The organism is Variovorax sp. GW460-12-1-14-LB1 (assembly GCF_059423605.1).
Genome location: NZ_JBWKYF010000051.1, coordinates 1 through 47121, shown reverse-complemented (window position 1 = coordinate 47121; position 47121 = coordinate 1). Strand labels below are relative to the sequence as shown.

Genomic DNA, 47121 nt, shown 5'->3' with positions numbered 1-47121 from the left:
GCCCCAGCCCGATCAGCACCCGCCCCACGCGCCCCGCCACGGTGGCCGAGCGCGTGATGAACAGCACCACCCCCACGAAGATGAACATCGGCGAGAGCCACGAGAGGTCGGCCGAGAACAGCACCGAGATCAGCGCCGTGCCCACGTCGGCGCCCCGCATCACCGCCAGCGCCGCCGGCAGCGTGACCAGGCCCTGCCCCACGAACGAGGAGGTCATGAGCGAGGTGGCCGTGCTCGACTGCACGAGCGCCGTGACGCCGATGCCCGAGAGCGCGGCCGTGAAGCGGTTGCGCATGCTCTGCACGAGGATCTTGCGCAGGTTGGCGCCGAAGACGCGCAGCACGCCGGTGCGCACGAGGTGCGTGCCCCACACCAGCAGGGCGACGGCCGCAAGCAGATTCAGAAGGTGCTTCATGGAGGGCGGGGTCTGACCTTTCTCTTGTTTTCGTTTTGATTCGTTTCAGCCCCATTTTCCACAAGTAGACGCTTCAGTCGATCAGGGCTCCGTTGTCGTGGAAAGGATAAGGCCCTTCGAAGCTGCCGGAGGCCGCCAGGTGGGTGACGAGCCGGCGCCCGGCCGCAGACCAGGCGTGCACCCGGAACGAGGGCGGCTCCAGCGTCCAGGCCGAGGCGGCGTCGGGCGCCAGGTCGAGGCAGACCTGGTGCGCCTGCGCCGGCGAGGTCGAGGCGATGGTGCCGCCGAAGCGCACGTCGATGGCGCGGTGCAGGTGGCCGCAGATCACGCGCTCGACGTTCGTGTAGCGGCGCAGCAGGGCCTCGAGCGCGTCGGCGCCCTCGAGCAGGCCGATCTCGTCCATGTGGCCGATCAGCGTCTCGAAGGGCGGGTGGTGCATGGCGACCACCACGGGCTCGTGGCGGCAGGCGTCGAGCTGGGCTTCGAGCCAGGCCAGGCGCCGCTCGCACAGCGTGCCGTGGCTGGCGCCGGGCACGCAGGTGTCGAGCGTGAGCAGCCGCAGGTCGCCCACGCGTACCGAGTACTGCACGAAGCCGTGCGTGTCGGCGCCCGTGCCCAGGTAGGCGTGGCCCGGGAAGCTGCGGCGCAGCTGGTCGCGGCCGTCGTGGTTGCCGGGCAGCAGGTAGACGGGCATCGTCAGCGGCGCGAGCAGGGCGGCCAGGTGGTCGTACTCGGCGGCGCGGCCGAAGTCGGTCAGGTCGCCGGTGATCACCACCGCGTCGGGCGGCTGGCGCAGCGCGAGCACCGACTGCACGGCGCGCGCGAGGTAGGGCGCCGTGTCGATGCGGCCGTAGGCCAGCCGGCCGGGTTCGCGGATGTGCAGGTCGGTCAGCTGGACCAGGAAGGTGTTGGGATTCGTCGTCGTGGTCATGGTCATGCGCGGGTTTCCTGCGAGGTCATCAGGCGGTCGGCCGGGATGCGCAGGCCTACCGCGTCGCCCGGTCCGAAGGGGTTGTCGCGCCCCACGTCGGCCACCAGCACGGGCTGGTCCTGCAGGCGCAGGTGCAACTGCACGCGGTCGCCGAGGAAGGTGCGGCGTTCGACCGTGGCGCGGCCCCAGCCGGGCGCCTCGCCGGGCGGGGGCGCGCCGACCTCGATGTCTTCGGGCCGCACCAGCAGCGTCGCATGCTGCTGCCAGGGCGCGGGGCAGGGCAGCGACGACCCTCCGAGTCGGACAACGCCCTGCGCGATGGCGTCGGGCGCGCGCTCCAGCCGGTTGACCCGGCCCAGGAACTCGGCCACGAAGGGGTGCGCGGGCGCGCGGTACAGGTCTTCGCCGCGCCCGACCTGCACGATGCGCCCGGCGCGCATCACCGCGAGGCGGTCGGCGATGGCCAGCGCTTCCTGCTGGTCGTGCGTGACGTGGATGGCGGTGATGTGCAGGCGGCGCAGCAGCTCGGCCAGTTCGTCGCGCAGCGATTCCTTGAGCTTGGCGTCGAGCGCGGCCAGCGGCTCGTCGAGCAGCAGCACGCGCGGGCGCACGGCCACGGCGCGCGCCAGGGCCACGCGCTGGCGCTGGCCGCCCGAGAGTTCGGCGGGGCGCTTGTTCTCCAGGCCGCCCAGGCGCACGAGGTCGACCAGCTCGCCCACGGCGCGTTTCTCTTCCTCGGGCGACACGCCGCGGATGCGCAGGCCGTAGCCGATGTTGGCGGCCACCGTCATCTGCGGAAAGAGGGCGTAGCTCTGGAACACCATGCCCACGCCGCGGTGCTCGACCGGGCGCTGCGTGACGTCCTGGTCGCCGAAGACGATGCGGCTGCCGTCGTCGGGCGCTTCGAGTCCGGCGATGAGGCGCAGCAGCGTGGTCTTGCCGCAGCCCGAGGGGCCGAGCAGCGCGAGCACCTCGCCCGCTTCCACCTTGAGGTTGGTGGGCTGCAGGCCGCGCGTGCCGTCGGCGTAGGTCTTCGCGCAGTTCGAGATGTCGACGGGGATGCGTTCAAGTTCCATGGCGTTTCTGCATCAGGTTGGCAAGGTACTGCAGGCCCCACAGCACGGGAAGGATCACTGCGAAAAAGACCAGCGTGTAGGCCGATCCGATCTCGATGCGCATCGAGGCGTAGCTGTCGGCCAGGCCCACGGGCAGCGTGCGCGTGAGCGGCGTGTGCAGCATCCAGGTGAGGTTGAATTCGCCCACCGACAGCGTGAACACCATCAGGCTGCCCGCCACGATGGCGGGGAACACGGCGGGCACGAGGATGCCCATGAAGCGCTGGCGGAAGTTCGCGCCCAGCGAGCGCGCGGCCTCTTCGAGCGCGAGCAGGTCGTCGCGCTGGAAGGCCGAGCTCACGGTGCGCACCATGAAGGGCAGCGTGAAGACGATGTGGCCCACGAGGATGAAGGCGAAGCTCTGGCGAAAGGCCGTGAGCTGGCCGTAGGCGAGGATGAGCGCGAGCGCCGTCGCCAGGCCCGGCACCGCGACCGGCAAGGTCAGCAGCTCTTCGAAGATGCGCGCCGCACGCGAGCGGCTGCGTGCCAGCGTGTAGGCGCAGGGCACGCCGATCAGCACGGTGCACACGACGCAGGCCACGGCCAGCGCGAGCGACCAGCCGACGGTGCCGCCGTAGTTCTCCCACACCTCGCCGAGCCAGCGCAGCGTGAGGCCGCTCTTCAGGCCCGCGCTGTAGTTGTTGACGAGGCCGGCCATCACCGACAGCAGCATCGGTGCGATCATGAAGAGGCTCACGATCACCGTGATGGCGAGCAGGAAAGGGGCGCGGGGTTGCGAAGGGGTCTTCATCATCGGGCGACCGGGTTGGCGCCGAAGCGGCGCGCCACGAAGAGCACCAGCCAGGTCACGACGCCCAGCGAGATCGACAGCGACGCGGCGAGCGCGAAGTTGGCGTAGTTGGTGAACTCGTTGTAGATGGTGATGGGGATCACCTCGAACTTGCTGGCCAGCGTGAAGGCCGTGCCGAAGGCGCCCATCGAGGTGGCGAACAAAATGGCGCCGCAGGCCAGCGTGGTGGGTGCCAGCTCGGGCATCCACACGTCGCGCGCCACGCGCAGCTTCGAGGCGCCGAGCGAACGCGCCGCCTCTTCGAGCTGCGTGTTCATCGACTCGGCCGCCGCGGCGTAGGTGGCAATGGCGCGCGGCAGCGAGAAATACAGGTACGCCAAAAAGAGCCCGAGCAGGCCGTAGGCGAAGGTGATGCGCTCGCCGACCAGCGCATCGCTCAGGTCGGCCACCACGCCCTGGCGCCCGCCGAGCAGGATCACGAAGAAGCCGATGATCACGCCCGGGAACGACAGCGGCAGCGTGAGCAGCGACAGCAGCATGCGCTTGCCCGGGAAGGCATGGCGCGCGAGGTAGATGCCCACCGCCGCGCCCAGCACCAGCGTGGCCAGCGTCACCGCCACCGACAGCGCGACGGTGTTGGCCATGCTTTGCAGGTAGCGCGCATCGGTCAGCACCGCGAAGTAGGTGGCGGCGCCCTTGTCGGCCGGCAGCGCGAGCAGGCGCACCACCGGCAGCAGCCAGAAGGCCGCGAAGAAGACGGCCGCCGGCGCGACGCAGGCCAGCAATCGCCAGCGCGGGTTCCAGGCGTTGGAGGAGGTGGTGCGTGTCATCGCGCGCGGCGCCGGGTCAGCGCACTTCCTTCAGGTACTGGTCGGAGAAGGCGCGCTGCGCGTCGGCCATGCGGGCGTAGTCGACGGTCTTGGCACGGGCGTAGTCGCTGGCGGGCAGGAACTGCGCCTCGATCTCCTTGGGCATGGCGCTGGCGCGCACCGGGCGCAGGTAGGCCTTGGCCCAGATCGCCTGGCCTTCGTCGGACAGCGTGAAGTCGAGCACCTTCTTCGCATCGGCCGCGTGCGGCGCCTTGGCGACCAGGCTCATCACGTAGGGCACGGCCAGCGTGCCTTCGCTCGGGATGACGAAGGCGACGTTGGCCTTGTCCTTGTACTTGGCGCGGTAGGCGTTGAAGTCGTAGTCGAGCAGGATCGCGATCTCGCCCGACAGCACGCGCGCGTACGAGGTCTGCTTGGGCACGATGGGCTCGTTCTTCTGCAGCGCCTTGAAGTAGTCGATGGCCGGCTTGAAGTTGTCGAGCGTGCCGCCGCGCGCCTGGTTCACGGCCACGGCGCCCACGTAGCCCACGAAGGCCGAGGCGGGGTCGAGGTAGCCGATGAGGCCCTTGTATTCGGGCTTGAGCAGGTCGGCCCACGACTTGGGTACCGGCTTGCCCTTGAGCGCGTCGACGTTGACCATGAAGCCGAGCGTGCCCGAGTGGATGGTGAACCAGTTGCCTGCGGGGTCCTTCAGGCCGTCGGGAATGTCTTTCCAGGCGGCCGGCTTGTAGGGCTCGACCACGCCGTCTTTCGCGGCCTGCACCGCGAAGGTCACGCCGAGGTAGGTGACGTCGGCCACGGGGCTGGCCTTTTCGGCGACCAGCTGCGCGAGCGACTGGCCCGAATTCTTGTTGTCGGCCGGCACGGTGATGCCGGTCTTGGCCTTGATGGCCTTGAGCTGGGTGCCCCAGTCGGCCCATTCGGTCGGGCAGTTGTAGCAAATGGCGGTCTGGGCCATGGCGCCGCCGGCGGCGACGAGGGCGGCGGCCAGCACGCCGAGGCGGGCGAGGCGGTGAAAGCGAAGGGACATGGAAGAACTCCTGGGAGGGGTGGTGGGGTCAGGACAGTGCGGCGTCGTTGTCTTCGCGCGCATTCGCGCACGACTCGCCGTCTCGGAAGGCATGGGGCAGCAGCAGGCTCGCGTCGGCCTGCAGCGCGCGGCCACCGGCGATCGCCTGCGCCAGCAGCTCGACGCTGTGGCGGCCGATGTCGCTGTTGGGCTGCGCGATGGTGGTGAGCGCGGGCGTGAGGTCTTCGCCGAGCGCGATGCCGTCGAAGCCGACCACGCTGAGGTCGTCGGGCACCGCCAGGCCGCTCAGGTGCGCGGCGCGGATGCTGCGGATGGCGAGCAGGTCGTTCGAACAGACCAGTGCGGTGGGGCGGCTGCGCGGGCGCAGCTCCGCGCACAGCGCATCGACGGCGGTCTCGACGAAGGGCACTTCGACCAGCGGCGGCGCGGCAAGGCCTGCTTCGGCCATGCCGCGCTGGTAGCCGCGGTAGCGCTGCTGCGCGCGGTCCGACGCGGCCAGCGTGCCGCTGACCATCGCGATGCGCCGGTGGCCAAGCAGCACGAGCCGCGTGACCGCATCGGCCACCGCGCCTTCGCTGTCGACCGACACGCAGGGATGGTCGGCGTGCCGGTTGTAGGCCAGCACGTAGGGCACGCCGGCGGCCTGCAGGCGCTGCAGCGCGGCCGAGGTGGACGGGTTCGACACCACGAGGATCAGCCCGTCGACATTGCCCGCCAGCAGCAGCTGGACGGCGCGCTCTTCCTCGTCGAGCCGGTAGCCCGTGGTGACCGGCAGGATCGCGTAGCCGCCCGCGACGGCCGCGCGCGCGATGCCCTGCAGGCATTCGGCGAAGGTCGGATTCAGCAGCGTGGGCAGCACCACGCCGAGCGTGCGGCTGCGCTGGGTGCGCAAGGTGCGGGCGCTGGCGTTGGGCAGGTAGTTGAGCTCGCGCGCCACGCGCTCGACCAGTTCGCGCGTGGCCGGCGTCACCTTGTCGGGGAAATTGAAGGCGCGCGAGACCGTGGCCACGGAGACCCCGGCCTGGGCGGCTACTGCTTGGATGCTCATCGTGCGGGGTCCGTGGTGGGGTTCATGTAATCGATTACATTGGACCGGCGCAGTATGACTTCGCGATGACAGGACAGGGAAGTGGGGAGAACCCCGGGGCCGCTGGCGCGGAGCGCGGCCAAAGAAAAAGGGGCCCGTGGGCCCCTTTGGTCTAGAACTGGCTTACTTGCCGCGCCGGACTCGCCGGATCTCGTCGACGATCAGGCAGATGGCCCCGAGCGTGATGGCGCTGTCCGCCGCGTTGAACGCCGGGAAGTACCAGTTGCCCCAGTGGAAGCTCAGGAAGTCGACCACGTAGCCGTGCATCATGCGGTCGACCACGTTGCCGATCGCACCGCCCAGGATGCAGGCCATCGCGAACGAGAAGAGCTTCTGGCCCGCGTGCGACCGCAGCATCCAGACGATGAAGATCGCCGCCGCCACGCCGATGGCCGTGAAGAACCAGCGCTGCCAGCCCGAGTGGTCGGCCAGGAACGAGAAGGCGGCGCCCGTGTTGTGCGCGCGCACGACGTTGAAGAAGCTCGTCACGTAGGTCGCGTCACCGAGCTTGTAGTAGCCCAGGATCAGCGTCTTGGTGAACTGGTCGATGATCACGATGATCGTCGCCAGCCCGAGCCACGGCCAGATGCTGGCGCCGCGCGAACGCGAGGCCGACGAGGCGGAGCGTGCGGTCGCCATCAGGCCACGCTGCGCGATTCGCCCGCGCCGAACAGGTTGCTCGTGCAGCGGCCGCAGATGGTCGGGTGCGCCGGGTCGTGGCCCACGTCCTCGCGGTAGTGCCAGCAGCGTTCGCACTTCTGCGCGGTGCTCGGCGTGACCACGGTCGACAGCGTGTCGCCCGCCGCCAGCGCCACGGCCGAGGCGATGAACACGAACTTCAGGTCGTCGCCCAGCGAGCCCAGCAGCGCGAGGTCGTCGGCCGGTGCGTTCAGCTGCAGGTTGGCCTGCAGCGACGAACCGACCTTGCCCCCGGCGCGCACCGCCTCGATGTCCTTGTTGACGCCGTCGCGGATCTCGCGGATGCGGCCCCACTTGGCGAGCAGCGCCTCGTCGGGTGCGGCGAACTGGCTGTAGGTCTGCGTGAAGATCGACTCGCCGGCCTTGCCGGTGCCCACGATCTTCCAGGCCTCTTCGGCCGTGAAGCTCAGGAACGGCGCCATCCAGCGCAGCATGGCTTGCGAGATGTGCCACAGGGCCGTCTGCGCACTGCGGCGCGCGAGCGAGCCCGGCGCCGTCGTGTAGAGGCGGTCCTTCAGGATGTCGAGGTAGAAGCCGCCCAGGTCTTCCGAGCAGTAGATCTGCAGCTTGGCCACCACCGGATGGAACTCGTACACCTGGTAGTGCGCAAGGATCTCGGCCTGGAACTGCGCCGCGCGCGACATGGCGTAGCGGTCGATCTCGAACAGCTGGTCGAGCGGCACGGCATCTTTCGCGATGTCGAAGTCGCTGGTGTTTGCGAGCAGGAAGCGCAGCGTGTTGCGGATGCGGCGGTAGGCGTCGACGACGCGCGCGAGGATCTTGTCGTCGCCCGCGATGTCGCCCGAGTAGTCGCTCGCGGCCACCCACAGGCGGATGATTTCCGAGCCTAGCTTGTTGCTGATTTCCTGCGGGTCGATGCCGTTCTTGAGCGACTTGCTCATCTTGATGCCCTTGGCATCGACCGTGAAGCCGTGCGTGAGCAGGCCCTTGTACGGTGCGCGGTCTTCCAGCATGCAGGCGATCAGCAGCGACGAGTGGAACCACCCGCGGTGCTGGTCGTGGCCTTCGAGGTACAGGTCGGCTTCGGGGCCGGTCTCGTGGTGCACGTTGGGGTGCGTGCCGCGCAGCACGTGCGAGAAGGTCGAGCCCGAGTCGAACCACACCTCGAGGATGTCGGTGCTCTTGGTGTAGCTCGGTGCGTCTTCGGCGCCCAGGATGTCTTCGACGGTGACGCGGCTCCAGGCCTCGATGCCGCCCTTCTCGACGATGTCGGCGGCCTGGTCGAGGATTTCCATGGTGCGCGGATGCAGCTCGCCCGAATCCTTGTGCAGGAAGAACGGGATCGGCACGCCCCAGCTGCGCTGGCGGCTGATGCACCAGTCGGGCCGGCCGGCGATCATGTCGTGCAGGCGGGCCTTGCCGTTCTCGGGATAGAAGCTGGTCTGTTCGATGGCGTCGAGTGCGGTCTGGCGCAGCGTCTTGGGCGCCTTGTCCTTGGTGAACACGCCTTCGCCCTCGTCCATGCGCACGAACCACTGCGCAGCCGCGCGGTAGATCACCGGCGTCTTGTGGCGCCAGCAGTGCGGGTAGCTGTGGGTGATGGTCTCGGTGGTCAGCAGGCGGTTGGCGTCGCGCAGCGCGGCGATGATCACCGGCACGGCCTTCCAGATGTTCTGGCCGCCGAACAGCGGGAAGTCGGGCGCATAGCTGCCGTTGCCCTGCACCGGGTTCAGGATGTCGTCGTACGCCACGCCGTGGGCGATGCAGGAGTTGAAGTCGTCCACGCCGTAGGCAGGCGAGGAGTGCACGAGGCCGGTGCCGTCGGTGGCGGTGGCGTAGTCGGCCAGGTAGATGGGCGACAGGCGCTGGTAGCCCGCATCGACGTCGTACAGCGGGTGCTCGAACTCGAGCCCGCCGAGCGCCTCGCCCTTGACCGTGGCCAGCACCTTGCCGTCGAGCGCGTAGCGCGTCATGCACATCTCGACCAGCGAGTTGGCCAGGATCAGGAGGCCCCGCTCGGTGTCGACCAGCGAGTACTCGAGCTCGGGGTTGAGGTTGATCGCCTGGTTGGCGGGGATCGTCCACGCGGTGGTGGTCCAGATCACGGCAAAGATGTCGCCCAGGATCGTGTGGTCGGTGCCGAAGGCCTTGAGCACCTTCTCGCGCTCGTGCGCCTTGAAGGCCACGTCGATGGTCTGGCTCTTCTTGTCGGCGTATTCGATCTCGAACTCGGCCAGCGACGAGCCGCAGTCGAAGCACCAGTACACGGGCTTCAGGCCCCGGTACACGAAGCCGCGCTCGATCACGCGCTTGAACGCGCGCAGCTCACCGGCTTCGTTGGCGAAGTCCATCGTCTTGTAGGGGTGGTCCCATTCGCCCAGCACGCCCAGGCGCTGGAAGTCGACCATCTGCTGGGCGATCTGCTCCGTGGCGTAGGCGCGGCTCTTGGCCTGCATCTCGTCGCGGCTGAGGTTGCGGCCGAACTGCTTTTCGATGGCGTTCTCGATCGGCAGGCCGTGGCAGTCCCAGCCGGGCACGTACAGCGCGTCGAAGCCTTCGAGCTGGCGCGCCTTGGTGATCATGTCCTTGAGGATCTTGTTCACCGCGTGGCCCATGTGGATCTGGCCGTTGGCGTACGGCGGGCCGTCGTGCAGGATGAACTTGGGCGCGCCGTGGCGGGCGTCGCGCAGGCGGTGGTAGCGGCCTTCGTCGTTCCATTCCTTCACCCAGCCCGGCTCGCGCTTGGGCAGGTCGCCGCGCATCGGGAAGGGGGTGTCGGGCAGGTTCAGCGTGGAACGGTAATCTTTGGGGGAAGCGGCGTCAGACATGTTGGGGTGCGGCGAAACAGAGGGGCTTCGACAGGCTCAGCCCGAACTGCATTGAGCGGTCGGTGCGGAAGATATAGCCGTTCGCCCTGAGCTTGTCGAAGGGCGGCAGCACGGGGCGTGCAGGGCTAAATTCGGTCGCGCGTGGTCTGGCGGTGGGTCTCGGCGTGGGTCGATGCGAAGAACGCGCGTGCGTCGCGGCCATCCTTCGCGATGCCCGCAGTGAGGGCTTCGAGGCTGGTGTAGCGCAATTCGTCGTGCAGTTTGTGCAGGAGTTCCACGCGCACGATTTTACCGTAGGCCCCTTCGGCCCCCAGATGCGAGGGCCACTCCAGGCAATGCGTCTCCAGCAGCACGCGCCCCGCGTTGACGTCGTTGGCGTCCAGCGAGGGGCGCACGCCGAGGTTGGCCACGCCCGGCAGCGGCTGGTCGGCCAGGCCGTGCACCAGCACCGCGAAGATGCCGCTGGCGGCCGGTTTCCAGTGCTTGAAGCGCAGGTTGAGGGTGCGAAAACCGTCGTCCTTGCCCGGCGACGACGCGCCCAGCGCCCGGCCCAGCTTGCGGCCGTGGACCACATGGCCCGAGATCGTGTACGGGCGCCCCAGCAGCGTGTGGGCGTCGGCCATGCGGCCTTCGGCCAGCGCCTCGCGCACGGCCGAGCTGGACACGCGCAGGCCGTGTACCTCGTAGCTGTTCATGCGCGCGACGTCGAAACCCTGCGCTTCACCGGCGGCATCGAGCATGGCGTAGTCGCCCGCGCGTTTGGCGCCGAAGCGGAAGTCGTCGCCCACCAGCACGTAGCGCGCGCCCAGGCCGTCGATCAGCACGTTCTGGATGAACGCCTCGGGCGACTGGGACGCCAGCCGGCCGTCGAAGGGCAGCACGATGGTCTGGTCGACGCCGCAGGCCGCCAGCTCGGTCAGCTTGTCGCGCAGCGTGCCGATGCGGGCCGGGGCCAGGTCGGGCTTCTTGGTGACGGCGGCGAAATAGTCGCGCGGGTGCGGCTCGAAGGTCAGCACGCAGCTGGGCAGCCCGCGATGGCGGGCCTCGGTCTGCAACAGCGCCAGCATGGCCTGGTGGCCGCGGTGGACGCCGTCGAAATTGCCGATCGTGAGGGCGCAGGCCGGAGCTACGCCCGGGTGTCGGAAGCCGCGGAAAACCTGCATGGGAGAGTATCTTTTTGATAGCGCCTGATGCCCGTCGTATGGGCAAATCAGGCCGATTTGTCACAAAGCCGGTATATTGTGACGCAGTGGGTGGGTTGGCGTGAGTCGCCAACGCATTCCGAGTCTCTGGTCTCTGCGTGTTTTTCTCGTTTCGAGGAGGCGTGTGTGAAGGTCTTGAAGCTGTCGGCCCAAGGGCTGCCCCAGTCATGGATATCGCTGGAACAGGCGGTGATCCACTACGCAGCGGACGAAGTCCGTTGGGAAGTGGGCGCGCAGGTGGCCGTGTTCCGTGGCGGCCACAACGCGATCACGGGCGAGCAGTCGCAGATCGCGATCAACAGCATCATCGGCACCAAGGGCGTGCCGCGCATCAACCCCTTCGCGCAGCGCCCGGGCCTCACCAACAGCAAGCTGTTCTCGCGCGACCGCAACATCTGCGCCTATTGCGGCGGCCATTTCCACGAAGACGAACTCACGCGCGAGCACATCATTCCGTTCGCGCAGCGCGGCATCGACACCTGGATGAACGTGGTCACGGCCTGCAAGCCCTGCAACCACCGCAAGAGCAGCCGCACGCCCGAGCAGGCGAACATGCCGCTGCTGTACGCGCCCTACGTGCCCAGCCTGTGGGAAGACTTCATCCTGCGCAACCGCCGCATCCTGGCGGACCAGATGGAATTTTTGATGGCGCACCTGCCGCAGTCGTCCCGGTTGCACGACATCTGACACCGGACACGCAAGAAAAAGGAGGCCTCGGCCTCCTTTTTTCTTTCAGCCCTTCCAGGCCGGCGGCCGTTTCTCGATGAAGGCCTGCACGCCTTCCAGCGCGCTCTCGTCCATCATGTTGCAGGCCATGGTCCGGCTGGCGTCGGCCAGCGCGGCCTCGATGCCGGTCTCGAGCTGGCGATAGAACAGCGCCTTGCCCAGCGCGAGCGCCGTGCGGGGCTTGGCGACGATGCTGGCGACCAGCGCCTCGACCGCGGCGTCGAGCGCTTCGGGCGGCGCGACCCGGTTGACCAGGCGCTTCTCGCGCGCTTCCTCGGCACCGATGAATTCGCCCGTCACCAGCATCTCGAAGGCTTCCTTGCGACCCAGGTTGCGCGACAGCGTGACGCCGGGCGTGGCGCAGAACAGCCCCACGTTGACGCCGCTGACCGCAAAGCGCGCGTCGCTGGCGGCCACCGCCAGATCGCACACCGCGACCAATTGACAGCCCGCCGCGGTTGCAATGCCGTGCACGCGCGCGATCACCGGCACGGGCAGCCGCTGGATCGACAGCATCATCGCGCCGCACCGGTCGAACAGCTGCTGGTAGTAGCCGAGTGACGGCTCGGCGCGCATTTCCTTCAGGTCGTGGCCCGCGCAGAAGGCCTTGCCCGCCGCGGCGATGACGACGGCGCGCACCGTGTCATCGGCGGCGATGGAACCGAGCGCCTGCTCGAGCGTGCCCAGCATGCCTTCGGACAACGCGTTGAAGGCGGCGGGGCGGTTCAGCGTGAGCGTGACCACGCCGCGCGCGTCACGCGCCGTCAGGACAAAGGGGGCCGTGTCGTTCATGGCCGTTCAGTACGTCAGCTCGAGCACCGTCGTGTGCCCTTGCGCGGCGGGCCAGCTCTGGCCGGTGAGGCGCTCGCCGTTGAATTCGGCGCTGACCGTGCGCTGCGGCGCGCCGGCCGCGATGCGCAGCCGCGAGCTCGACTGCCCCGCGCCCTGGGCCGGCACGCCGGGCGGCGGGTTCTGGCCGTCGAAGTTCATCGTGTCGCGCTGCGCATCGAAGTAGCCGCGCGGACGCGTGAAGACGACCACCGCCCCCGCGCCGCTCTCGGCCGGCGCCAGGCGCTCGGTCCGCAGGTTGACGACGCCGCTGCTGCGCACGAACGGGCTGCGGTAGATGTGCGTGGTGCCCTGGCCGGGCACGTCGAGCACGAACTCGTAGCGTGCGGTGGGCTGCGCGCTGAACGGGCCCCAGCGACCGTCGGCGCCGACCGTCTGCTGGTGCGCCGCCTCGCCGCGCCGCGCGCCCGAGGCCGGGTCGACGGCAAAGACGGTGACGCGCGCGCCGGCCAGCGCGAGGTTGTCCGCGCCGGTCGCGCGGCCGTCGAGCACGACCTTCGACTCCGGCGCCACCGCCGTGCTGCCCGGCGCCTGGCCGGTCAGGAAACGCCAGGTCGCCGGCGAGAACGAGGTCTCGCGGTGGTCCACGCGCGGCAGCACGAGGTTGGTGGCGCCTTTGAGTGCCGGCCCGTCGAAGCCGATGTTCGTCGGCTGGCCCGGCGCGCCGATCCACAGGCCGTCGGGCTGGGCGTACTTGTCGTTGGTGTCCGAGCGCAGCGTGAGCCACTGCACGCCGGGCGTGACCTCGTCGCCGTTCGGGCCCTTGGGCGCATTGAGCTGCTGCATGAAGGCCGAGAGCCCCGAGAACTCGTTGTTCTCGCGCAGGCCCTTCACCTTCCAGATGCCGTGCGCCGGGTTGCCGCCGAGCACCACGTGGCTCACCACGGCCGCGCCGCCGCCGTTCTGCACGTAGTTGCGGATGGTGTTGCCACCGCGCGAATTGCCGATGAGCACGACCTTGGGCGCGCCCGTGGCCTTCAGCACCTTCTCGACCTCGGCGCGCAGGAACGCGGCCGACTCGGCGGTGGAACTGCGCCCCGGCTGGGCCACGGCATCGTCGTCGCGGGCCAGGGGAGTCGGCTGGTCGATGGCGAAGAGCCGCTCGCGCGGCCAGCCGTTCGATTCGAAGCGCCAGATCGTGGTCTGCCACAGCGCCGCCGAGTCGCCGTTGCCGTGCATGAAGACGATGGGCGGGCGTTCGGTGGAAGAGGGCGCGGAGGTGGCGCAGCCGGTCAGCAAGGTGACGGCGGTGCTTCCGGCAAGGGCCAAGGCAAGCAGGGTGCGGCGGGAAGGCATGTCTGTCTCTCTCCTGGCAGGGGGCTGGGGCCCCGCAAGTGAAAACGCCCGCCGGCGCAAGGCGGGCGGGCGTTGGATGCTATCGACAAACAGCCGTCAGGCGAAGACGCCGGCCGTGTCCTGCATGCGTGCCGACACTTCACCCAGGTGGTGCAGGGTGTCGCCGAAGGTGAGCTCGAGCTGCGTGAGCTTGCGGAAGTAGTGGCTGCCGATGTATTCGTCGGTCACGCCGATGCCGCCGTGCAGCTGCACCGAGTTCGCGGCCACGTAGCGCATCGACGTGCCCAGCTGGTACTTGGCGCGGGCCAGCGCCTGGCGGCGTTCGTCGGCCGGGGCGTTGAGCTTGAGCGTCGCGTAGTAGCTCATCGAGCGTGCCAGTTCCAGCTGCATCTTCATGTCGGCGACGCGGTGGCGCAGCGCCTGGAAGCTGGAGATGACCACGCCGAACTGCTTGCGCTGGTTCATGTAGTCGATGGTGACGTCGAGCGTCTTGTCGAGCACGCCGACCGCTTCGGCGCAGGTGGCGGCAATGCCGACATCGACCGCGTACTCGAGCGCGGCCAGGCCGTCGGCCGTGACCAGCGTGGCGTCGGCCTTGTCGAACACGACTTCGGCCGCGCGGCCGCCGTCCTGCGTGCCGTAGCCGCGCGCTTCGACGCCGCTGGCGCTGCGCTCGACCAGGAAGAGGGCGATCTTGCCGTCGACCTTGGCGGGCACGATGAAGGCATCAGCTTCGTCGCCCACGGGCACCACGCTCTTGGCGCCGGTCAGCGAGTAGCCGTTGCCCGACTTGACGGCCGTGGCCTCGCACACGTCGAGGCGGTAGCGTGCCTTGCGCTCCTGGTAGGCCAGCACCACGAGGGCCTGGCCGCCGGCGATGCGCGGCAGCCAGTTTTCCTTGGTGGCCGCGTCGGCGTAGCCGCCGAGCACGGCGCCGGCGATCAGCGTCTGGGCGAAGGGCTCCAGCACGATGCCGCGGCCCAGTTCTTCCATCACGACCATGCCGGCCACCGGGCCCATGCCCAGGCCACCGTCGTCTTCGCTGATGTACAGGCCGCCCAGGCCGAGCTCGGCCAGTTCGTCCCAGGCCTCGCGCGAGAAGCCGCCCTTGGCCTCGATGCCGCGACGGCGCTCGAAGTCATAGCCCTTGTCGACCCACTTGCGAACGGCGTCGCGCAGCTGGTCCTGGTCTTCCGAAAAATTGAAATCCATGTTGGTGTCTCCTCAGCCCAGGACGGTTTGCGCCACGATGTTGCGCTGGACTTCGTTCGAGCCGCCGTAGATCGTGGTCTTGCGCATGTTGAAGAAGGTCGATGCCAGCGGTGCCAGCGCCGGGTTGCCGCCGGGGAAGTTGCCTTGCCAGCCGGCTTCCATGGCTTCGCGGATCAGCGGCAGCGAATAGGGGCCGCCGGCCAGCATCATCAGCTCGGCGTAGCGCTGCTGGATCTCGCTGCCGCGGATCTTGAGCAGGCCCGCCACGTCCAGCGAGTTCTTGCCCGAGGTGGCGGCCGAGAGCACGCGCAGCACCATCATCTCGAGGGCGACGATGTCGACTTCGAGCTTGGCGATCTCGTCGCGGAAGCGCAGGTCGTCGTACACGCCTTCGCTTTTCGCAATGCGCTTGAGGCGCTCGAGTTCGCGCTTGGCGCGGTTCACGTCGGCGATGTTGGTGCGCTCGTGCGAAAGCAGATGCTTGGCGTAGGTCCAGCCCTTGTTCTCCTCGCCGATCAGGTTCTCGGCGGGCACTTCGACGTTGTCGAAGAACACCTCGTTCACCTCGACGCCGCCGTCGATCAGCTTGATCGGGCGCACGGTGACGCCGGGCGACTTCATGTCCAGCAGCAGGAAGCTGATGCCGGTCTGGGGCTTGCCTTCGTTGCTGGTGCGCACGAGGTTGAACATCCAGTCGCCGTGCTGGCCGAGCGTGGTCCAGGTCTTCTGGCCGTTGACGATGTACTTGTCGCCCTTGCGCTCGGCCTTGGTCTTGACCGAGGCCAGGTCGGAACCCGAGCCGGGTTCGCTGTAGCCCTGGCTCCACCAGACTTCGCCGCTGGCGATGCCGGGCAGGAAGCGCTTTTGCTGCTCGGCGTTGCCGAAGGCCATGATCACCGGGGCCACCATGACGGGGCCGAAGGGGATGATGCGCGGCGCGCCGGCCAGTGCGGTTTCTTCCTCGAACAGGTGGCGCTGCACGGCGGTCCAGCCGGGGCCGCCGAATTCCTTGGGCCAGCCGTAGCCCAGCCAGCCCTTCTTGCCGAGGATCTTGGCCCAGCCTTGCAGATCGTCGCGCGTCAGTTCGAGCGCGTTGTGCACCTTGTGCGAAATCTCCTGGGGGAGGTTGTCCTTGACCCATGCGCGAACTTCTTCGCGGAACTTCTGTTCTTCGGGTGTGAAGCTCAAATCCATGCGTGCCTCGCTGTGTTGATCGGTCCACCGCAGACGCGGGGTGTCTCCGGAACTGCGAGTTTTAGCACGGTCGTGCTGCGATCCGGTGTCCGCGTCGCGACAAGCACGCCGGCGTGCGGGTCGACAGGAGGCTGATCGGGGTGTTGGCGGGGCACGGATAATCCCGGCCTCCCATGAAGAACATCGTGATCCTGATCTCCGGCGGCGGCTCGAACATGGCCGCCATCGTGCGCGCCGCCGAGCGCGACCGCTGGGCCGAGCGCTTCGGCGCGCGCATTGCCGCCGTCATCAGCAACAAGGCAGAGGCCGGCGGGCTGGCGCTGGCCGCATCGCACGGCATCGCGACCGCCGTGGTGTCGCACCAGGCCTTCGACAGCCGGGAGGCCTTCGACGCGGCGCTGGCCGAGGCGGTCGACGCCCACGCGCCGGCGCTGGTGGTGCTGGCGGGCTTCATGCGCATCCTGACGCCGGGCTTCGTGGCGCGCTACGCGGGGCGGCTGGTGAACATCCACCCCTCGCTGCTGCCGGCCTTTCCGGGGCTGCACACGCACCAGCGCGCCATCGAGGCGGGCTGCAAGGTGGCGGGGGTGACGGTGCACCAGGTCACGGCCGAACTCGACCACGGGCCGATCCTGGCGCAGGCCGTGGTGCCGGTGCTGCCGGACGACACGGCCGCCACGCTGGCCGCCCGGGTGTTGTCCCAGGAGCACCTGCTGTACCCGCGCGCCATCGCTGGATGGCTGTTGGATACATTGAGTCACAAAGCTTAAAGTTGTTTATATTGTTGGGTTTTCGGGAGCACAGAACTTTGAAAACCCAATCGCTACTGTTGACGTTGGCCACCGCGGCCCTGCTGGCCGCCTGCGCCGCTCCGGCCCCCGCGCCGGCACCGGGCGCCGCTGCGCCTGCGCCCGCTGCGCCGGCCGAACCCGTCTTCCAGTGCAACGCCGAAGGCGCCCGCTTTGCCGTGGGCCAGCAGGTGACGCCCCAGCTCGAAGCCGCGGCACGTGCGCGCACAGGCGCCGGCACGGCGCGGGTGCTCAAGCCGAACCAGGCGGTCACCATGGAACTCAACCCCGGACGGCTCAACATCAGCGTCGACGCGCGTGGCCGCGTCAAGGACGTTCACTGCGGCTGAGCGTCGATCGGGGTGAAGCGGCGCTGCGGGCGGCCGTCGATCTCGATGGTTTCCTCGAACATCGCGGCCGGCCGGACCCACAGGCCGCGGGCACCGTAGAGGGCGCGGTACAGCGTCATCGGCTCCAGCGTCTCGCTGTGGCGGACGGTGCCGATCACGTCGTATTCACCGCCCTTGTAGTGGCGGTAGCGGCCAGGGGGCGTTTCGATCAGGGGAGGGAGGTCTTCGTCGTTCAACGGGGGCTTCTTTCTTCGGTAACAACTGTCGGATGAGTCTTTGACGGGAGTCGGATGGACCGTGCGGATTTTGTTCACCTGGTTCGCCTGAGCGAGCACGCGAGTGCGGACGACAGCGCGCGCTACCGGCGTGGCGTCGCGGCGTTCGCCGCGCTCGGCTACCTCTGGGTGCTGGCCTGCCTCGGGCTGGCGGTGGGCATTGTGGCCTGGGTGGTCGTCTCGGTGGCCGACGGGCGCTTCAACTTCACCCGCGGCTGGCTGCTCGTGTTCGCGCTGGGCCTGTTCTGGGCGACCCTGCGCGCGCTCTGGGTGCATTTCGACGAGCCCGACGGCGAGCCGCTCACGCGCGCCGACGCGCCCGGGCTGTTCGAGGCGCTGGACCGCATCCGCGAGCGCATCAAGGGGCCGCCGGTGCACCGCGTCTACCTGGACGACAACTTCAACGCCAGCATCAGCCAGGTGCCGCGCTTCGGCCTGTTCGGCGGCGCGCTCAACTCGCTGAGCATCGGCCTGCCGCTGCTGATGATGCTGGACCGCCAGCGCCTGCTGTCGGTGCTGGCCCACGAATACGGCCACCTGCGCGGCAACCACGGCCGCCTGAGCGCCTGGATCTACCGCACGCGGCTGTCGTGGCTGCGGCTCGATGCCAGCCTGCAGCGCGACGAGGGCGTGATGGCGTTGGTGTCGCAGGCCTTCTTCCGCTGGTACTTTCCGCGCTTTGCCGCCAAGACCTTCGCGCTGGCCCGCCAGGACGAGTACGAGGCCGACCGCATCTCGGGCCGGCTGCTCGGCACCGCGGTGGCCGCGGCCGCGCTCACCGAAGTGGCCATCAAGGGCAACTGGTACGCCAGCGAGTTCTGGCCCTGGCACTGGGCGCGCGCCGAGCGCGAGCCGCTGCCGCCCGGCCCCTTTGCCGCTTTGCGGCAGCGCGCCCGAACGCCGCCGAGCGAGGAATTCGCGCGTCAGGCGCTGCGCGAGGCCATGCGCCGCGTCAGCGACCTGGACGACACCCATCCCGTGCTGCGCGACCGGCTCGAAGCGCTGAACCAGAAAGCGGCGCTGCCGGCCTGGTCGCAGCGGCCCGCGCTGGACATGCTGGCCGACAAGCACAAGTGGATCTCGCATTTCGACAATGCCTGGCGCCGCGCCCACGCCGCCGACTGGAAGCAGCACCACGCGCACCGCTCGCGCATCCGCGAGCGCATCGCGGTGCTGGCGGCCCGCGGCGAGCGCAACACGCCCGACGAGATGGTCGAGTGGGCCGACGCCGAGCGCCGGCTCGATCCGGCGGCGCCGGTGCGTGCACGCTACGAAAGCGCGCTGCGGATCGCGCCGGACCATCCGGGCGCGCTGCGCGGACTGGCCCAGATGCTGCCCGTGCGCGAGCGCGCCGAACGCCTGGCGGTGCTCGAACGGCTGCACCAGTCGGGCGTGGCCAGCCGCTGGTGGGCGGCCAAGAGCGCCGTCGCCTCGCTGGAGGACGCCGAAGCGGGGCCGCACGACGAGCAGGGGCTCAAGCTGTGGCGCGCGCGGCTCAAGGAGGCGGAGGAGGCCGAGGCGCGCGCCTGGGAAGAGATCACCGACACGCCGTTCTTCAGCCAGATTTCGCGCCACGACCTGAACGACCACGAACTGGGCGAGCTGCGCGCGGACATCGCGCGTTGCCTGCCAGTGTCGCGGCTGTGGGTGGTGCGCAAGAATCTGCGCGAGTTCGCCTGGCGGCGGGCGTACATCGTGTTCGTCGAGGTGCCGGGGCTCGACGACGAGGACCGCTGGCACCTGTGCCGCGAACTCGAGCAGACCCTGACCTTGCCGGGCGCGGCGCTGGTGCTCTGGGCGGGGCATTCGCCCACGCTGGAAGACATCGAGAGGCAGGCTTTCGGAACCGTCTGGGTGCGCGGCGCCTGAGGCGTTTCGGCCGCGAGGCCGGCCGGCTGAGACAATCGGGGCTATGCATCCCAAAGCCCTGTTGGAGGCCACCGCCGATCTGGTCGGCCTGGTCCTGAAATTCGATCACCCGGCCGACCAGGTCGTTTCGCGCTTTTTCCGCGACCACCGCGAGTTCGGCCCGCGCGAGCGCGCGACGCTCGCCGAAACCGTCTACACCGTGCTTCGCAAGAAGCTGCTGTTCGATCACCTGTCGCCCTCGGGCAGCGGTTCGAAGGAGCGCCGAATGGCGATCCTGGGCTTTCACGGCCCGCGCGACTTCCTGAAGAGCGCGCTCAACGACACCGAGAAGCGCTGGCTCGACAACTGCGACGCCGTCAAGCCCGACGACCTGCTCGAACGCCATCGCCACAACCTGCCCGAATGGCTGGTCACGCCGCTCAAGGCGCAGCTGGGCGACGGTTTCTGGCCGATGGTCGAGAGCCTGCAGCAGCCGGCGCCGCTCGACCTGCGCGTCAATGCATTCACCGACAAGCGGGCCGAAGTGAAGGCGGAGCTTGCGAAGGCTGCTATCAAATCTGAAGTGACGCCGTTCTCGCCCTGGGGGCTGCGCATCGACGGCAAGCCGGCGCTGACCAAGCTCGACGCGTTCGTGCGCGGCGCCATCGAGGTGCAGGACGAGGGCTCCCAGCTGCTCGCGCTGCTGCTGGACGCCAAGCGCGGCGAAATGGTGGTCGATTTCTGCGCCGGCGCTGGCGGCAAGACCTTGGCCATCGGCGCGACCATGCGCAACACCGGCCGGCTCTACGCCTTCGACACCTCGGCCCACCGCCTGGACGCGCTCAAGCCGCGGCTGGCGCGCAGCAAGCTGTCGAACGTGCACCCGGCCGCGATCGCCCACGAGCGCGACGACCGGATCAAGCGCCTGGCCGGCAAGATCGACCGCGTGCTGGTCGACGCGCCCTGTTCGGGGCTCGGCACGCTGCGCCGCAACCCGGACCTCAAATGGCGGCAATCGGCCAAGTCGGTGGCCGAACTGACGGCCAAGCAGACCGCCATCCTGCAAAGCGCGGCGCGGCTCGTGAAGTCGGGCGGCCGGCTGGTGTACGCCACCTGCAGCGTGCTGCCGGAGGAAAACGAGGCCATCGCCGAGGCGTTTGCCGCTGCGAACCCCGATTTCGTGCCCATGGATGCCGCGGAATTGCTCCAGGTGCTCAAGGTGGAGGGCGCCGAAACCCTCTGCGCGGGTGGGGAAGACGGCCGCCGCTACCTGCGGTTGTGGCCGCATCGCCACGCCACCGACGGCTTTTTTGCCGCCGTGTGGAACCGGAAATAGGCGCGGGGCTCCAAACTAGGGTAAATCTGCGGTGTGACAGAAGGACAAAAGGCCTCGTTTTGGCCCTGACATCCTAAAATCGCGGGTTACCTGAAGGCTGCACCTTCGTGTGGCCATGGAGTACCTGACTCAATGATGCTTCCTGACTCCGCCGTTCTGAACGCGGTCATCCAATGGCTCGGACACGGCCTGTGGGACATTGCCTGGTGGCAAGTCGTGCTGTACACGCTCGTCACCACGCACATCACCATCGCAGCGGTCACGATCTTTCTGCACCGCACGCAGACGCACAAGGCGATGGACCTCGGTCCGATCCCCTCGCACTTCTTCCGTTTCTGGCTCTGGCTCGGCACCGGCATGGTGACGAAGGAATGGGTCGCCATCCACCGCAAGCACCACGCGAAGTGCGAAACCGCCGACGACCCGCACAGCCCGCAGGTCAAGGGCATCGACGAAGTCTTCTGGCGCGGCGCCGAGCTGTACCGCAAGGAATCGAAGAACAAGGAAACGATGGAGCGCTACGGTCACGGCACGCCCGATGACTGGATCGAACGCAACCTGTACACGCGCTACAGCTGGCAAGGCGTGGGCCTGATGCTGGTGATCAACCTGGCGCTGTTCGGCGCGCTCGGCCTGACCGTGTGGGCGGTCCAGATGCTCTGGATCCCGATCACCGCCGCCGGCATCATCAACGGCATCGGCCACTACTGGGGCTACCGCAACTTCGAGGCGGCCGACGCCAGTCGCAACATCATGCCCTGGGGCCTGATCATCGGCGGTGAAGAGCTGCACAACAACCACCACACGTACCCCACCTCGGCCAAGTTCTCGGTCAAGAAGTACGAGTTCGACATCGGGTGGGTCTACATCCAGGTGTTCCAGAAGCTCGGCTGGGCCAAGGTCAAGAAGGTGCCGCCGAAGATGCAGATGGGCGACATCCAGCCCGTGGCCAACGAGAAGACGCTCGAGGCCGTCATCGCCAACCGCTACGAAGTGATGGCCGGCTACGCCCGCGAAATGCGCCGTGCGACCAGCGAGGAAATCGCCGTGCTCAAGGCCAAGGGCGCCGACCTGTCGGTGCTCAAGGCGGCCAAGCGCTGGCTGCATCGCGACGATGACAAGGTACCCGCCTCGGCGCGCACCCATCTGGTGCAGGCCCGTGCTGCCCACCCGGTGCTCGACAAGATGGTCACGATGCGCGAAGAGCTGCGCCAGCTCTGGCTGAACACCTCGCAATCGCGCGAGCAGCTGGCGGCCGATCTGGCGGCCTGGTGTCACCGTGCGGAAGCCAGTGGCATTGCCGGTCTGCGCGAGTTCTCGACCCGCCTGCGCGCTGCGCGCGCCTGACGAGGCAAAGAGCCGGCGCCTCCCGCGCTGTTGCCCTCGCTCAATAAAAAAGCCGACCTGCGGGTCGGCTTTTTTGTGCCTGCCTCTTTCTGCTTTCACAAGAACGACAGGCAATAAAAAACCCGCTGGGTGAGCAGCGGGTTTTCTGGGGGAGAACAGGCCGAATTACTTCAGCTTGATTTCCTTGTATTCGACGTGCTTGCGCGCCTTGGGGTCGAACTTCATGATCGACATCTTTTCAGGCATCGTCTTCTTGTTCTTGCTCGTCGTGTAGAAGTGGCCGGTACCCGCGGTGGATTCCAGCTTGATCTTTTCGCGTCCGCCTTTGCTCGTTGCCATGATTCAGCTCCTTAAGCTTGGCCGCGGGCACGCAGGTCTGCGAGCACGGCATCGATACCGTTCTTGTCGATCAGGCGCAGTGCAGCGCTCGAAACGCGCAGGCGAACCCAACGGTTTTCGGTCTCGACCCAGAAACGGCGGTATTGCAGGTTCGGCAGGAACCGGCGCTTGGTTTTGTTGTTGGCGTGGGAAACGTTGTTTCCGACCATCGGGCCTTTGCCCGTTACGTCGCATACGCGTGCCATGTGGACACTCTTTCTTGAACAGCTGGCACCGGCGCAATCAGGGCGATTGCAGGGTGTTTTACAGCTTGACCTCGCCAGAAACGGGTGGCGGTACCCCGGATTTGCCGCAACCCGACTCCCGGTGGGAGGTAGGCCCTGTTTCGGCAAAGCCTCGGATTATAGCCCTTTCGGGCTCAGCGAGGCCGGGGGCCGTCGCAGATACGGGAAATCCGGCCGCGCTGGCCGGTGCCCCGTGGGGATAGGCCTCAGTGCTCTTCGAGGAAGCGTTGCGCGTCCAGGGCGGCCATGCAGCCCGTGCCGGCGCTCGTGATGGCCTGGCGGTAGATGTTGTCCTGCACGTCGCCGGCGGCGAACACGCCGGGCACGCTGGTCATCGTCGCGAAGCCCTTCAGGCCTGAGCGGGTCAGGATGTAGTTGTCCTTCATTTCCAGCTGGCCCTGGAAGATGTCGGTGTTCGGGTGGTGGCCGATCGCGATGAAGCAGCCCTTGAGCGTGATCTCTTCGGTCGCGCCGGTCTGCGTGTTCTTGATGCGGATGCCCGTCACGCCCGTGCCGTCACCGAGCACCTCGTCGAGCTGGCTGTGCAGCTTCAGCACGATCTTGCCTTCGGCCACCTTTTCCATGACCTTGTCGATCAGGATCGGCTCGGCGCGGAACTTGTCGCGGCGATGCACGAGTGTGACTTTGTTTGCAATGTTGGAGAGGTACAGCGCCTCTTCGACGGCCGTGTTGCCGCCGCCGATCACGCAGACCTCTTGCTCGCGGTAGAAGAAGCCGTCGCAGGTCGCGCAGGCGGAGACGCCGCGGCCCATGAACTTCTCTTCGGAATCCAGGCCCAGGTACTTGGCCGATGCGCCCGTGGCGATGATCAGCGAGTCGCAGGTGTAGGTGCCGCTGTCGCCCGTGAGCGTGAACGGGCGCTTGCTCAGGTCGACCTTGTTGATGTGGTCGAACACGATCTGCGTCTTGAAGCGTTCGGCGTGTTCGAGAAAGCGCTGCATCAGCTCCGGCCCCTGCACGCCGTGCACGTCGGCCGGCCAGTTGTCGACCTCGGTCGTGGTCATGAGTTGACCGCCTTGCGCGATGCCCGTGATGAGCAAAGGCTGGAGGTTGGCGCGTGCGGCGTAGACGGCGGCGGTGTAGCCGGCCGGGCCGGAGCCCAGAATGAGAACCTTGGCGTGTTGGGGTGCGGACATGAGTAGAAAACCTAGGATGGACGCTGCGGCAGCGTGTACATTTTCAGGGTGGTAGCGATACGTGGGGAGTATCACCGCCCGGTTCAACACCGGGTGCACGGTGTTTTCAATGCGCGCGATTGTAGTAATCCATGGGCTCAGCATCAGGATCACATCGCGCGCTGTTTCAGGGATTGATTAATGTCGATGCTGTCCAACCTTGAATTGCTTCGGCGCGTTCCATTGTTCGCGTCGTTGACGGCCTCGCAGTCCGCAAGCATTGCGGATGCGATCATCAAGAAGCGCTTCAAACGCGCCGAGGTCGTCGTGGAGCAGGGCAAGAAATCCGATGCGCTGTACATCATCCTGACCGGCCGCGCCCGCGTCACGAGCGCCGACAGCCGTGGCCGCGAGGTGATCCTGGCCACGCTGCACCCCGGCGACTATCTCGGCGAGATGAGCCTGATCGACGACGAGCCGCATTCGGCCACCGTGCGCACCGAAATCCAGTGCGACGTGCTCATGCTGGGCCGCGACGCCTTCGCGCGCTGCCTGCCCGAGAACTCCTCGATGGCCTACAACATCATGCGCGGCCTGGTGCAGCGCCTGCGCCACGCTGACCGCAAGATCGAGTCGCTGGCGCTGATGGACGTGTACGGCCGCGTCGCCCGCGCACTGCTCGAGTTCGCCAGCCAGGACGGCATGGGGAACCTCAAGGTCCGCGACAAGATCTCCCGCCAGGACCTGGCCAAGATGGTCGGCGCGTCGCGCGAAATGGTGAGCCGCGTTATGAAGGACCTGGAAGAGCGCGGTTTCGTGCAGTCCCAGGAAGACGGCTCGGTGATCATCAAGGACCGGCTCCTGACGCTGACCTGAGCCCATAGGCCGGGCGCTTTCGGCGTCCACGGCCTTTTGTTGTAGTGTTCGGGGCGGCCGGCCTGCGTTTTTTCGGGCCGGGCGCCGTGCTTTTCATGACCTATTCGCTCCATACGCTTCAATCGTCCTCTTCTTCTTCCGCTGCCGAAGGGCAACCCGTGCGCCTGCGCGCCCTGCGCTTCGCCCACGAAATCACCTTGATCGCCGGGTTCGCAGCCCTTCTGTTCTGGCTGCTGGCGATGCTGAGCTTCACCCCGTCCGATGCCGCCTGGTCGACCTCGGGCACGGGCGGTGAGATCAAGAACTGGGGCGGCCGCATCGGCGCCTGGCTGGCCGATGGCAGCTACTTCCTTGCCGGCTATTCCGTCTGGTGGTGTCTTGCGGCGGGCCTGCGCGCCTGGCTCTCCTCGCTGGCCGGCTGGCTGCGCGGCGGCGAACCGACGCCGGCGGTCGAACAGCCCCCGCGCGGTCGCTTCAACCGCAGCCGCCTCGCTTTCTGGTTCGGTCTCGTCCTGCTGCTGTGCGCCAGCGCGGTGCTCGAATGGTCGCGCCTGTACCGGCTCGAATCGCACCTGCCGGGTTCGGGCGGTGGCGCCCTCGGCTACCTCGTGGGGCCGGCGAGCGTGCGCTGGCTGGGCTTCACGGGCTCGGCGCTGGTCGCCATCGCCGGCGGCGTGATCGGCTCGGCGCTGGTCTTCCGTTTTTCGTGGAGCCTGATCGCCGAGCGCATCGGTGCCCGTGCGTACTCGCTGTTCGAGTCGCGCCGTGAAAAGCGCGAAATGGCCGCCGACATTGCCATGGGCAAGCAGGCCGCGCGCGAACGCGCCGGCGACGAGGAAGAGCTGGCGCCCGCGCCGCGCGCCAAGAAAATGCGCCCCAGCAAGGAGGCCGCGTTCGGCGACGCCGGCCCTCTCGAGCCGAGCTTCGACGACGAAGAGGAAGAAGTCGCGCCCAAGCGCCGCCCCGCATCGCCGCCCGTGCAGATCGAGCCCGCGATGACCGAGGTGCCCCGCAGCGACCGCGTCGTCAAGGAACGCCAGAAGCCGCTCTTCAAGGAACTGCCCGACAGCAAGCTGCCGCAGGTCGACCTGCTCGACGCCGCGCTGGTGCGCCAGGAAACGGTGTCCTCCGACACGCTCGAGATGACCTCGCGCATGATCGAGAAGAAACTGAAAGACTTCGGCGTCGAGGTGCGCGTGGTGCTCGCCTCGCCCGGCCCCGTCATCACGCGCTACGAGATCGAGCCCGCCACCGGCGTCAAGGGCTCGCAGATCCTCGGCCTCGCCAAGGACCTGGCGCGTTCGCTCTCGCTGGTGTCGATCCGCGTGGTCGAGACCATTCCCGGCAAGAACTACATGGCGCTCGAGCTGCCGAACGCCAAGCGCCAGTCGATCAAGCTCAGTGAAATCCTGGGCTCGCAGGTCTACAACGAGGGCAAGTCGATGCTCACGATGGGCCTGGGCAAGGACATCATCGGCAACCCCGTGGTGGCCGACCTCGCGAAGATGCCGCACGTGCTGGTGGCTGGTACCACCGGCTCGGGCAAGTCGGTCGGTATCAACGCGATGATTCTTTCGCTGCTCTACAAGGCCGAGGCACGCGACGTCCGCCTGCTCATGATCGACCCGAAGATGCTCGAAATGTCGGTCTACGAAGGCATCCCGCACCTGCTGGCGCCCGTGGTCACCGACATGCGCCAGGCGGCGCACGGCCTGAACTGGTGCGTGGCCGAGATGGAGCGTCGCTACAAGCTCATGAGCAAGCTCGGCGTGCGCAACCTGGCCGGCTACAACACCAAGATCGACGAAGCCAAGGCGCGCGAGGAGTTCATCTACAACCCCTTCAGCCTCACGCCGGACGATCCGGAACCGCTGAAGCGCGAGCCACACATCGTGGTCATCATCGACGAGTTGGCCGACCTGATGATGGTGGTCGGCAAGAAGATCGAAGAGCTGATCGCCCGCCTTGCGCAAAAGGCCCGCGCCGCCGGCATCCATCTGATCCTGGCCACGCAGCGCCCCAGCGTCGACGTGATCACCGGCCTCATCAAGGCCAACATCCCCACGCGCATCGCGTTCTCGGTGGGCTCCAAGATCGACAGCCGCACCATCCTCGACCAGATGGGTGCCGAGGCGCTGCTGGGCATGGGCGACATGCTCTACATGGCCAGCGGCACGGGCCTGCCGATCCGCGTGCATGGTGCCTTCGTGAGCGACGAGGAAGTGCACCGCGTGGTGGCCTACCTCAAGAGCCAGGGCGAGCCCGACTACATCGAGGGCGTGCTCGAAGGCGGCACGGTCGATGGCGACGGTGACGGCGACCTGCTCGGCGGCGGCGACGGCGAAAAGGACCCGATGTACGACCAGGCGGTCGAGGTCGTGCTCAAGAACCGCAAGGCCAGCATCTCGCTGGTCCAGCGCCACCTGAAGATCGGCTACAACCGCGCCGCGCGCCTGGTCGAGGACATGGAAAAGGCCGGCCTCGTGAGCGCCATGAGCGGCAGCGGCCAGCGCGAGATCCTCGTGCCCGCGCGCCAGGCGGAGTGACCCGCCGGCGCACCATCGACGACGACCCCCATCACCACCGCGCCAGGACTGGTTACGTGCTGAGAGGCAATTTGCAAACGCGCACCGGCGCTGCTGCAAATCTTCATGAAAGCCTACAGAAGCCGGCACCTGCGGCGGGTAGTGTCGATGGGCATCGCAGCAACGTTTTTCCGAGGAACCTCCCATGAAGAAAACCCGCCTCTGGCTGTTGGCCGGCCTGATCTGCACGGTGGCCGGCAGTGCCTGGGCCGACGGGCTCGAAAGCCTCGAAGCCTTCGTGAAGACGGTCAAGTCCGGCCGCGCCGAGTTCACCCAGACCGTGACGGCCCCGCCGCGCGAGGGCCAGCCGGGCCGCGTGAAGACCTCGACCGGCACCTTCGAATTCCATCGCCCCGGCAAATTCAAGTTCGACTATCGCAAGCCCTTTGCCCAGAGCATCGTGGCCGACGGCAAGACGCTGTGGCTCTACGACGCCGACCTGAACCAGGTCACGCAGCGCACCCAGGCGCAGGCGCTGGGTTCGACGCCCGCGGCGCTGATTGCCTCGGCCGCCGACCTGCGCGCCCTGCAGGCCGATTTCGCGCTGGAAGCCGCGCCCGAGCGCGACGGCCTGCAGTGGGTCAAGGCCACGCCGAAGAACAAGGACGGCCAGCTGCAGAGCGTGATGGTCGGCTTCCAGGGTGACGCGCTCGCGGCCCTCGAGATCCTGGACAGCTTCGGCCAGCGCTCGGTGCTCAAGTTCAGCAAGGTCGAGGTGAACCCGGCCTTGCCCGCCAGCACTTTCGAGTTCAAGGCGCCCGCGGGTGCCGACGTGCTCAAGCAGTAATCACCCACAGCAGGACAGTCCCCGGTTTGGCCCCGCGCACCCACCAGCCCCTCGCCGAGCGCCTGCGTCCCAAGACGCTCGGCGAAGTGATCGGCCAGCAGCACCTGCTCGGTCCGGGCATGTCGCTGCGCATCGCCTTCGAGTCGGGTCAGCCGCACTCCTGCATCCTCTGGGGCCCGCCGGGCACCGGCAAGACGACCATCGCGCGGCTCATGGCCGACGCCTTCGACGCGCAGTTCCTGAGCATCAGCGCGGTGCTGGGCGGCGTGAAGGACATCCGCGAGGCGGTCGAGCAGGCCACCGCCGCGCGCGACGGGCTCACGCAGCAGCGCACCATCGTCTTCGTGGACGAGGTGCACCGCTTCAACAAGAGCCAGCAGGACGCGTTCCTGCCGCACGTCGAGTCGGGCCTGTTCACCTTCATCGGCGCGACCACCGAGAACCCGTCGTTCGAAGTCAATTCGGCCTTGCTGTCGCGGGCGGCGGTGTACGTGCTGCAGTCGCTCAACGAAGGCGACCTGAAGCAGATCGTTGCCAAGGCGCAAGCGATCCAGGCGGTTCCGGCCATCGACGAGGCGGCCATCGACCGTCTGGTCGCCTACGCGGACGGTGACGCGCGCCGTCTGCTCAACACGCTCGAGACCTTGGCCGTTGCGGCCGGCGCCGAGAAGCTCACGAACATCACCGATGAGTGGCTGCTGCGCGTGCTCGGCGAGCGCATGCGCCGCTACGACAAGGGCGGCGAGCAGTTCTACGACACCATCAGCGCGCTGCACAAATCGGTGCGCGGCAGCGACCCCGACGCCGCACTCTACTGGTTCGTGCGCATGCTCGACGGTGGCGCCGACCCGCGCTACATGGCGCGCCGCCTGGTGCGCATGGCCAGCGAAGACATAGGCCTGGCCGACCCGCGTGCGTTGCGCCTGGCGCTCGATGCGGCCGAGGTCTACGAGCGCCTGGGTACCCCCGAAGGCGAGCTGGCACTGGCGGAATGCGTGGTCTACCTGGCCATCGCGCCCAAGTCCAACGCGGTCTACAAGGCCTACAACGCGGTGCGCGCGCTGGTGAAGAAAGACAGCACGCGCCCGGTCCCGATGCACCTGCGCAATGCACCGACCAAGCTCATGAAAGAGCTCGACTACGGCAAGGGGTACCGCTACGCGCACGATGAGGAGGGCGGTTTCGCCGCCGGCGAGCGCTACCTGCCCGAGGGCCTGGAAGGTCAGGTGTTCTACGAACCGGTCGAGCGTGGACTCGAAATCCGCATCGCGGAAAAGCTGCGCGAACTGCGTCGCCTCAACACAAATTCAGATCGCTGATACAGGTTTGCGCATCTGCATGACTTCACGCGCATACAGCATGAAGTGAGCGGGTAAACCCCGGTCATCCCGCCCCAAAACAGCGCCGGGGCGTGTCTACAATCCCGCCCACCAAATCTGCCGGCGACACATGTTGGCTGGTTTTTTGCTTGTCAAGCCAGTGGCGCCAAACCGGTGCCTCGGTAGGTGAATGGCACCCGCAAGGTGCAACACATAGGGAATCGCGTTATGGAAATATTGCTGCAGCAGATCATCAACGGTCTGGTTCTCGGCAGCATGTATGCCTTGATAGCCTTGGGCTACACCATGGTGTACGGCATCATCAATCTGATCAATTTTGCGCACGGTGAAGTGCTGATGGTGGGGGCGCTCACAAGCTGGACCATCATCGGGCTCATGAAGGACGGAATGCCCAACACACCGGGCTGGCTGATCCTCTTCGTTGCGCTGATCATTGCCTGCGTCGTCGCGGCAAGCCTCAACTTCGTGATCGAGAAAGTGGCCTACCGGCCGCTGCGCAACAGCCCCAAGCTCGCACCGCTCATCACCGCCATCGGCGTGTCGATCCTGCTGCAGACGCTGGCCATGATCATCTGGAAGCCGACCAACAAGGCGTATCCCAACCTGCTGCCGACCGACCCCATCCACGTGGGCGGCGCCGTGATCTCTCCGACGCAGGTCATGATCCTCAGCGTCACGGCGTTCTCGCTCGTGATCCTGATGTGGCTGGTCAACTACACCAAGCTCGGCCGCGCGATGCGCGCCACCGCCGAGAACCCGCGCGTCGCGGCGCTCATGGGCATCCGGCCCGACATGGTCATCTCGGCCACCTTCATCATCGGCGCCGTGCTCGCGGCCATCGCCGGCGTGATGTACGCCTCCAACTACGGCATCGCGCAACACGCGATGGGCTTCCTGCCCGGCCTCAAGGCCTTCACGGCGGCCGTGTTCGGCGGCATCGGCAACCTGGCCGGCGCGGTGGTCGGCGGCATTCTGCTCGGCCTCATCGAGGCCATCGGCTCCGGCTACATCGGCACCCTCACGGGTGGCGTGCTGGGCAGCAACTACAGCGACATCTTCGCTTTCATCGTGCTGATCGTGATGCTCACGCTGCGGCCTTCGGGTCTGCTCGGCGAGCGCGTGGCGGACCGGGCCTGAGGAGCAGCACACCATGAAGAACAGCAAGAACCTCGCGCTCTACATCCTCGGCGTGGTCGCCGTGCTGGCGCTGCCCATCCTGTTGCAGACCCAGGGCAACGCCTGGGTGCGCATCGCCGACATCGCATTGCTCTACGTGATGCTCGCGCTCGGCCTGAACATCGTGGTCGGCTACGCCGGCCTGCTCGACCTGGGCTACGTGGCCTTCTTTGCGGTCGGCGCGTACCTCTACGCGCTGATGGGTTCGTCGCACCTCTCGGACACCTTTCCGTGGTTCAAGGCGATGTTCCCGAACGGGCTGCACACCTCGCTCTTGATCGTGGTTCCGCTCGCGCTGGTGGTGGCCGGGGTGCTCGGCGCGATGCTGGGGGCGCCCACGTTGAAGCTGCGCGGCGACTACCTCGCGATCGTCACGCTCGGCTTCGGTGAAATCATCCGGGTGTTCCTGAACAACCTGGACCAGCCGATCAACATCACCAACGGGCCGAAGGGCATCACGGCGATCGACTCCATCAAGTTCTGGGGTCTCGACCTCGGCAAGGCGTGGAAGTTCGACGGCTTCACGATCTCCTCGGTCACGCTGTACTACTACCTGTTCCTGGCGCTGGTGGTGGCCACCATCATCATCTCGCACCGCCTGCAGATCTCGCGCATCGGCCGCGCCTGGATGGCCATCCGCGAAGATGAAATCGCTGCCAAGGCGATGGGCATCAACACCCGCAACATGAAGTTGCTGGCCTTCGGCATGGGCGCCAGCTTCGGCGGCGTGTCGGGCGCGATGTTCGCGGCCTTCCAGGGCTTCGTGTCGCCCGAGTCCTTCAGCCTGATGGAGTCGGTGATGATCGTCGCCATGGTCGTGCTGGGCGGCCTCGGGCACCTGCCCGGCGTCATCCTCGGCGCCGTGCTGCTGGCCGCGCTGCCCGAAGTGCTGCGCTACGTGGCCGGCCCGCTGCAGGCGATGACCGACGGCCGCCTCGACGCGTCCATCCTGCGCCAGCTGTTCATCGCGCTGGCCATGATCGTCATCATGCTGATGCGCCCGCGCGGCCTGTGGCCCTCGCCGGAACACGGCAAGACGCTGACGAAGAAGAACGGCGCGCCCGTCGACCCGACCCATGCGGCCGTGGCGCCCGGAACGCTCCAGACCCATGCACCGGGCATCGACAGCCCCGCTGACGAAGTGCCGGGTGCGGCATCGCGTCCCATGTCCATCAATCCGTGAGCCAAGGACACACAGACATGACGACAGACACCATCCTCGACGTTCGCGGCATCTCCAAGCGCTTCGGCGGACTGCAGGCCCTCTCGGACGTGGGCATCACCATCAAGCGCGGCCAGGTCTACGGCCTGATCGGGCCGAACGGCGCCGGCAAGACGACCTTCTTCAACGTGATCACCGGGCTGTACACGCCCGACAGCGGCACCTTCGAGCTGGCCGGCAAGCCCTACCAGCCGACGGCCGTGCACGAAGTGGCCAAGGCCGGCATCGCGCGCACCTTCCAGAACATCCGCCTCTTCGCCGAAATGACGGCGCTGGAGAACGTGATGGTCGGGCGCCACATCCGCACGCACTCGGGCGTGTTCGGCGCCATGCTGCGCACCAAGGGCTTCAAGGCCGAAGAGGCCGCCATCGCCAAGCGCGCACAGGAGCTGCTCGACTACGTGGGCATCGGCAAGTTCGCCGACTACAAGGCGCGCACGCTGAGCTACGGCGACCAGCGCCGCCTCGAGATCGCCCGTGCACTGGCCACCGACCCCCAGCTCATCGCGCTGGACGAACCGGCCGCCGGCATGAACTCGACCGAGAAGGTCCTGCTGCGCGAGCTCATCGACCGCATCCGCAAGGACAACCGCACGATCCTGATCATCGAACACGACGTCAAGCTCATCATGGGCCTGTGCGACCGCGTCACCGTGCTCGACTACGGCAAGCAGATTGCCGAGGGCAACCCGGTCGAGGTACAGAAGAACGAAAAGGTGATCGAGGCCTACCTCGGCACCGGAGGACATTGAGATGAGCACCGCAGAAGCAACGATGGCAACCGCGACGGCACCGGCCGCCGCCAAGGCCGCAGGCAAGAACCTGCTCAAGGTCCGCGGCCTGAAGGTGGGCTACGGCGGCATCCAGGCCGTGAAGGGCGTGGACTTCGACGTGTTCGAGGGCGAGCTGGTCTCGCTCATCGGCTCCAACGGCGCCGGCAAGACCACCACCATGAAGGCCATTACCGGCACGCTGCCGGCTGGCGCGGGCGACATCGAGTTCCTGGGCCGCAGCATCAAGGGCCGCGGCGCCTGGGATCTGGTGGGCGAGGGCCTCGTGATGGTGCCCGAGGGCCGCGGCGTGTTCACGCGCATGACGATCACCGAGAACCTGCAGATCGGCGCCTACATCCGCAACGACAAGGCCGAGATCGCCAGCGACATGGAGCGCGTGTTCGTGACCTTCCCGCGCCTGCGCGAGCGCAAGGACCAGCTGGCCGGCACGATGTCGGGCGGCGAACAGCAGATGCTGGCCATGGGCCGCGCGCTCATGGCGCGCCCGAAGGTGCTGCTGCTCGACGAACCCACCATGGGCCTGTCGCCGATCATGTGCGACAAGATCTTCGAGGTGGTGCAGACCGTGGCTTCGCAGGGCGTCACGATCCTGCTCGTGGAGCAGAACGCCAACCGCGCGCTGCAGCTGGCCGACCGTGGCTACGTCATGGAGTCGGGCCTCATCACGATGAACGGCGACGCCAAGGAACTGCTGCGCGACCCGCGCGTGCGCGCCGCCTACCTCGGCGAGTAAGCACCCGCCAGTGCCGACCGGCCAGCACCGCCGAGCGCGGTGGCTGGCCGTTTTTACGTCTATCCCATCATCGCGGCGGCGGCCTTGATCGCCTCGCGGATGCGCCCGTAGGTGCCGCAGCGGCACACGTTCTCGATGGCGTCGATGTCGGCATCCGTCGGGGTGCGGGTGCGGCGCAGCAGGTCGACCGCGGCCATGATCTGGCCCGGCTGGCAGAAGCCGCACTGCGGCACGTCCAGGTTCATCCAGGCCTGCTGCACCGGGTGCAGCGTGTTGCCGTTGGCCAGGCCCTCGATGGTCGTCACCTGGCGGCCGCGCACGTCGGACACGCGCACCGAGCAGGTCGTCACGGCCTTGCCGTCGACGTGGCAGGTGCAGGCCTTGCACACGTTGATGCCGCAGCCGTACTTCGGGCCGGTGATGCCGAGCTTGTCACGCAGCACCCACAGCAGCGCCAGGTCGTCGGGCGCCTCGACGTCGACGTTCTGGCCGTTCACCTTGAAAGATTGCACAGGCATGGTGGGTCTCCTCAGGCGGGGATCGGAACGTTGACGGGCGTGGGCAGCTTGCCCGGCGGGATCGGCGTGAAGTCGACAGGAAAGTTCAGCGGGAAGCTGCGCGGCTTGATGCCGGTGGCGCGCCCGTAGGCGTTGGCGATCGCACCCGAGCTTGCTGACAGGCCGACCTCGCCCAGCCCGCCGATGGCCTCGCCGTTGGCCGGCAGGATGATGATCTTCACGTCCTTCGGGTAGTGCTTCATGCGCGAGAAGTGGTACTGCGAGTAGCTGCCTTCCAGCGGCAGGCCATTCTGGATGTGCAGCCCCGCCGACAACACCAGCGCGATCGATTCGCACAGGCCGCCCTGCAGCTGCGCCTCGATGCCCGAGGGGTTGATCGGCGTGCCCACGTCGATGGCGATGGTCGCGCGCACCACGCGGGCCTGCGCCGGCACGCGCGCGTCGATCTCGACGATGCAGGCCGTGAAGGACTTCGACTCCTGGTGCACGGCCACGCCCTGCGCAAAGCCTGCCGGCATCGCCTTGCCCCACTGCGCGGCCTCCGCCACCGCCTTCAGCACCGCGCGGGCGCGCGGCAGGCGCAGGTACTCGAGCCGGAAGGCGACCGGGTCCTTGCGCGCGGCGCGGGCCATCTCGTCGACCAGGATCTCTTCCACCAGCCGCGCGGGCTGGATGTGCACCGAGCGGTAGGAGCAGGTGTTCATGTCCATCGGCACCGGCGTCAGCAGCTTGGTCGTGACGCCGAAGTTGTAGGGCGAGGTGACCATGGTCTTGAACATCACCTGCTCGATCGCGAAGTTGCCCACCGTCTGCGGGAAGGCGTTGGGCAGCGCGATGGCGGCGGCCTCGAGCATGTTGCCGAAGCCGTGGCGCGTGTCCAGCCGCACGCTGGCGATGCGCTGCTCGAAGGCGATGACCTGGCCCAGCAGCATCGTGGCGCGCGCCTTCTGGTAGATCGGCGGGCGGATGCGCGTGTGGCGCATGTCGTCGGTGCGGTGGTACATCAGGCGGCAGGGGCGCCCCAGCGCCTTCGACACCTGGATCGCCTGCAGCACCGGGTCCCAGAACAGGCGCCGCCCGAAGGAGCCGCCCGAGGGCACCGCATGCACGACGACCTTGTTCAGCGGCAGGCCCAGCTCGGCGGCCACCGCCTGCTGGGTGACGATGGGGCTCTGCAGCCCGGCCCAGATTTCGGCGCGGTCGGGCCGCACATCGGCAATCGCGCATTCGACTTCCATCGGGCAGTGCGCGGCCGGCGCGAACTCGAACTCGGCCTCGACCGTCAGCGCGCCCAGCGGCGGCAGCGCAAAGGGCAGCAGCGACGACTTCAGCTTGCGCATGATGGTGGCGTTCGACTCGCCGTCGAGCGGGCCGGCGGCCCAGGTCACGTCGAGCGCGTTCACGGCGGCCCAGGCCTGGCCGAAGGTCTCGGCCATCACCGCCACGCCGGGCGGCGTCGGCGTGATGCCGTTGGTGGCGGGAATCGGCACCACGCCGATCACGCCCGGCATGCCCATCACTGTGTTCAGGTTGTTGATGCCGACGAACTTGCCGTTGATGGTCGGCGGGCGCCGCACCATCGTCGGCTTGGCATTGGGCACCGCCTGGTCGAGCGTGAACTTCTTGCGGCCGGTGACGATGTCCAGCGCGTCGAGCCGCGTCACGCGCTGGCCGACCACCGAAGGCGTCGAGCCTGAGATCAGGCCGCCGAGGCCGCCCAGCATCGGCATGCCGGCATGCATCGAGCGCACGCTCGACGAGCCGCCCGTGAGCTGGTTCCAGATCAGCTCGGGGCTCGCGTCGGCTGACGTGACTTCGATGGCGCTCAGCGGCAGGCGCAGCTTGTCGGCCAGCATCATCGCGCTGGCCGTGGCGATGCCCTGGCCCACTTCGAGGCGCGGCAGCGCCAGGCGCACGCGGCCGCCGCCGGTGTTCGTCACCTTCACCAGCGGCATGGTCGGCAGCGAGGTCAGCGTGACCGCGTCGCCGATGTCGATCAGGTCGGTGGTGTCGGGCGGGGTCATGGGCAACAGCGCGGCGACTGCGGAGGCGGGCGCCGTGAGGGCACCGAGCCCCGCGATGCCGGCCGCCGCCGACGCCAGCGGCGCGGCCGTGGCGTAGCCCAGCACGTCGCGCCGGCGCAGGCCGTGCGCATCCCCGTCGTCCGGCCCGCGCGCGGGGCGCGGGTCCTTGTTCGAACGCTTCATCGTTGTCTCCTTGTTGTTTGGCGAACGCGGATGACTGTGGCACCATCGCCGCGCCGAAGATGTCGTTGCAACGACATTTCTTACGGACCCCGCCGACCGGCGCCTGCGACGGATCGGCCGATGCGATGTCACGAGGGACGACAGCAGGAGGCGCGATGTCGAACGCGTTGGAGAACATGCTTCGCGAGAGCTTGTGGGCGCGCGCGCTCACGGACGACGAACTCGACCGCGTCGTCCAGGAGTCGCACGAGCGCGTGGTGCCGGCCGGCGGCTTCGTCGTGCGGCGCGGCGAACCCGCCGATCACTGGATCGGCGTGATCGACGGCCTCATGAAGATGTCGGTGTCGCTGCCCGACGGGCGCGTGTCCACGTTCACCGGCGTGACCGCCGGCGGCTGGGGCGGCGAAGGCTCGCTGCTCACCCCCGGATGCTGGCGCTACGACGGCGTGGCGCTGCGGCCCACGCGCGTGGCCTGCGTGCCGCGACACAGTTTCGAGCGGTTGATGTCCACCAGCATCGACTTCAATCGGTTTCTGTTGTTACACATCAATGCGCGACTGAGCCTGTTCATCGGCCTCATGGAATTCGATCGCCTGCTCGGGCCCGACGCGCGCGTGGCGCGTTGCCTGGCCAGCCTGTTCGACCCCATCCTCTATCCGCGCGCCACCCGCTTCGTGCGGCTGAGCCAGGACGAGATCGGCCTCTTGTCGGCGGTGTCGCGCCAGCGTGCCAACCGCGCGCTGCATGCGCTGCAGCGCGACGGCCTGTTGCGCATCGAACATGGCGGCGTGGAAGTGCTCGACCTCGCGGGCCTGCGCACCTACCAGAGCGGGGCGGCCGAAGCGGCGGCGGCCGTGGCTGCGGCCACCGACACGCAGGCCGCGGCGCCCCTGGACGACCTCGTCAGTCCACCTTCGCCCCGGTGGCCTTGACCACCTTCTCGTACTTGGCGAGTTCGCTCTTCATGAAGCTGCCGAACTGCTCGGACGAGTTGCCGACGGGCTCGGCCAGCATCGAGGCGAAGCGGGTCTTCGTTTCCGGTGCGTTCAGCGCGGCGACGAAGGCCTGATTCAGTTTCGCGACCACCTCGGGCGGCGTGCCGGCCGGTGCGACCAGGCCCCACCAGGTGTCGATCGAGAAGCCCTTGAGCGTGTCGGCCACGGGCGGCACGTCGGGCAGGGCGCTGCTGCGCTTGAGCGTCGTGACCGCGATCGCCTTCAGCTTGCCCGAGCGGATGTTCGGCGCGGCCGTGGCGAGGTTGTCGAAGTTGAAGTCGACCTGGCCCGACAGCAGCGCCAGCTGCGCCGGGTTGCCGCCGTTGTACGGAATGTGCACCGCGAAGATGCCCGCTTCCTTCTTGAACAGTTCGCCCGCCAGGTGGCCGGCACTGCCGTTGCCGCCGCTGGCGTAGTTGAGCTTGGCCGGGTTGGCCTTGGCGTAGCGGATCAGGTCGGCCAGCGTGCGGATGTTCAGGCGGTTGGCCGTCTCGGCGTTCATCACCAGCACGTTGGGCACGCGCACCATCTGGGTGATCGGCGCGAAGTCGGTCGCGGCGTTGAACGGCATCTTGCTGTACAGCCACGGGTTCACCGCGTTCGTGGCCGTGGCCGCGATGCCGATCGTGAGGCCGTCCGCCGGCGCCTTGGCGACGAAGTCGGCGCCGATGTTGCCGCCCGCGCCGGGCTTGTTGTCGATGATGACCGGGCCGCCCAGCGTGTCCTTCACCTGCTCGGCCAGGATGCGCGCCGTGTTGTCGATCGGGCCGCCGGCCGCGTAGGGCACGACGAGGCGGATCGGGCGGTGCTGCTGGGCTGCGGCATGGCCGGCGGTGAGCACGGCGGCGCCGGCGATCAGGGTCAGGAGGAAGTGTCTCGTCTTCATGTTGTTCTACGAAAAGGGAAGGGGAGCGCGAAGGCTCAGGGCAGGGCCTTGTCGGCTTCGGTGGTGAAGGCGTCGGCGAAGAATTCTTCTTCGGGCAGGCCGGCCAATGCCACGTAGTCGCGCTTGGCCGAATCGACCACGATCGGCGCGCCGCAGGCATACACCTGGTGGCCCGACAGGTCGGTGAAGTCTTCCAGCACCGCCTGGTGGACGAAGCCCGTGCGGCCGGTCCAGTTGTCTTCCGGCGTGGCGTTCGACACCACGGGCACGTAGCGCAGGTTCGGCATCGCGGCCAGCTGCTCGCGCAGCCAGGCGTCCATGTAGAGGTCTTCGGGGCGGCGTCCGCCCCAGTAGATCGCGGCGGGCCGCTCGATGCCCTTGAACTTCATGTGCTCCAGCAGCGCCTTGATCGGCGCGAAGCCCGTGCCCGAGGCCAGCAGGATCATCGGCTTGTCGGAGTCCTCGCGCAGGAAGAAGCTGCCGAACGGGCCTTCGATGCGCAGGATCTCTTTTTCCTTCATCGCGCCGAAGACGTGGTCGGTGAACTTGCCGCCCGGCAGGTGGCGCAGGTGCAGCTCCAGGCCCGTGCCCGGCACGGCCACCGTGTGCGGCGCATTGGCCATCGAGTAGCTGCGGCGCGCGCCGTCGCGCAGGATGAACTCCACGTACTGGCCCGCATAGAACTGCAGCGGCTCGCCGGCCGGCAGCTGCAGGCGCAGCATCATCACGTCGTGCGACTGGCGCGTGAGCGCCATCACGCGCACCGGCATCTTGCGGATCGGCAGCGCGCCGGCCTCGGTGACCTGGCGCGACTCGAGCACCACGTCGCTCGTCGGGTGGGCGCAGCAGGTCAGCACGTAGCCGGCCAGTTGCTCCTCGGCGCTCAGCGCCTTGCTCTGGTGCGGGCCGAGCGTGACCTCGCCCGACAGCTTCTTGCACTTGCAGGAGCCGCAGGCGCCGTCCTTGCAGCCGTAGGGGAGGCCGATGCCCTGGCGGATGCCTGCCGCGAGGATGGTTTCGTCGCCCTGGACCACGAAGTGGCGCCCGCTGGGCTCGACGGTGATGGAAAAGCCCGCTTCGTGCGGCGCTGTAGCAGTCATCGGTATTCTTCGGGGGTGAACTTTCCCGGCTGCGTGCGGCCGGGACAACTGAATTGAGACAGGAAACCCGGATTTTGCCTTCAATCAATAGTCCCTCCGGCGCACTGCCGGCCCGGTTCCGGCGCGAGCGCCTGCTGATCGTCGGCTGCGGCGACGTCGGCCAGCGCGTGGCGCTCAACCTGCGCGGGCGCATGCAGCTGGTGGCGCTCACGTCCTCGGCCGACCGCGTCGCGGCGCTGCGCGCGGCCGGCATCCGGCCGCTGGTGGGCAACCTGGACGACCGCGCCACCCTGCGCCGGCTGGCAGGCATCGCCACCCGCGTGGTGCACCTGGCGCCGCCCGCGCGCGAGGGCGGCGCGGCCTGGTGGCGCGACCAGCGCACGGCGTCGCTGGCGCAGGCGCTGCAGCTGCGCTCGCTGCCCTCGGCGCTGGTCTACGGCTCCACCAGCGGCGTGTACGGCGACTGCGGCGGCGCGCGCGTGAGCGAAACGCGCGGCGTGCGGCCCGACACCCCGCGCTCCCACCGGCGCGTCGATGCCGAGCGCGCCGTGCGCTGGTTCGGCCGCAGCACCGGCGTGCGCACCAGCATCCTGCGCATCCCGGGCATCTACGCGCCCGACCGCGAGAACGGCACCCCGCGCGGCCGCCTGGAGCGCGGCACGCCCGTGCTGCGCCGCGAGGACGACGTCTACACCAGCCACATCCACGCCGACGACCTCGCGCGCGCCTGCGTGGCGGCGCTGTTCCGCGGCAAGCCCCAGCGCGTGGTGCACGCGTCGGACGACACCGAGCTGCGCATGGGCGACTACTTCGACCTGGCCGCCGACCTCTACGGCATGCCCCGCCCGCCGCGCGTGGCGCGCGGCGAGGCCGAGCGGCAGTTGCCGCTGCAACTGCTGAGCTTCATGGGCGAATCGCGCCGGCTCGACAACACGCGGCTCAAGCGCGAGCTGCGCGTGCGGCTGGCGCATCCCACGGTGCACACCGGCCTGCAGCCTGCGCAAGCCTGAAGGGACGCACCCGTGAGCAAACAGAGCGTTCGCATTCCCGACGACCATCCGACCTTCGGCTCGACCGCCGTCTTCGACGCCTTCAAGTACGCGCCCGGCGTCAAGGCCGGCGGCCTGCTGTTCGTGGCAGGGCAGGTCGGCCTGCGTGCCGACGGCAGCGTGCCCGAGAGCGCCGCGGAACAGGCCGACTGGGCCTTCCGGCGGCTGGGCGTGGTGCTCGAGAGCGCGGGGCTCGGTTTCGCCGACCTGGTGGAGATCGTGAGCTACCACGTCGACGTCGAACACGAGCTGGCGGGCTTTCGCGAGGTGAAGGACCGCTACATCACCGAGGATTTCCCGGCATGGACCATCCTTGGCGTGGCGGCGCTGGCGCGGCCGGCGCTGCGGGTGGAGATTCGTGCGGTGGCGGCGTTGAAGACCGCGCAAGCGGGCTGACACCGAAGCGGATGCCCTGGGGCCGGGCGTACCATGGCGAACCGATCGAAGCGAAGCGAAGCGGACGAAACGAATGCCCCAAACGATTGAAGCGTTGCTTGCCGATCAAGGCGCACAGGCGGTCCTCGCCTACCTGAACGCGCGCGTGCCGCATCGGTACACCGGGATCTACAAGATCCGCGCCGACCTGGTCACGAGCCTCTACCTGCACGACAAGCAAGGCGAATTGATCCCCGAGAACATTGCCGTCGTGCCCTTCGAGGCGAGCATCTGTCCCTTTGTCCTGCGCGACGGGTGGTTCCGCACCGACGACTCGAGCGTGGACGAGCGCTTCGCCACGCATCCCGGGCGGGACTACACCATCAGCTACCACGGCGTTCCGCTCTTGAACCCCTCGGGCGCGGTCGCTGGCACCTTGTGCCACTTCAACTTCACGGCCGTGCCGCTGCCGGACGACGAGTTCGAACTGCTGCACCAGGCCGCCTTGTCGCTGCAGGTGAAGCTCGCCGACGTGCTTGGCTAGGGCGGGGCGCTGCCCGGCCCGAAAGGCCCCGAGGCAAAGAAAAACCCGCTGCGCCAGTGAAGCGAGCGGGTTTCTTGATGTGGGGGTGAGACGGTGTCGTCTCGTGGTGCCCGGGGCCGGAATCGAACCGGCACACCTTTCGGTGGGGGATTTTGAGTCCCCTGCGTCTACCAATTTCACCACCCGGGCACATCCGGAAGGAAGCCCAAAATTATGGCACAGTGGCTGGCATGAATTATCCGACGATCGAAGACGCCATCGGCAAGACCCCCCTGGTTGCCCTGCAACGCATCCACGCCGCGGAAAACGCCAAGCGCGGCAACGTGATCCTGGGCAAGCTCGAAGGCAACAACCCGGCGGGTTCGGTCAAGGACCGACCGGCGCTGTCGATGATCAAGCGGGCCGAGGAGCGCGGTGAAATCAAGCCCGGCGACACGCTGATCGAGGCCACCTCGGGCAACACCGGCATCGCGCTGGCGATGGCCGCGGCCATCAAGGGCTACCGCATGGTGCTGATCATGCCGGAGGACCTCTCGGTGGAACGCGCCCAGACCATGAAGGCCTTCGGTGCCGAGCTGGTGCTCACGCCCAAGAGCGGCGGCATGGAATACGCGCGCGACCTGGCCGAGCAGATGGTCGCCCAGGGCAAGGGCCGCGTGCTCGACCAGTTCGCCAACCCCGACAACCCGCGCATCCACTACGAGACCACCGGCCCCGAGATCTGGACCGACACGCAGGGCAAGATCACGCACTTCGTGAGCGCCATGGGCACCACGGGCACCATCACCGGCGTCTCGCGCTACCTGAAGGAAAAGAACCCGGCGGTGCGCATCGTCGGTGCGCAGCCGGCCGAAGGCTCGCGCATTCCCGGCATCCGCAAGTGGCCGGTCGAGTACCTGCCCAAGATCTACGACCCGAGCCGCGTCGACGAAGAAATCAGCGTGAGCCAGGACGATGCCGAAGAGATGTGCCGGCGCCTGGCGCGCGAAGAGGGCATCTTCGGCGGCATCTCGGCGGCCGGCGCGCTGTGGGCGGCCATCGAGGTGTCGAAGAAGGTCGAGAACGCCACCATCGTCTTCGTGGTCTGCGACCGCGGCGACCGCTATCTGTCGACGGGCGTCTTCCCCGCCTGATCCCTTCACACTGCGGCGGCGCCCACCGGGCGCCGCACGCCCGAGAAAAAGAACAGAGACTTTCCATGCCCCACCCCAAGTTCTGCCAGGCCTGCGCCACCCCGCTCGAATGGATCGCGTTGATGGAAGACGGCGGTCCCAAGGAGCGCCTGCGCTGCCCCAACTGCGGCCACACGCACTGGAACAACCCCACGCCCGTGCTGGCGGCCATCGTCGAGTACCGCGGCCAGGTGCTGCTGGCGCGCAATGCGGCCTGGCCGGGGAAGATGTTTGCGCTCATCACCGGCTTCATGGAGGCCGGCGAGACGCCCGAGGAGGGCATCGCGCGCGAGGTCAAGGAAGAGACCAACCTGGACGTCAGCGCCGCCAAGCTCGTCGGGGCCTACGACTTCCAGCGCATGAACCAGATCATCATCGCGTACCACGTGGTGGCCGACGGCGAGGTGAAGCTCTCGCCCGAGCTGGTGGACTACCGCCTCTACGACCTGCCCGACCTGCGGTGCTGGCCCGCCGGCACCGGCTATGCGCTGGCCGACTGGCTGCGCACGCGCGGCCACGAGCCGGTGTTCTTCACTGCCGCGGAAAACGAAGAGCGTCGCCGCGGCCTGAACCTGCCGCCGGAGCCTGGCAATGCAAGTTGACCGCGAAATCGACACGCGCGGCCTCAACTGCCCGCTGCCGATCCTGAAGGCGAAGAAATCGCTCAACGACATGGCGAGCGGCCAGCTGCTGAAGGTGGTGTCGACCGACCCGGGTTCGGTGCGCGACTTCCAGGCCTTTGCGCGCCAGACCGGCAACGAGCTGGTGGCGCAGGAGACCGTGGGCAGCGACTTCATCCACGTGCTGAAGCGACGCTAGCGTCGGCAACCGACCAAAGAAAAGGGGCCTCGCGGCCCCTTCTTGTTTTCAGTGTGTTACTCAGTGCTTTGCAGCGCCCTCAGAGCTTCAGGCTCTTGAGGTACTCGCGGAACTGCGCGCCCACCTCGGGGTGCGCCAGCGCCAGCTCCACCGACGCCTGCAGGAAGCCTTCCTTGCTGCCGCAGTCGTAGCGGATGCCCTTGTACGAGTAGGCGTAGACCGATTCCTTCTTCATCAGCGCCGCGATGCCGTCGGTCAGCTGGATCTCGCCGCCCGCGCCCTTGGGCTGGTTGCGGATCTCGTCGAACACGCCGGGCGTGAGGATGTAGCGGCCGGCCACACCCAGGCGCGAGGGTGCATCTTCGGGCTTGGGCTTCTCGACCATGCGGTTGACCTTCACGAGGCCGTCTTCCACGTTCTCGCCGGCCACGATGCCGTAGCGCTTGACGTGCTCCAGCGGCACTTCCTGCACGGCCAGCACCGAGGCGCCCAGGCGCGCGAAGACTTCGGTCATCTGCGCCAGCACCGGCTGGCCGTCGACAGGGCCGACCATCAGGTCGTCCGCCAGCAGCACGGCGAAGGGCTCGTTGCCCACCAGGTGCTCGGCGCACAGCACGGCGTGGCCCAGGCCCAGCATGCGCGGCTGGCGCACGTAGGAGCAGGTCATGTCGTCGGGCGACACCGAACGGGCGATTTCAAGGAGTGCGTCCTTGCCGCTGGCTTCGAGCTGGCTTTCGAGCTCGTAGGCCGTGTCGTAGTGGTCTTCGATCGCGCGCTTGTTGCGCCCGGTCACAAAAATCATGTCGCGGATGCCCGCGGCATAGGCTTCTTCGACGGCGTACTGGATCAGCGGCTTGTCGACGACCGGCAGCATTTCCTTCGGCTGGGCCTTGGTGGCGGGCAGAAAGCGGGTGCCGAAGCCTGCAACAGGGAATACGGCCTTGCGGATGCGCGTCGGGGAAGAAGTGGACATGGGCAGTTCAGTGTCGTTGGATGCAGGAAAAAGGAGAGGGATGAGAGTGGTGACAGCGCGAGGCCGATGACCAAATCCTAGTCCCCCACCCGGGCCGCGTCTGTCAGCCGAGGCGCACAAGCTGGTCGCGCAGGCGCTCCAGCGTGGCGGTGAAATCGACCAGGCGCGTGCGCTCCTGTTCGATCACGGCGGGCGGCGCCTTGGCCACGAAGGCCTCGTTGCCGAGCTTGCCGTGCACCTTGGCGATCTCGCCCTCGATGCGTGCAATTTCCTTGCCGATGCGCAGCTTCTCGGCCGCCTTGTCGATCTCCATGTGCAGGCACAGGCGCGTCGCGCCCACGACGGCCACGGGCGCTGCTTCGGCGGCGGCCTGCCACGAGGCCTCGTCGTCGAACACCTTCACTTCCTTGAGCTTGGCCAGCGCCTGCAGCACCGGGGCCGCGTCGCGCAGGAAGGCCGCGCCCTCGGCGTCGTCGGCTACCGCGTACAGCGGCAGGCGCGTGGCGGGCGACACGTTCATTTCGCCGCGCAGCGTGCGGCAGGCGTCGACCAGCGCCTTCAGGCGCGCCACGTGCGCCTCGGCGGCCTCGTCGATCTTCTCGGGCTGGCTCTGCGGGTAGGCCGCGATCATGATCGACGCGCCTTCGCGGCCCGCGACCTTCGACACCTTCTGCCACAGCTCTTCGGTGATGAACGGGATGATCGGGTGCGCCAGGCGCAGCAGCGCCTCGAGCACGCGGATCAGCGTGCGGCGCGTGGCGCGCTTTTGCGCGTCGTCGCCGGTCTGGATCTGCACCTTGGCAATCTCCAGGTACCAGTCGCAGAACTCGTCCCACGCGAACTGGTAGATCGTGTTGGCCACGTTGTCCAGGCGGTATTCCTCGAAGCCCTTGGCCACTTCGGCCTCGACGCGCTGCAGCTGCGAGACGATCCAGAAGTCGGCGCGGCTGAACTTCAGGTAGCCGTGCGCCTTGCCGCCGACCTGGCAGTCTTCCTTCGTGTGCTCCAGCAGGCCGCAGTCCTGGCCTTCGCAGTTCATCAGCACGAAGCGCGTGGCGTTCCACAGCTTGTTGCAGAAGTTGCGATAACCCTCGCAGCGCTTCGAGTCGAAGTTGATGCTGCGGCCCAGCGAAGCCAGCGAGGCGAAGGTGAAGCGCAGCGCATCGGCGCCGAAGGCCGGAATGCCCTCCGGGAATTCCTTCTGCGTGTTCTTGCGCACCGCCGGTGCGGTCTCGGGCTTGCGCAGGCCCTGCGTGCGCTTGTCGAGCAGCGCGGGCAACTCGATGCCGTCGATCAGGTCGACCGGGTCGAGCACGTTGCCTTCGGACTTGCTCATCTTCTTGCCCTGCGCGTCGCGCACCAGGCCGTGGATGTACACGTCCTTGAACGGCACAGTGCCCATGAAGTGCTTGGTCATCATGATCATCCGGGCGACCCAGAAGAAGATGATGTCGTAGCCCGTCACCAGCACGGTCGAGGGCAGGTACAGCGCCAGGTCCTGCGTCTTCTCGGGCCAGCCCAGCGACGAGAAGGGCACCAGCGCCGACGAGTACCAGGTGTCGAGCACGTCTTCGTCGCGCGTGAGCGTCTTGCCCGGCGCCTTGGCCTGCGCCTCGGCTTCGGTCTCTGCCACGTACACCTTGCCGTCTTCGTCGTACCAGGCCGGAATCTGGTGGCCCCACCAGAGCTGGCGCGAAATCGTCCAGTCCTGGATGTTCTCCATCCAGTGGTTGTAGGTGTTGACCCAGTTCTCGGGCACGAAGCGCACTTCGCCCGACTTCACGACGTCGATGGCCTTCTGCGCGATCGACTGGCCGTCGGCGCCGGGGCGCGTCATGGCCACGTACCACTGGTCGGTGAGCATGGGCTCGACCACGGCGCCCGAGCGCGCGCAGCGCGGCACCATCAGGCGGTGCTTCTTCACCTCGACCAGCAGGCCCAGCGCCTCGAGGTCGGCCACGATGGCCTTGCGCGCCACGAAGCGGTCCATGCCGCGGTATTTTTCAGGCGCGTTGTCGTTGATGGTCGCGTCCAGCGTCAGGATGCCGATCACCTCGAGCTTGTGGCGCTGGCCCACGGCGTAGTCGTTGTAGTCGTGCGCGGGCGTGACCTTGACCACGCCGGTGCCGAATTCCTTGTCGACGTAGTCGTCGGCAATGATGGGGATCAGCCGGTCCACCAGCGGCAGCTTCACGCGCTGGCCGATCAGGTGCTTGTAGCGTTCGTCTTCGGGGTGGACCATCACGGCCGTGTCGCCGAGCATGGTCTCGGGGCGCGTGGTGGCCACCGTGAGCGTGCCGCTGCCGTCTTCCAGCGGGTAGGCGATGTGCCAGAGCGAGCCGTCTTCTTCTTCGCTCTCGACTTCGAGGTCGCTCACCGAGGTCTTGAGCACCGGGTCCCAGTTGCCCAGGCGCTTGCCGCGGTAGATCAGGCCTTCTTCATACAGCTTCACGAAGGTGTGCGTGACCACCTTCGAGAGGTCGTCGTCCATCGTGAAGTACTCGCGGCTCCAGTCGACCGTGTCGCCCATGCGGCGCATCTGCTCGGTGATGGTGCTGCCCGACTTTTCCTTCCATTCCCACACGCGCGCCACGAAGTTCTTGCGGCCCAGGTCGTGGCGGCTGACCTTCTGCTCCTGCAGCTGGCGCTCCACCACGATCTGGGTGGCGATGCCCGCGTGGTCGGTGCCCGGCACCCACAGCGTGTTGGCGCCCTTCATGCGGTGGTAGCGCGTGAGGCTGTCCATGATCGTCTGGTTGAACGCATGGCCCATGTGCAGCGTGCCCGTGACGTTGGGCGGCGGCAGCTGGATCGCGAACGACTCGGCGCCTTCCTTGGGCTGCTGCGTGCCGCGGAAGCCCGCCTTGGCGTAGCCGCGCTGCTCCCATTCCGGGCCCCAGTGCGCCTCGATGGCGGCGGGTTCGAATGATTTGGACAGGCTCTCGAGGCCGGGCTGGGAGGTAGGTTCGCTCATGGGGAATGCAAAACGGCACCCTCGGGTGCCGTTGGTGACAGGGTGGGATTGCCCGGGATTTTACCGGGGCGGCTCGGGGAAACCCCAGCCCCACATAATCGACTGATGCTGTTCCTGCTTTCCCCCGCGAAGTCGCTCGACTACGACACCCCCGTCCCCTCCGAAAC

At 67.7% G+C, this 47121-nt stretch carries 45 protein-coding genes and 1 tRNA gene; 21 read left to right on the top strand and 25 right to left on the bottom strand.

Annotation, left to right across the window (positions count from 1 at the left end; all coding sequences use genetic code 11):
• From AC07Y4_RS22935 to AC07Y4_RS22890, 10 genes are all read right to left on the bottom strand, one after another.
• Positions 1–415, bottom strand: a 415-nt coding sequence (locus AC07Y4_RS22935; protein WP_495275179.1) for a Na/Pi symporter, incomplete at its 3' end; no start/stop codon positions are given.
• 73 nt (positions 416–488) lie between these two features.
• On the bottom strand, positions 489–1346 hold the full coding sequence (locus tag AC07Y4_RS22930; protein WP_495275180.1) for a phosphodiesterase: 858 nt from the start codon (positions 1344–1346) through the stop codon (positions 489–491).
• 2 nt (positions 1347–1348) lie between these two features.
• The gene (locus AC07Y4_RS22925; RefSeq protein ID WP_139703304.1) at positions 1349–2422 is read right to left on the bottom strand and encodes an ABC transporter ATP-binding protein; all 1074 of its coding nucleotides are present in this window, start codon (positions 2420–2422) and stop codon (positions 1349–1351) included.
• A complete protein-coding gene (locus tag AC07Y4_RS22920; protein WP_062480906.1) occupies positions 2412–3212 on the bottom strand; it encodes an ABC transporter permease in 801 nt (266 codons plus the stop codon). The genes AC07Y4_RS22925 and AC07Y4_RS22920 overlap by 11 nt, the downstream gene beginning before the upstream one ends.
• The gene (locus AC07Y4_RS22915) at positions 3212–4042 is read right to left on the bottom strand and encodes an ABC transporter permease (RefSeq protein WP_495275178.1); all 831 of its coding nucleotides are present in this window, start codon (positions 4040–4042) and stop codon (positions 3212–3214) included. The genes AC07Y4_RS22920 and AC07Y4_RS22915 overlap by 1 nt, the downstream gene beginning before the upstream one ends.
• A gap of 16 nt (positions 4043–4058) precedes the next feature.
• Positions 4059–5072, bottom strand: coding sequence for an ABC transporter substrate-binding protein (locus tag AC07Y4_RS22910; protein ID WP_095746558.1), 1014 nt, complete (start codon positions 5070–5072; stop codon positions 4059–4061).
• A 28-nt stretch (positions 5073–5100) separates the two neighbouring features.
• Positions 5101–6120, bottom strand: a complete 1020-nt coding sequence (locus tag AC07Y4_RS22905; protein WP_307587066.1) for a LacI family DNA-binding transcriptional regulator — start codon at positions 6118–6120, stop codon at positions 5101–5103.
• Positions 6121–6282: 162 nt separating this feature from the next.
• Positions 6283–6798, bottom strand: a complete 516-nt coding sequence (gene lspA, locus AC07Y4_RS22900; protein WP_062480914.1) for a signal peptidase II — start codon at positions 6796–6798, stop codon at positions 6283–6285.
• Complete coding sequence (ileS, locus tag AC07Y4_RS22895; RefSeq protein ID WP_495275177.1) at positions 6798–9647, bottom strand: isoleucine--tRNA ligase; 2850 nt, start codon at positions 9645–9647, stop codon at positions 6798–6800. The genes lspA and ileS overlap by 1 nt, the downstream gene beginning before the upstream one ends.
• A gap of 125 nt (positions 9648–9772) precedes the next feature.
• Positions 9773–10810 (bottom strand): bifunctional riboflavin kinase/FAD synthetase, encoded by a 1038-nt coding sequence (locus AC07Y4_RS22890; protein WP_095948725.1) that lies wholly within the window; start codon positions 10808–10810, stop codon positions 9773–9775.
• A 165-nt stretch (positions 10811–10975) separates the two neighbouring features.
• Here AC07Y4_RS22890 and AC07Y4_RS22885 point away from each other — a divergent pair, with 165 nt between their 5' ends.
• Entirely contained in the window at positions 10976–11536 is a 561-nt protein-coding gene (locus tag AC07Y4_RS22885) for an HNH endonuclease (RefSeq protein WP_062480919.1), read from the top strand.
• A 45-nt stretch (positions 11537–11581) separates the two neighbouring features.
• On the opposite strand, the gene AC07Y4_RS22880 is transcribed toward AC07Y4_RS22885, so the two are convergent.
• From AC07Y4_RS22880 to AC07Y4_RS22865, 4 genes are all read right to left on the bottom strand, one after another.
• Entirely contained in the window at positions 11582–12367 is a 786-nt protein-coding gene (locus AC07Y4_RS22880) for an enoyl-CoA hydratase (RefSeq protein WP_495275176.1), read from the bottom strand.
• 6 nt (positions 12368–12373) lie between these two features.
• Positions 12374–13720, bottom strand: coding sequence for an alpha/beta fold hydrolase (locus tag AC07Y4_RS22875; protein WP_495275175.1), 1347 nt, complete (start codon positions 13718–13720; stop codon positions 12374–12376).
• 96 nt (positions 13721–13816) lie between these two features.
• Positions 13817–14932, bottom strand: a complete 1116-nt coding sequence (locus AC07Y4_RS22870) for an acyl-CoA dehydrogenase family protein (protein WP_062482928.1) — start codon at positions 14930–14932, stop codon at positions 13817–13819.
• A gap of 12 nt (positions 14933–14944) precedes the next feature.
• On the bottom strand, positions 14945–16126 hold the full coding sequence (locus tag AC07Y4_RS22865; protein ID WP_062482930.1) for an acyl-CoA dehydrogenase family protein: 1182 nt from the start codon (positions 16124–16126) through the stop codon (positions 14945–14947).
• A gap of 173 nt (positions 16127–16299) precedes the next feature.
• Here AC07Y4_RS22865 and purN point away from each other — a divergent pair, with 173 nt between their 5' ends.
• On the top strand, positions 16300–16896 hold the full coding sequence (gene purN, locus AC07Y4_RS22860) for a phosphoribosylglycinamide formyltransferase (protein WP_495275174.1): 597 nt from the start codon (positions 16300–16302) through the stop codon (positions 16894–16896).
• Between the two features lie 59 nt (positions 16897–16955).
• Positions 16956–17264 carry an I78 family peptidase inhibitor gene (locus AC07Y4_RS22855; RefSeq protein WP_495275173.1) on the top strand — a complete coding sequence of 103 codons (309 nt, stop codon included), beginning with the start codon at positions 16956–16958 and terminating at the stop codon, positions 17262–17264.
• Here the strand turns inward: AC07Y4_RS22855 and AC07Y4_RS22850 are convergent.
• Positions 17252–17500 carry a DUF1653 domain-containing protein gene (locus AC07Y4_RS22850; RefSeq protein ID WP_062483076.1) on the bottom strand — a complete coding sequence of 83 codons (249 nt, stop codon included), beginning with the start codon at positions 17498–17500 and terminating at the stop codon, positions 17252–17254. The genes AC07Y4_RS22855 and AC07Y4_RS22850 overlap by 13 nt on opposite strands.
• 54 nt (positions 17501–17554) lie before the next feature.
• On the opposite strand from AC07Y4_RS22850, the gene AC07Y4_RS22845 reads away from it, so the two are divergent.
• The 3 genes from AC07Y4_RS22845 to AC07Y4_RS22835 all read left to right on the top strand — a co-directional run bounded on the left by AC07Y4_RS22845 (position 17555) and on the right by AC07Y4_RS22835 (position 22070).
• Positions 17555–19408 carry a M48 family metallopeptidase gene (locus tag AC07Y4_RS22845; RefSeq protein WP_495275172.1) on the top strand — a complete coding sequence of 618 codons (1854 nt, stop codon included), beginning with the start codon at positions 17555–17557 and terminating at the stop codon, positions 19406–19408.
• Positions 19409–19451: 43 nt separating this feature from the next.
• Entirely contained in the window at positions 19452–20723 is a 1272-nt protein-coding gene (locus AC07Y4_RS22840) for an RsmB/NOP family class I SAM-dependent RNA methyltransferase (RefSeq protein WP_495275171.1), read from the top strand.
• Positions 20724–20855: 132 nt separating this feature from the next.
• A complete protein-coding gene (locus tag AC07Y4_RS22835) occupies positions 20856–22070 on the top strand; it encodes a DesA family fatty acid desaturase (protein ID WP_056572307.1) in 1215 nt (404 codons plus the stop codon).
• Positions 22071–22235: 165 nt separating this feature from the next.
• Here AC07Y4_RS22835 and rpmG read toward each other — a convergent pair whose 3' ends face one another.
• The 3 genes from rpmG to trxB form a co-directional block, all read right to left on the bottom strand.
• Positions 22236–22409 carry a 50S ribosomal protein L33 gene (gene rpmG / locus AC07Y4_RS22830; protein ID WP_007830291.1) on the bottom strand — a complete coding sequence of 58 codons (174 nt, stop codon included), beginning with the start codon at positions 22407–22409 and terminating at the stop codon, positions 22236–22238.
• Positions 22410–22420: 11 nt separating this feature from the next.
• Positions 22421–22654, bottom strand: a complete 234-nt coding sequence (rpmB, locus tag AC07Y4_RS22825) for a 50S ribosomal protein L28 (RefSeq protein ID WP_007830293.1) — start codon at positions 22652–22654, stop codon at positions 22421–22423.
• Positions 22655–22899: 245 nt separating this feature from the next.
• Complete coding sequence (gene trxB, locus AC07Y4_RS22820; RefSeq protein ID WP_487849065.1) at positions 22900–23850, bottom strand: thioredoxin-disulfide reductase; 951 nt, start codon at positions 23848–23850, stop codon at positions 22900–22902.
• Positions 23851–24030: 180 nt separating this feature from the next.
• Here trxB and AC07Y4_RS22815 point away from each other — a divergent pair, with 180 nt between their 5' ends.
• The 8 genes from AC07Y4_RS22815 to AC07Y4_RS22780 all read left to right on the top strand — a co-directional run bounded on the left by AC07Y4_RS22815 (position 24031) and on the right by AC07Y4_RS22780 (position 33342).
• The gene (locus AC07Y4_RS22815; protein ID WP_062481025.1) at positions 24031–24705 is read left to right on the top strand and encodes a Crp/Fnr family transcriptional regulator; all 675 of its coding nucleotides are present in this window, start codon (positions 24031–24033) and stop codon (positions 24703–24705) included.
• Positions 24706–24800: 95 nt separating this feature from the next.
• Positions 24801–27251, top strand: coding sequence for a DNA translocase FtsK (locus AC07Y4_RS22810; protein ID WP_062481035.1), 2451 nt, complete (start codon positions 24801–24803; stop codon positions 27249–27251).
• Positions 27252–27435: 184 nt separating this feature from the next.
• Positions 27436–28077 carry an outer membrane lipoprotein periplasmic chaperone LolA gene (gene lolA, locus AC07Y4_RS22805; RefSeq protein ID WP_159275543.1) on the top strand — a complete coding sequence of 214 codons (642 nt, stop codon included), beginning with the start codon at positions 27436–27438 and terminating at the stop codon, positions 28075–28077.
• 26 nt (positions 28078–28103) lie between these two features.
• A complete protein-coding gene (locus AC07Y4_RS22800) occupies positions 28104–29396 on the top strand; it encodes a replication-associated recombination protein A (RefSeq protein ID WP_139703237.1) in 1293 nt (430 codons plus the stop codon).
• A 228-nt stretch (positions 29397–29624) separates the two neighbouring features.
• Entirely contained in the window at positions 29625–30554 is a 930-nt protein-coding gene (locus AC07Y4_RS22795; RefSeq protein WP_062481019.1) for a branched-chain amino acid ABC transporter permease, read from the top strand.
• A 13-nt stretch (positions 30555–30567) separates the two neighbouring features.
• The gene (locus tag AC07Y4_RS22790) at positions 30568–31776 is read left to right on the top strand and encodes a branched-chain amino acid ABC transporter permease (protein WP_062481017.1); all 1209 of its coding nucleotides are present in this window, start codon (positions 30568–30570) and stop codon (positions 31774–31776) included.
• A gap of 17 nt (positions 31777–31793) precedes the next feature.
• Complete coding sequence (locus AC07Y4_RS22785) at positions 31794–32567, top strand: ABC transporter ATP-binding protein (protein WP_056572293.1); 774 nt, start codon at positions 31794–31796, stop codon at positions 32565–32567.
• Position 32568: 1 nt separating this feature from the next.
• Positions 32569–33342 (top strand): ABC transporter ATP-binding protein, encoded by a 774-nt coding sequence (locus AC07Y4_RS22780; RefSeq protein ID WP_172438340.1) that lies wholly within the window; start codon positions 32569–32571, stop codon positions 33340–33342.
• Positions 33343–33401: 59 nt separating this feature from the next.
• Here the strand turns inward: AC07Y4_RS22780 and AC07Y4_RS22775 are convergent, their stop codons facing one another.
• Both AC07Y4_RS22775 and AC07Y4_RS22770 read right to left on the bottom strand, forming a co-directional pair.
• A complete protein-coding gene (locus AC07Y4_RS22775) occupies positions 33402–33860 on the bottom strand; it encodes a (2Fe-2S)-binding protein (RefSeq protein WP_056572291.1) in 459 nt (152 codons plus the stop codon).
• Positions 33861–33871: 11 nt separating this feature from the next.
• Positions 33872–36067 (bottom strand): xanthine dehydrogenase family protein molybdopterin-binding subunit, encoded by a 2196-nt coding sequence (locus tag AC07Y4_RS22770; RefSeq protein ID WP_495275170.1) that lies wholly within the window; start codon positions 36065–36067, stop codon positions 33872–33874.
• A gap of 155 nt (positions 36068–36222) precedes the next feature.
• On the opposite strand from AC07Y4_RS22770, the gene AC07Y4_RS22765 reads away from it, so the two are divergent.
• Entirely contained in the window at positions 36223–36999 is a 777-nt protein-coding gene (locus tag AC07Y4_RS22765; RefSeq protein ID WP_095746547.1) for a Crp/Fnr family transcriptional regulator, read from the top strand.
• Here AC07Y4_RS22765 and AC07Y4_RS22760 read toward each other — a convergent pair.
• Together AC07Y4_RS22760 and AC07Y4_RS22755 are read right to left on the bottom strand one after the other, a co-directional pair.
• Complete coding sequence (locus tag AC07Y4_RS22760) at positions 36971–37948, bottom strand: Bug family tripartite tricarboxylate transporter substrate binding protein (RefSeq protein WP_492743760.1); 978 nt, start codon at positions 37946–37948, stop codon at positions 36971–36973. The genes AC07Y4_RS22765 and AC07Y4_RS22760 overlap by 29 nt on opposite strands.
• Positions 37949–37983: 35 nt before the next feature.
• Positions 37984–39048, bottom strand: a complete 1065-nt coding sequence (locus AC07Y4_RS22755) for a CDP-6-deoxy-delta-3,4-glucoseen reductase (protein ID WP_062482994.1) — start codon at positions 39046–39048, stop codon at positions 37984–37986.
• A 74-nt stretch (positions 39049–39122) separates the two neighbouring features.
• Here AC07Y4_RS22755 and AC07Y4_RS22750 point away from each other — a divergent pair, with 74 nt between their 5' ends.
• From AC07Y4_RS22750 to AC07Y4_RS22740, 3 genes are all read left to right on the top strand, one after another.
• Positions 39123–40058 carry an SDR family oxidoreductase gene (locus AC07Y4_RS22750; RefSeq protein ID WP_495275169.1) on the top strand — a complete coding sequence of 312 codons (936 nt, stop codon included), beginning with the start codon at positions 39123–39125 and terminating at the stop codon, positions 40056–40058.
• A gap of 12 nt (positions 40059–40070) precedes the next feature.
• Positions 40071–40493, top strand: a complete 423-nt coding sequence (locus AC07Y4_RS22745; protein WP_495275168.1) for a RidA family protein — start codon at positions 40071–40073, stop codon at positions 40491–40493.
• Between the two features lie 73 nt (positions 40494–40566).
• Positions 40567–41016, top strand: coding sequence for a GAF domain-containing protein (locus AC07Y4_RS22740; RefSeq protein WP_159275548.1), 450 nt, complete (start codon positions 40567–40569; stop codon positions 41014–41016).
• A gap of 104 nt (positions 41017–41120) precedes the next feature.
• Here the strand turns inward: AC07Y4_RS22740 and AC07Y4_RS22735 are convergent.
• Positions 41121–41205, bottom strand: a tRNA-Leu gene (locus tag AC07Y4_RS22735).
• A gap of 41 nt (positions 41206–41246) precedes the next feature.
• Here AC07Y4_RS22735 and cysM point away from each other — a divergent pair.
• The 3 genes from cysM to AC07Y4_RS22720 all read left to right on the top strand — a co-directional run bounded on the left by cysM (position 41247) and on the right by AC07Y4_RS22720 (position 43007).
• The gene (gene cysM / locus AC07Y4_RS22730; RefSeq protein WP_062479803.1) at positions 41247–42149 is read left to right on the top strand and encodes a cysteine synthase CysM; all 903 of its coding nucleotides are present in this window, start codon (positions 41247–41249) and stop codon (positions 42147–42149) included.
• A gap of 65 nt (positions 42150–42214) precedes the next feature.
• Complete coding sequence (locus AC07Y4_RS22725; RefSeq protein WP_056572274.1) at positions 42215–42790, top strand: NUDIX domain-containing protein; 576 nt, start codon at positions 42215–42217, stop codon at positions 42788–42790.
• Positions 42780–43007, top strand: coding sequence for a sulfurtransferase TusA family protein (locus AC07Y4_RS22720; RefSeq protein WP_056572272.1), 228 nt, complete (start codon positions 42780–42782; stop codon positions 43005–43007). Before AC07Y4_RS22725 ends, AC07Y4_RS22720 begins: the two co-directional genes overlap by 11 nt.
• A gap of 79 nt (positions 43008–43086) precedes the next feature.
• Here AC07Y4_RS22720 and galU read toward each other — a convergent pair whose 3' ends face one another.
• Positions 43087–43980, bottom strand: a complete 894-nt coding sequence (gene galU, locus AC07Y4_RS22715; protein ID WP_139703203.1) for a UTP--glucose-1-phosphate uridylyltransferase GalU — start codon at positions 43978–43980, stop codon at positions 43087–43089.
• A 103-nt stretch (positions 43981–44083) separates the two neighbouring features.
• A complete protein-coding gene (locus tag AC07Y4_RS22710; RefSeq protein ID WP_495275167.1) occupies positions 44084–46954 on the bottom strand; it encodes a valine--tRNA ligase in 2871 nt (956 codons plus the stop codon).
• Between the last annotated feature and the right edge of the window lie 167 nt (positions 46955–47121).

What these genes read in the sequence shown, in the direction of transcription:
- AC07Y4_RS22930 (WP_495275180.1), bottom strand. Translation starts at nt 1,346, where the DNA reads ATGACCACGACGACGAATCCCAACACCTTCCTGGTCCAGCTGACCGAC.
- AC07Y4_RS22925 (WP_139703304.1), bottom strand. Translation starts at nt 2,422, where the DNA reads ATGGAACTTGAACGCATCCCCGTCGACATCTCGAACTGCGCGAAGACC.
- AC07Y4_RS22920 (WP_062480906.1), bottom strand. Translation starts at nt 3,212, where the DNA reads ATGAAGACCCCTTCGCAACCCCGCGCCCCTTTCCTGCTCGCCATCACG.
- AC07Y4_RS22915 (WP_495275178.1), bottom strand. Translation starts at nt 4,042, where the DNA reads ATGACACGCACCACCTCCTCCAACGCCTGGAACCCGCGCTGGCGATTG.
- AC07Y4_RS22910 (WP_095746558.1), bottom strand. Translation starts at nt 5,072, where the DNA reads ATGTCCCTTCGCTTTCACCGCCTCGCCCGCCTCGGCGTGCTGGCCGCC.
- AC07Y4_RS22905 (WP_307587066.1), bottom strand. Translation starts at nt 6,120, where the DNA reads ATGAGCATCCAAGCAGTAGCCGCCCAGGCCGGGGTCTCCGTGGCCACG.
- lspA (WP_062480914.1), bottom strand. Translation starts at nt 6,798, where the DNA reads ATGGCGACCGCACGCTCCGCCTCGTCGGCCTCGCGTTCGCGCGGCGCC.
- ileS (WP_495275177.1), bottom strand. Translation starts at nt 9,647, where the DNA reads ATGTCTGACGCCGCTTCCCCCAAAGATTACCGTTCCACGCTGAACCTG.
- AC07Y4_RS22890 (WP_095948725.1), bottom strand. Translation starts at nt 10,810, where the DNA reads ATGCAGGTTTTCCGCGGCTTCCGACACCCGGGCGTAGCTCCGGCCTGC.
- AC07Y4_RS22880 (WP_495275176.1), bottom strand. Translation starts at nt 12,367, where the DNA reads ATGAACGACACGGCCCCCTTTGTCCTGACGGCGCGTGACGCGCGCGGC.
- AC07Y4_RS22875 (WP_495275175.1), bottom strand. Translation starts at nt 13,720, where the DNA reads ATGCCTTCCCGCCGCACCCTGCTTGCCTTGGCCCTTGCCGGAAGCACC.
- AC07Y4_RS22870 (WP_062482928.1), bottom strand. Translation starts at nt 14,932, where the DNA reads ATGGATTTCAATTTTTCGGAAGACCAGGACCAGCTGCGCGACGCCGTT.
- AC07Y4_RS22865 (WP_062482930.1), bottom strand. Translation starts at nt 16,126, where the DNA reads ATGGATTTGAGCTTCACACCCGAAGAACAGAAGTTCCGCGAAGAAGTT.
- purN (WP_495275174.1), top strand. Translation starts at nt 16,300, where the DNA reads ATGAAGAACATCGTGATCCTGATCTCCGGCGGCGGCTCGAACATGGCC.
- AC07Y4_RS22845 (WP_495275172.1), top strand. Translation starts at nt 17,555, where the DNA reads ATGGACCGTGCGGATTTTGTTCACCTGGTTCGCCTGAGCGAGCACGCG.
- AC07Y4_RS22840 (WP_495275171.1), top strand. Translation starts at nt 19,452, where the DNA reads ATGCATCCCAAAGCCCTGTTGGAGGCCACCGCCGATCTGGTCGGCCTG.
- AC07Y4_RS22835 (WP_056572307.1), top strand. Translation starts at nt 20,856, where the DNA reads ATGATGCTTCCTGACTCCGCCGTTCTGAACGCGGTCATCCAATGGCTC.
- rpmG (WP_007830291.1), bottom strand. Translation starts at nt 22,409, where the DNA reads ATGGCAACGAGCAAAGGCGGACGCGAAAAGATCAAGCTGGAATCCACC.
- rpmB (WP_007830293.1), bottom strand. Translation starts at nt 22,654, where the DNA reads ATGGCACGCGTATGCGACGTAACGGGCAAAGGCCCGATGGTCGGAAAC.
- trxB (WP_487849065.1), bottom strand. Translation starts at nt 23,850, where the DNA reads ATGTCCGCACCCCAACACGCCAAGGTTCTCATTCTGGGCTCCGGCCCG.
- AC07Y4_RS22815 (WP_062481025.1), top strand. Translation starts at nt 24,031, where the DNA reads ATGTCGATGCTGTCCAACCTTGAATTGCTTCGGCGCGTTCCATTGTTC.
- AC07Y4_RS22810 (WP_062481035.1), top strand. Translation starts at nt 24,801, where the DNA reads ATGACCTATTCGCTCCATACGCTTCAATCGTCCTCTTCTTCTTCCGCT.
- lolA (WP_159275543.1), top strand. Translation starts at nt 27,436, where the DNA reads ATGAAGAAAACCCGCCTCTGGCTGTTGGCCGGCCTGATCTGCACGGTG.
- AC07Y4_RS22795 (WP_062481019.1), top strand. Translation starts at nt 29,625, where the DNA reads ATGGAAATATTGCTGCAGCAGATCATCAACGGTCTGGTTCTCGGCAGC.
- AC07Y4_RS22790 (WP_062481017.1), top strand. Translation starts at nt 30,568, where the DNA reads ATGAAGAACAGCAAGAACCTCGCGCTCTACATCCTCGGCGTGGTCGCC.
- AC07Y4_RS22785 (WP_056572293.1), top strand. Translation starts at nt 31,794, where the DNA reads ATGACGACAGACACCATCCTCGACGTTCGCGGCATCTCCAAGCGCTTC.
- AC07Y4_RS22780 (WP_172438340.1), top strand. Translation starts at nt 32,569, where the DNA reads ATGAGCACCGCAGAAGCAACGATGGCAACCGCGACGGCACCGGCCGCC.
- AC07Y4_RS22775 (WP_056572291.1), bottom strand. Translation starts at nt 33,860, where the DNA reads ATGCCTGTGCAATCTTTCAAGGTGAACGGCCAGAACGTCGACGTCGAG.
- AC07Y4_RS22770 (WP_495275170.1), bottom strand. Translation starts at nt 36,067, where the DNA reads ATGAAGCGTTCGAACAAGGACCCGCGCCCCGCGCGCGGGCCGGACGAC.
- AC07Y4_RS22765 (WP_095746547.1), top strand. Translation starts at nt 36,223, where the DNA reads ATGTCGAACGCGTTGGAGAACATGCTTCGCGAGAGCTTGTGGGCGCGC.
- AC07Y4_RS22760 (WP_492743760.1), bottom strand. Translation starts at nt 37,948, where the DNA reads ATGAAGACGAGACACTTCCTCCTGACCCTGATCGCCGGCGCCGCCGTG.
- AC07Y4_RS22755 (WP_062482994.1), bottom strand. Translation starts at nt 39,048, where the DNA reads ATGACTGCTACAGCGCCGCACGAAGCGGGCTTTTCCATCACCGTCGAG.
- AC07Y4_RS22740 (WP_159275548.1), top strand. Translation starts at nt 40,567, where the DNA reads ATGCCCCAAACGATTGAAGCGTTGCTTGCCGATCAAGGCGCACAGGCG.
- cysM (WP_062479803.1), top strand. Translation starts at nt 41,247, where the DNA reads ATGAATTATCCGACGATCGAAGACGCCATCGGCAAGACCCCCCTGGTT.
- AC07Y4_RS22725 (WP_056572274.1), top strand. Translation starts at nt 42,215, where the DNA reads ATGCCCCACCCCAAGTTCTGCCAGGCCTGCGCCACCCCGCTCGAATGG.
- AC07Y4_RS22720 (WP_056572272.1), top strand. Translation starts at nt 42,780, where the DNA reads ATGCAAGTTGACCGCGAAATCGACACGCGCGGCCTCAACTGCCCGCTG.
- galU (WP_139703203.1), bottom strand. Translation starts at nt 43,980, where the DNA reads ATGTCCACTTCTTCCCCGACGCGCATCCGCAAGGCCGTATTCCCTGTT.
- AC07Y4_RS22710 (WP_495275167.1), bottom strand. Translation starts at nt 46,954, where the DNA reads ATGAGCGAACCTACCTCCCAGCCCGGCCTCGAGAGCCTGTCCAAATCA.